At 58.5% G+C, this 56884-nt stretch carries 55 protein-coding genes and 5 tRNA genes (1 of these 60 cut by a window edge); 10 read left to right on the forward strand and 50 right to left on the reverse strand.

Annotation, left to right across the window (positions count from 1 at the left end; translation table 11 throughout):
- Positions 1–413: 413 nt before the first annotated feature.
- Positions 414–1592, reverse strand: coding sequence for an MFS transporter (locus F560_RS0107610; protein ID WP_019005129.1), 1179 nt, complete (start codon positions 1590–1592; stop codon positions 414–416).
- A 210-nt stretch (positions 1593–1802) separates the two neighbouring features.
- On the opposite strand from F560_RS0107610, the gene F560_RS0107615 reads away from it, so the two are divergent.
- Entirely contained in the window at positions 1803–3272 is a 1470-nt protein-coding gene (locus F560_RS0107615; RefSeq protein ID WP_019005130.1) for an aminotransferase class I/II-fold pyridoxal phosphate-dependent enzyme, read from the forward strand.
- A 156-nt stretch (positions 3273–3428) separates the two neighbouring features.
- Positions 3429–3848, forward strand: coding sequence for a DUF1885 family protein (locus F560_RS0107620; protein ID WP_019005131.1), 420 nt, complete (start codon positions 3429–3431; stop codon positions 3846–3848).
- 112 nt (positions 3849–3960) lie between these two features.
- On the opposite strand, the gene F560_RS0107625 is transcribed toward F560_RS0107620, so the two are convergent.
- From F560_RS0107625 to F560_RS0107635, 3 genes are all read right to left on the reverse strand, one after another.
- Positions 3961–4254, reverse strand: coding sequence for a DUF1292 domain-containing protein (locus F560_RS0107625; RefSeq protein WP_019005132.1), 294 nt, complete (start codon positions 4252–4254; stop codon positions 3961–3963).
- Positions 4255–4372: 118 nt separating this feature from the next.
- Positions 4373–4951, reverse strand: coding sequence for a stalk domain-containing protein (locus F560_RS0107630; RefSeq protein WP_019005133.1), 579 nt, complete (start codon positions 4949–4951; stop codon positions 4373–4375).
- A gap of 202 nt (positions 4952–5153) precedes the next feature.
- Entirely contained in the window at positions 5154–5369 is a 216-nt protein-coding gene (locus F560_RS0107635) for a hypothetical protein (protein ID WP_019005134.1), read from the reverse strand.
- A gap of 155 nt (positions 5370–5524) precedes the next feature.
- Here F560_RS0107635 and F560_RS0107640 point away from each other — a divergent pair, with 155 nt between their 5' ends.
- Complete coding sequence (locus tag F560_RS0107640) at positions 5525–6253, forward strand: MBL fold metallo-hydrolase (RefSeq protein ID WP_019005135.1); 729 nt, start codon at positions 5525–5527, stop codon at positions 6251–6253.
- 262 nt (positions 6254–6515) lie between these two features.
- Here the strand turns inward: F560_RS0107640 and F560_RS0107650 are convergent, their stop codons facing one another.
- Together F560_RS0107650 and F560_RS25525 are read right to left on the reverse strand one after the other, a co-directional pair.
- Positions 6516–6752: a hypothetical protein gene (locus tag F560_RS0107650; protein WP_019005137.1), complete on the reverse strand. Its 237-nt coding sequence runs from the start codon at positions 6750–6752 to the stop codon at positions 6516–6518.
- A gap of 70 nt (positions 6753–6822) precedes the next feature.
- Positions 6823–6993, reverse strand: coding sequence for a hypothetical protein (locus F560_RS25525; protein ID WP_156828923.1), 171 nt, complete (start codon positions 6991–6993; stop codon positions 6823–6825).
- A gap of 191 nt (positions 6994–7184) precedes the next feature.
- On the opposite strand from F560_RS25525, the gene F560_RS0107665 reads away from it, so the two are divergent.
- The 3 genes from F560_RS0107665 to F560_RS0107675 all read left to right on the forward strand — a co-directional run bounded on the left by F560_RS0107665 (position 7185) and on the right by F560_RS0107675 (position 8206).
- Positions 7185–7260, forward strand: a tRNA-Val gene (locus F560_RS0107665).
- Between the two features lie 115 nt (positions 7261–7375).
- The gene (locus F560_RS0107670; protein ID WP_019005139.1) at positions 7376–8047 is read left to right on the forward strand and encodes a hypothetical protein; all 672 of its coding nucleotides are present in this window, start codon (positions 7376–7378) and stop codon (positions 8045–8047) included.
- A gap of 83 nt (positions 8048–8130) precedes the next feature.
- Positions 8131–8206, forward strand: a tRNA-Val gene (locus F560_RS0107675).
- Between the two features lie 50 nt (positions 8207–8256).
- Here F560_RS0107675 and F560_RS0107680 read toward each other — a convergent pair.
- The 15 genes from F560_RS0107680 to F560_RS0107750 form a co-directional block, all read right to left on the reverse strand.
- A complete protein-coding gene (locus tag F560_RS0107680) occupies positions 8257–9096 on the reverse strand; it encodes an SPL family radical SAM protein (protein WP_019005140.1) in 840 nt (279 codons plus the stop codon).
- Entirely contained in the window at positions 9093–9812 is a 720-nt protein-coding gene (locus F560_RS0107685) for a uracil-DNA glycosylase (protein ID WP_026298149.1), read from the reverse strand. Before F560_RS0107685 ends, F560_RS0107680 begins: the two co-directional genes overlap by 4 nt.
- A 53-nt stretch (positions 9813–9865) precedes the next feature.
- Positions 9866–10420 (reverse strand): GNAT family N-acetyltransferase, encoded by a 555-nt coding sequence (locus F560_RS0107690; protein ID WP_019005142.1) that lies wholly within the window; start codon positions 10418–10420, stop codon positions 9866–9868.
- Positions 10421–10586: 166 nt separating this feature from the next.
- Complete coding sequence (locus tag F560_RS0107695; RefSeq protein WP_156828924.1) at positions 10587–10850, reverse strand: flagellin; 264 nt, start codon at positions 10848–10850, stop codon at positions 10587–10589.
- A 184-nt stretch (positions 10851–11034) separates the two neighbouring features.
- A tRNA-Leu gene (locus F560_RS0107700) sits at positions 11035–11123 on the reverse strand.
- Between the two features lie 219 nt (positions 11124–11342).
- Positions 11343–11419, reverse strand: a tRNA-Ile gene (locus F560_RS0107705).
- A gap of 26 nt (positions 11420–11445) precedes the next feature.
- Positions 11446–11522: transfer RNA gene (locus F560_RS0107710), tRNA-Met, on the reverse strand.
- An 89-nt stretch (positions 11523–11611) separates the two neighbouring features.
- A complete protein-coding gene (locus tag F560_RS0107715) occupies positions 11612–11794 on the reverse strand; it encodes a YycC family protein (RefSeq protein ID WP_019005144.1) in 183 nt (60 codons plus the stop codon).
- Positions 11795–11887: 93 nt separating this feature from the next.
- Positions 11888–12052, reverse strand: coding sequence for a hypothetical protein (locus F560_RS25905; RefSeq protein ID WP_019005145.1), 165 nt, complete (start codon positions 12050–12052; stop codon positions 11888–11890).
- 61 nt (positions 12053–12113) lie between these two features.
- On the reverse strand, positions 12114–13664 hold the full coding sequence (locus tag F560_RS22775; RefSeq protein ID WP_019005146.1) for an ABC transporter substrate-binding protein: 1551 nt from the start codon (positions 13662–13664) through the stop codon (positions 12114–12116).
- A gap of 99 nt (positions 13665–13763) precedes the next feature.
- Positions 13764–15314: an ABC transporter substrate-binding protein gene (locus F560_RS0107730; protein ID WP_019005147.1), complete on the reverse strand. Its 1551-nt coding sequence runs from the start codon at positions 15312–15314 to the stop codon at positions 13764–13766.
- Entirely contained in the window at positions 15311–16195 is an 885-nt protein-coding gene (locus tag F560_RS0107735; RefSeq protein WP_019005148.1) for an ABC transporter ATP-binding protein, read from the reverse strand. The genes F560_RS0107730 and F560_RS0107735 overlap by 4 nt, the downstream gene beginning before the upstream one ends.
- 4 nt (positions 16196–16199) lie before the next feature.
- Positions 16200–19085, reverse strand: coding sequence for an ABC transporter permease (locus tag F560_RS0107740; protein ID WP_019005149.1), 2886 nt, complete (start codon positions 19083–19085; stop codon positions 16200–16202).
- A gap of 3 nt (positions 19086–19088) precedes the next feature.
- Positions 19089–20225, reverse strand: coding sequence for an efflux RND transporter periplasmic adaptor subunit (locus F560_RS0107745; RefSeq protein ID WP_026298150.1), 1137 nt, complete (start codon positions 20223–20225; stop codon positions 19089–19091).
- On the reverse strand, positions 20185–20967 hold the full coding sequence (locus tag F560_RS0107750) for an ABC transporter ATP-binding protein (protein ID WP_019005151.1): 783 nt from the start codon (positions 20965–20967) through the stop codon (positions 20185–20187). The genes F560_RS0107745 and F560_RS0107750 overlap by 41 nt, the downstream gene beginning before the upstream one ends.
- A gap of 288 nt (positions 20968–21255) precedes the next feature.
- Here F560_RS0107750 and F560_RS0107755 point away from each other — a divergent pair, with 288 nt between their 5' ends.
- Entirely contained in the window at positions 21256–22905 is a 1650-nt protein-coding gene (locus tag F560_RS0107755; RefSeq protein WP_425393279.1) for a glutamine--tRNA ligase/YqeY domain fusion protein, read from the forward strand.
- Between the two features lie 70 nt (positions 22906–22975).
- Complete coding sequence (gene nagZ, locus F560_RS0107760) at positions 22976–24196, forward strand: beta-N-acetylhexosaminidase (protein WP_019005153.1); 1221 nt, start codon at positions 22976–22978, stop codon at positions 24194–24196.
- Positions 24197–24382: 186 nt separating this feature from the next.
- Here the strand turns inward: nagZ and pyrE are convergent, their stop codons facing one another.
- The 9 genes from pyrE to lspA form a co-directional block, all read right to left on the reverse strand.
- Positions 24383–25033, reverse strand: coding sequence for an orotate phosphoribosyltransferase (gene pyrE / locus F560_RS0107765; protein ID WP_019005154.1), 651 nt, complete (start codon positions 25031–25033; stop codon positions 24383–24385).
- On the reverse strand, positions 25030–25770 hold the full coding sequence (gene pyrF, locus F560_RS0107770; protein ID WP_019005155.1) for an orotidine-5'-phosphate decarboxylase: 741 nt from the start codon (positions 25768–25770) through the stop codon (positions 25030–25032). The genes pyrE and pyrF overlap by 4 nt, the downstream gene beginning before the upstream one ends.
- A gap of 94 nt (positions 25771–25864) precedes the next feature.
- The gene (gene carB / locus F560_RS0107775) at positions 25865–29086 is read right to left on the reverse strand and encodes a carbamoyl-phosphate synthase large subunit (RefSeq protein WP_019005156.1); all 3222 of its coding nucleotides are present in this window, start codon (positions 29084–29086) and stop codon (positions 25865–25867) included.
- Complete coding sequence (gene carA, locus F560_RS0107780) at positions 29073–30218, reverse strand: glutamine-hydrolyzing carbamoyl-phosphate synthase small subunit (RefSeq protein WP_019005157.1); 1146 nt, start codon at positions 30216–30218, stop codon at positions 29073–29075. Before carA ends, carB begins: the two co-directional genes overlap by 14 nt.
- A gap of 56 nt (positions 30219–30274) precedes the next feature.
- Positions 30275–31567: a dihydroorotase gene (locus tag F560_RS0107785; protein WP_019005158.1), complete on the reverse strand. Its 1293-nt coding sequence runs from the start codon at positions 31565–31567 to the stop codon at positions 30275–30277.
- A gap of 33 nt (positions 31568–31600) precedes the next feature.
- Positions 31601–32179, reverse strand: a complete 579-nt coding sequence (pyrR, locus tag F560_RS0107790) for a bifunctional pyr operon transcriptional regulator/uracil phosphoribosyltransferase PyrR (protein ID WP_019005159.1) — start codon at positions 32177–32179, stop codon at positions 31601–31603.
- A gap of 277 nt (positions 32180–32456) precedes the next feature.
- Entirely contained in the window at positions 32457–33710 is a 1254-nt protein-coding gene (locus F560_RS0107795; protein WP_019005160.1) for an LL-diaminopimelate aminotransferase, read from the reverse strand.
- Positions 33711–33856: 146 nt separating this feature from the next.
- Positions 33857–34843: an RluA family pseudouridine synthase gene (locus tag F560_RS0107800; RefSeq protein WP_019005161.1), complete on the reverse strand. Its 987-nt coding sequence runs from the start codon at positions 34841–34843 to the stop codon at positions 33857–33859.
- Entirely contained in the window at positions 34812–35342 is a 531-nt protein-coding gene (gene lspA / locus F560_RS0107805) for a signal peptidase II (protein WP_019005162.1), read from the reverse strand. Before lspA ends, F560_RS0107800 begins: the two co-directional genes overlap by 32 nt.
- A 211-nt stretch (positions 35343–35553) precedes the next feature.
- Between lspA and F560_RS0107810 the strand changes: the two genes are divergently transcribed.
- A complete protein-coding gene (locus tag F560_RS0107810; RefSeq protein ID WP_019005163.1) occupies positions 35554–36300 on the forward strand; it encodes a TraR/DksA C4-type zinc finger protein in 747 nt (248 codons plus the stop codon).
- Here the strand turns inward: F560_RS0107810 and F560_RS0107815 are convergent.
- The 9 genes from F560_RS0107815 to F560_RS0107855 all read right to left on the reverse strand — a co-directional run bounded on the left by F560_RS0107815 (position 36294) and on the right by F560_RS0107855 (position 44259).
- Positions 36294–36662 (reverse strand): DUF5665 domain-containing protein, encoded by a 369-nt coding sequence (locus F560_RS0107815; RefSeq protein WP_019005164.1) that lies wholly within the window; start codon positions 36660–36662, stop codon positions 36294–36296. The two genes, F560_RS0107810 and F560_RS0107815, sit on opposite strands and share 7 nt — an antisense overlap.
- Before the next feature lie 156 nt (positions 36663–36818).
- A complete protein-coding gene (gene ileS / locus F560_RS0107820) occupies positions 36819–39914 on the reverse strand; it encodes an isoleucine--tRNA ligase (RefSeq protein ID WP_019005165.1) in 3096 nt (1031 codons plus the stop codon).
- A 372-nt stretch (positions 39915–40286) separates the two neighbouring features.
- Positions 40287–40778, reverse strand: a complete 492-nt coding sequence (locus tag F560_RS0107825; protein ID WP_026298153.1) for a DivIVA domain-containing protein — start codon at positions 40776–40778, stop codon at positions 40287–40289.
- Between the two features lie 93 nt (positions 40779–40871).
- Entirely contained in the window at positions 40872–41657 is a 786-nt protein-coding gene (locus F560_RS0107830) for a YlmH family RNA-binding protein (RefSeq protein ID WP_019005167.1), read from the reverse strand.
- Between the two features lie 11 nt (positions 41658–41668).
- Entirely contained in the window at positions 41669–41938 is a 270-nt protein-coding gene (locus tag F560_RS0107835) for a YggT family protein (RefSeq protein ID WP_019005168.1), read from the reverse strand.
- Between the two features lie 7 nt (positions 41939–41945).
- Positions 41946–42395: a cell division protein SepF gene (locus F560_RS0107840; protein WP_019005169.1), complete on the reverse strand. Its 450-nt coding sequence runs from the start codon at positions 42393–42395 to the stop codon at positions 41946–41948.
- Positions 42396–42398: 3 nt separating this feature from the next.
- A complete protein-coding gene (locus tag F560_RS0107845) occupies positions 42399–43121 on the reverse strand; it encodes a YggS family pyridoxal phosphate-dependent enzyme (RefSeq protein ID WP_019005170.1) in 723 nt (240 codons plus the stop codon).
- Positions 43097–43924 carry a peptidoglycan editing factor PgeF gene (gene pgeF / locus F560_RS0107850; RefSeq protein WP_019005171.1) on the reverse strand — a complete coding sequence of 276 codons (828 nt, stop codon included), beginning with the start codon at positions 43922–43924 and terminating at the stop codon, positions 43097–43099. The genes F560_RS0107845 and pgeF overlap by 25 nt, the downstream gene beginning before the upstream one ends.
- A 59-nt stretch (positions 43925–43983) precedes the next feature.
- Positions 43984–44259 carry a YlmC/YmxH family sporulation protein gene (locus F560_RS0107855; RefSeq protein ID WP_019005172.1) on the reverse strand — a complete coding sequence of 92 codons (276 nt, stop codon included), beginning with the start codon at positions 44257–44259 and terminating at the stop codon, positions 43984–43986.
- Between the two features lie 269 nt (positions 44260–44528).
- Between F560_RS0107855 and F560_RS22780 the strand changes: the two genes are divergently transcribed.
- Positions 44529–45215 (forward strand): hypothetical protein, encoded by a 687-nt coding sequence (locus tag F560_RS22780; RefSeq protein WP_156828925.1) that lies wholly within the window; start codon positions 44529–44531, stop codon positions 45213–45215.
- Between the two features lie 199 nt (positions 45216–45414).
- On the opposite strand, the gene sigG is transcribed toward F560_RS22780, so the two are convergent.
- From sigG to murB, 11 genes are all read right to left on the reverse strand, one after another.
- Entirely contained in the window at positions 45415–46197 is a 783-nt protein-coding gene (gene sigG, locus F560_RS0107870; protein WP_026298155.1) for an RNA polymerase sporulation sigma factor SigG, read from the reverse strand.
- Positions 46198–46263: 66 nt separating this feature from the next.
- Positions 46264–46986 (reverse strand): RNA polymerase sporulation sigma factor SigE, encoded by a 723-nt coding sequence (gene sigE / locus F560_RS0107875; protein WP_019005176.1) that lies wholly within the window; start codon positions 46984–46986, stop codon positions 46264–46266.
- 15 nt (positions 46987–47001) lie between these two features.
- Complete coding sequence (locus F560_RS22785; protein WP_019005177.1) at positions 47002–47964, reverse strand: sigma-E processing peptidase SpoIIGA; 963 nt, start codon at positions 47962–47964, stop codon at positions 47002–47004.
- A 137-nt stretch (positions 47965–48101) separates the two neighbouring features.
- Positions 48102–49178, reverse strand: coding sequence for an efflux RND transporter periplasmic adaptor subunit (locus F560_RS0107885; RefSeq protein ID WP_019005178.1), 1077 nt, complete (start codon positions 49176–49178; stop codon positions 48102–48104).
- 77 nt (positions 49179–49255) lie between these two features.
- Complete coding sequence (locus F560_RS0107890; RefSeq protein ID WP_019005179.1) at positions 49256–50569, reverse strand: ABC transporter permease; 1314 nt, start codon at positions 50567–50569, stop codon at positions 49256–49258.
- Complete coding sequence (locus F560_RS0107895) at positions 50566–51258, reverse strand: ABC transporter ATP-binding protein (RefSeq protein ID WP_019005180.1); 693 nt, start codon at positions 51256–51258, stop codon at positions 50566–50568. The genes F560_RS0107890 and F560_RS0107895 overlap by 4 nt, the downstream gene beginning before the upstream one ends.
- 144 nt (positions 51259–51402) lie before the next feature.
- The gene (gene ftsZ, locus F560_RS0107900) at positions 51403–52536 is read right to left on the reverse strand and encodes a cell division protein FtsZ (RefSeq protein WP_019005181.1); all 1134 of its coding nucleotides are present in this window, start codon (positions 52534–52536) and stop codon (positions 51403–51405) included.
- Between the two features lie 51 nt (positions 52537–52587).
- Entirely contained in the window at positions 52588–53832 is a 1245-nt protein-coding gene (gene ftsA / locus F560_RS0107905) for a cell division protein FtsA (RefSeq protein WP_026298156.1), read from the reverse strand.
- Positions 53833–54051: 219 nt separating this feature from the next.
- Positions 54052–54813: a cell division protein FtsQ/DivIB gene (locus tag F560_RS0107910; RefSeq protein ID WP_019005183.1), complete on the reverse strand. Its 762-nt coding sequence runs from the start codon at positions 54811–54813 to the stop codon at positions 54052–54054.
- A 138-nt stretch (positions 54814–54951) separates the two neighbouring features.
- Positions 54952–56238: a UDP-N-acetylglucosamine 1-carboxyvinyltransferase gene (murA, locus tag F560_RS0107915; protein WP_019005184.1), complete on the reverse strand. Its 1287-nt coding sequence runs from the start codon at positions 56236–56238 to the stop codon at positions 54952–54954.
- Positions 56239–56254: 16 nt separating this feature from the next.
- Positions 56255–56884, reverse strand: the 3' portion of a protein-coding gene (gene murB / locus F560_RS0107920; RefSeq protein WP_019005185.1) for a UDP-N-acetylmuramate dehydrogenase. 276 nt of this gene lie beyond the right edge of the window; the window shows 630 of its 906 coding nt (coding positions 277–906); its start codon lies off the right edge, out of view — the gene reads right to left on this strand; the stop codon is at positions 56255–56257.

Raw genomic sequence — 56884 nt, forward strand, 5'->3', positions numbered from 1 at the left:
CTCCCCAGATAAGAACGTCATCTGTCTGCCCGCGACCACCCAAGTCTACAGGACTAGCCCTTGGCGGCTTTGGATTTCGTTGTGTTTTGGCAACTCATCCGACTAACCCTGCCTCCAATTGGGTTCGTGTACCTTGGCCCGTGCATTTGCCTCCGGCTTCCTTCAGATTCCGCCTCACGACGGACACCCTTGCCCTTGGCTACGGTAGGCGCTCGCCAGCCCCCGCTCGGGACTTTCACCCTAAAGATGACGTCCATGCTGGGCGTACAAACAAACCGGCAGCGGTGCCTTCATGGCGAACCGCTGCCGGTTTGTTTGCCGTCCGAACATATGGAACTGAAAAACGCAACGCGGAACTTGCCTTATGCCTTATCCGGCAAGGGGATTACAAGCGCGATCCGTGCGCCCGACCGTCAGCCGCGCGCCTGCGCCGCCGCGCGATCCGCCATGCGGAACCGGGCCAGAAGCCCCAGCGCGAGCAAGGACACGGCGCCGGACAGCGCATACGGCAGCCAATCGTAGATGCCGAGCAGCAGCGTGCCGAGCACGGGGCCGACGATCCGCCCGAGGCTGTCCATCGAGGAGCTGAGGCCGGAGGCCACCCCTTGCTCCACCGTCGTTTTCTGGGTAATCAGGGACGTTACGCAGGGGCGGGTAAGGGAGTTGCCGATGCCGAAGATGCACAGGTACACCGTGGCCGCAAACCAGTTGTGCGCGGTCAGCAGCAGGAAAAATCCGGCGGCCGAGATCACCAGCCCGATCGCGATAAACAAGCCTTCCCGCCCCTTCTTGACGAACCGGCGGACAACGCCGCCCTGCACAAGCGCCCCGACCAGCCCGCAGAAGAAAAACATGATGCCGACCTTGTAGGGCGTAACGTCGAAGCGCTTCATGCCGTAGAGCTGCATCGTCGCCTCCAGAATCGCCAGGGAAAACGTTACGAAAAACGCAAGGACATACAAGTTCTTGAGCGGTCCCTGAAAGGCCGTCCAGCGCGACGCCTTGGGCGCGGCGGCCGTCTTCGCGCGCTGCTCCGGCGTCAGCGATTCCGTCAGCTTCGCCCATGCGGCGGCAAGCGTCGCAAGCGACAGCCCCGCCGCCGCGAAGAACGGCGCGCTGAGCGAAATGTTGCTCAGCGCCCCTCCGACAAACGGGCCGAACGTAAAGCCGAGCCCGATGCTCATCCCGACGACCGCCATTCCTTTTGTCCGTTCCTCGTCGGTCGTAATGTCGGCCACGTAGGCGACGATGCACGCCGTAACCGCGCCGGAGAACAGCCCGCCGATCAGCCGCGACGCGTACATGAGCGCAAGATTGTCACCGGCAAACCCGAACAGCAAAAAGCTGATGCAGAAGCCCGTGATCCCGGTCATGATGACGGGTCTTCTGCCGATTCTGCCGGACAGCGCCCCCCACATCGGGGACACGACAAACGAAACGAGCGAATAGAGCGTCAGCATCAAGCCCGTGTGGACGTTGGCGGCGGCGGGATCGATGTCGGACACCGCCTGCGGCAGAACCGGAATAATGATGCCGAAGCCGATAAAAGTGGTGATCAGCATAAGCGATACGATGACAAGCTTGCTTCTCATGGATTCTTGTCTCTCCTCTGAAGCTCAAGATCAGATGTTCATGAAAGTATGGTAACATAGCGGGCGGCCGGTTCCAAATCCCGGAATTTGTCGGATGGATGACATTTCGGGCGCCGCATTTATTGCATTCCCCCTTATTTTTGCTATACTCAACCTAGTTTGAACGAATAGCTGAACTTATGCTAGGTATGGAAAGGCAGGCGCTACAAATTGGATCACTCCCGCACCCCCCTGTTCGACGCGCTGCGGCGGCATGCGGCAGCCGGACCGGTGCAGTTCCACATTCCCGGCCACAAGAAAGGCGCCGGCATGGACCCTGAATTTCGCAGGTATATCGGGCAAAACGTTCTCGATATCGACCTGATCAATATCGCCCCGCTGGACGATCTTCACCAGCCTGCCGGCGTCATCCTGGAAGCGCAAAAGCTTGCCGCCGACGCTTTCGGAGCGGACGCCAGCTTCTTTTCCGTGCAGGGGACAAGCAGCGCCATCATGGCGATGATCCTTTCCGTTTGCGGAAACGGGGACAAGATCATCGTACCCCGCAACGTCCACAAGTCGGTGCTTTCCGCCATCATCTTCGCGGGCGCGCGGCCGGTCTTCCTGTCGCCGGTGCGCGACCATCAGCTCGGCATCGATCACGGCGTCACGACCCGCGCGGTTCGGCGGGCGCTCGAACGGCACCCCGACGCGGCGGCGGTGCTGGTCATCAACCCGACGTATTTCGGCATCTGCGCCAATCTGAAGGAAATCGTCGATCTCGTCCATGAGTACGACATTCCGGTGCTGGTCGACGAGGCGCACGGCGCGCTGATCCATTTTTCCGACCGGCTGCCGATGTCCGCCATGCAGGCCGGCGCGGATATGGCCGCAACAAGCGTCCACAAGCTCGGCGGCTCGATGACCCAGAGCTCGATCCTGAATGTGCGGGCAGGGCTTGTCAACATCCAGCGCGTGCAGACGATTCTGAGCATGCTGACGACCACCTCCACCTCCTATCCGCTGCTGGCTTCGCTCGATACGGCGCGGCGGCAGCTGGCCCTGCACGGCAAGGAGCTGGCGGACAAGGCCGTGGATCTCGCCAACCGGACGCGGAAAGCGATCAACGAGATCGAGGGACTGTATGCCTTCGGGGAGGAAATTCTCGGCGACGAGGCGACGTACGACTACGATCCGACCAAGCTGACGATTCACGTGCGGCATCTTGGCATCACGGGCTATGAAGCGGAGAACTGGCTTCGCGACCATTACCGGATCGAAGTCGAACTGAGCGACATGTACAATATTCTGTGCCTGATCACGCCGGGCGACGACGAAGCGTCCGTCGGCCTTCTCGTGAAGGCGCTGCGCGAGATGTCGGAGCAATTCCTGAACACCCGCGAAGTTCCCGAAATCGTGGTCAAAATCCCCGAGATCCCCCATCTGTCGCTGACGCCGCGGGATGCGTTCTACGGAGAGACCGAGACGATCCCGCTGACCGCTTCGGCAGGCCGGATCATTGCGGAATTCATCTACGTCTATCCGCCGGGCATCCCGATTCTCCTGCCGGGGGAAGTCATCTCGCAGGAGAATATCGATTATATCGTGGAGCATCTGGAGGTCGGCCTGCCGGTCAAAGGTCCGGAAGACCGCACCGTCCGCCAAATCAAAGTCATCGTCGAAGAAACGGCCATCTCGTAACCGGCCGGAAAGCCCGTTGCGGCCGCATTTGCGGCAAAACCCTCGGACGGCGGATTCGATCCGCGCGCCGGGGGTTTTTCGTTTTTCGCCCAATGGCCAGGAATTCGTTGTGAAACGAACCTGATTTTGCTATTATGGGCTTGGAGGTGGCATTCGATGAGTCAGAGCGCTTACATATCGCTGGTTCAAGGATCCGCCGCAACGGACATTACGCTCGACGACGTGAAGGAGCATCTGCTGCGTTACCGCGCGCAAACCGCGCTGACCGGAAAGCAGCTCGGCTGGGACTACGCGAATGCGGCGTTCCCCTACACGATCGAGCACAAGCCGGGAGAAGACCGGCTCTGGTTTTATTTGAAAGGCTTGAAGCCGCAGTACCGCTTCATCTTGTTCGGCGTCGGCCGGAAACAGGAAGGCGACCGGTCCGTCCCGTACATTCAGGTCGTTCTCCCCGAAGGAGCCACGCACGGCGACAAGGCCAAAGCCAACGAATACTGCAAATGGCTCGGACGGCAATTGCTCGCGGAAGTGAAGCTGTTCAACGGCCGCATCATGCATTACAATCCCCGCAAATAAAACGCAAGGGCTGTCTGCTGAGCATCGCGCTCTCGCAGGCAGCCCTTATTCATCGTCAAATCCGGATGCGCTTCGCCGAAAGGTTCCGGAACCGTCTGCCGAATCCGGGGCTTCAGTCCGCTTCCCGGGCGGCGAGCTCTTCGTATACCTTCATAACCCGCTCCCATTCTTCGTCGTCTTCGATGTTGACGAGCACTTCGTCTTCCCCGTCTTCCTCAATTCGGAATATGACGCCGTCGTCTTCGGGATCGTTGCGGTCGAGCAAAACGGCATACGCATTGTCGCCGCTCTCAAACGTGTACACGAGCACCATCTCGTGTTCGTTGCCGTCCTCGTCGGTTACGACAAATACGGCCTCCTCGTCGTGGTCATGATTGCAATTTTCGTCATGAACATGATCGCTCATGTGGAACCTCCGTTCGATCGGTTGAATTTACCTACCCCCGTATCGTAACACTTCCCTACTCTCCGGTCAAACGAAGAACGCTCCGCCCGATCGAAAGGGGGAGCGCCTATCGCTTGTTTTACCTGGAAATAATCGTTTTCTCCGAGACCACCTGCATGGACGAACTTCCCGCGGGCTGCATCCAGAAACGAATCGTGTACTTGCCGCTCGACTTGAATTCGTAGCTGAAGCTGCTGCTCGTCGTAAACCAGAAATTGTCCTTGGTCGGAAAATCCTTGTCCTTGCTCGTGAGGCCGTCGATGTACGTTTCGGATCCGTAAGGGTCGGCAATCGTGACCTTGAACGCGGAAATGTCGGTCTGCAGATTGTCGATCTGGGCGAAGACGATGAAATTCACCTTCTGATCTTTCTGCACCGAGCCGAACGGCTTGCTGCCGGCCATCGTAAACATATGTACGTTAGGTTTGGCAATGACCACTTTCTTGTCGTTGTCGTCCCAGGAAACCAAGCCCTGTATGATATCGCCGACCGAGCGCACGCTGACGTAAGCTTTCCCGTCCACCATTATGCCGCTTTCATCGATCGTCTGCTTGTTGAAGATGATTCGAACCTTCTGCGAAACCGTGTCCGCGAAGATAACCGTGCTGCTGGCAATCATGAGCGCCACGGTTAAGGGCAGCAGCTTGCGGATGTTCATTCTGCACAACCTCCGTCATCACACTCTCGCATTCCTGTATACGTTATACCAATTGACAGGAAAAAAGTTGCGGAAGACGAAGAAAAATTCAGAACGGACATCCGCCGCTTCGCCGCCCGGGCGCTGGCACAGAATGTCGAATTCGCTCCGTTTGTGCGCTCGCCCGGGAAATACCCTCGCGGCCAGCCGGTTATTTCCCGGTTCAGTTCGCCTTGGGCAGCGTGAGCACGCACGGTACGCCCCGGCCTACGGCCCCCGGCTCGGACATTTTGGCCAGGTAGGCCAATCCCCTCGCGCACGGGGTTTTGCATACCGCGCATACATCCGAAGTGACGATTTTCATCTGCGGCCGGTGAATGACGGAGGAAAGTTCTTTTTTCTTGGATGCCCTCGATCCTTTGCTGCTCGGCTTGCTCATGGGACTCCCCCCTTCCGGGCATAAATGCCGCCACGATAACGTATGCGAAGGAGAGACGCCTTGCTTCGGCCGCCGATCGGATTTTTGGCGAACGCTTTTGCCGCAGTCCAAATCATGGTATATTCATGTCAAACGCATCTAAAGGGGAGCTTGGAATGGACATTCTCATGCTTGGAACGGGAAGCGCATTCGCCAAAACCTTTTACAACAATAACGCATTGGTCTATTCCGAAGGCCGCACCCTTCTGATCGATTGCGGCCACACGGCGCCAAGAGCGCTTCACCGCCTCGGCATTCCGCTTGCCGACATCGACGCCATTCTCGTTACCCATATTCATGCCGACCATGTCGGCGGACTGGAAGAGTTGGCGTTCCAATACTCCCTTATTTATAAAACCCGGAAACCGCTGTACGTGGCCGATACGCTTGTGTCTCCCCTGTGGGAGCATACGCTGCGGGGCGGGCTGCAGCAGGAGGATAACCACTCGCTGGAGGATTATTTCGACGTGCGCCCGCTCCGCGAAGGAGAGGCGGCCGAGCTGCTGCCCGGCCTTACGGCGGAGCTGCTGCGGACGGAGCATATTCCCGGCAAAAAAAGCTACTCCGTTCTGCTGAACGGCACGTTCTTTTATACGGCCGATATGAAATTCGACCCCGACCTGCTCCGCCGCCTCGTTTACGAGCGGGGAGTGAAGACGATTTTCCACGATTGCCAGCTTCATGCGCCCGGAACCGTTCACGCCTGCCTTCCGGAGCTGCTGACGCTTCCGGAAGACCTGCAGGAGCGGATTCGGCTAATGCATTACGGCGACGATCAGCCGAATTTCATCGGCCGCTCCGGGAAGATGACGTTTGTCGAGCAGCACAAACGGTACACGATCTGACCCCGGGATGACAATCGGCGGCGGGTTAAGGTATGATGGGGGAAGGAATCAAGACACGAAAGGAAGTTTGCCCGTTTGGTTACCGCCTACGTTGTATCCGGCATTCTGCTTGTCCTGATGATTTGGCTGCTGCTCTGGGTCACGAAGAAAGCTTACTCCCGCAAGTGGGAGGAATAACGGGAAAAAGCTCCGCCTGCCCTTAAGGGGAAGCGGAGCTTTTTTCGTCCTGGCGGCGGGCATGGTCCGGACAGGAATGAGGGCGCTACCATCCGACCCCCCATTCCATTCCCGGCGTCACATTCCGCGATTGATAAACGTCTTTCGATACTTCGCTTTCGTAGACGTCGGCGATCACGTTCGTCCCGTTCGTCCCGCTGTTGGCGTTTGCGGGAACGGCCGGCTTCGAGCCGCAGGCGGCGAGGACAAGCGATACGGCGAGAAGCGGCGCAACGGCTGCGATCCGTCCGAACCCGATGCGTCGATGGCTGCAGGCCGGCATGGGAAGCGCTCCTTCCTTTCATTCGGAACATGCGTTCCGTTTTACTCAGAATGCCCGCTTCGCCCGAACCTTAATCGCCGCTGCCGTTTTTTCGGTTCGGGTACCCCTTTATTTTCCACACGATACGCCGGTCGTACTCCGCCGAATCCTTGCTGACCATATGGGCCACAGCCGCCATTACCGCGCCGATCAATCCAAACAGGCCGATCAAAGCCAGCAGCAACATCGCACCCTCATCCATGCGTCGCGTTTCGCTCCTCCCCGCGTTCATGCCGATTTAGTTCATACTTACGTCAAAAGGCCGGCTTTCATCACCGCCATCCGGGCGACGGGAAAAACATTTTGGCGTCGATTGTGCAAAAACAAACCGGCTCCAACCGGTTGACATCGGACAAGGATCTTGGTAATATACAAAATGTCTTCGCGAGACGTGATCTGATAGCTCAGTTGGGAGAGCACCATCTTGACAGGGTGGGGGTCACAGGTTCGAACCCTGTTCAGATCACCATAATCAAACAATGAGCCTTCTTGCGTAACGCAAGAAGGTTTTGTTTTTTTGCAGCGTGACGGTTTAGAGACTGCTCCCGCTACCTACAATAGGTAACGAAGGAGTGAAGACAACTATGCTGAACAAAAACACGATCATGGCGAAAAGCCTGCTTCTGACGCTCGTTCTTGCCCTTGCCCTCCCCGCCGCCGCCGGCGCGGCCGCTTACGCGGCGGACGATTCCGCACCGGGACTTTCCCCTTCCCCGCAGACGCTTAACCGTTCCATCTCGGCAGAACCGGCGTCCCGCGGCCCGAACGCGGCGCTGCTCGATTTGCTGAAAACCGATGAAGCCACGCTCCGAAGCGAGCTTGCGGCGGGCAAATCGCTTGCGGATATCGCCGAGAAAAACGGCGTGTCCAAAGAAAAAGTGATCGACCTGCTCGTCAGCCAGCATATCGCAAGACTCAACGAGGCGGTCAAGGCGGGACAATTGACGGAAGCCGAGGCCGGACAGTGGAAAGCGAACATGGAGGAGCGCGTGCGCCAGCTCGTCGACCGGAAAGGCGGCCCGCATCGCCATCACCGGGGAGCCAAACGGTTAAACGACATCGCGCAGGTGCTCGGCATGAATCCGAAAGAGCTGATCGAAGAGCTGAAAAAAGGCAAATCGATCGTGCAAATCGGCAAGGAAAAAGGCATAAGCGAGTCGGCGATCGAAAGCAAGCTGCTGGAGAAGGAAAAGGCGAGAATACATGAGCTGATTAACCGCGTCTGGGGCAAAGGACGCCAGGTTGACCACAGCTGACCGTTAACGCGATAAAATATTTTATCCCCCCCTTTACAACCCTGCTGCGACCCGCTATAATAGATCAAGCCGAAACACTTCTTGATCTGATAGCTCAGCTGGGAGAGCACCATCTTGACAGGGTGGGGGTCACAGGTTCGAATCCTGTTCAGATCACCATATAACGTAAATGAAGAGCCACGCCGGGCGGCGTGGCTTTTTGGTTTTTATCAGGTTTGCCCCGCTTCGTCCCGCCTTCTTGCGGCCGGAGCGGGCGGCGCAAAGCCGTCGGCGCTGAACGCCACGCCGCCCGGCGGCATGAGGCCGGACAGCTCGCCAACGAGCGCCTCCGCGGCTTCCGGGCGGTACCATTCGCTCCAGCCGAGCTGCGCGAATGTCTCCCGCATCCCGAGCCGTTCGCTGCGCCTGCCGCCGCTGCCGTCTCCCCGGAAGAAGTCGTCGACGACCACTCTCGGCGCCGCCTCGGCCAACCGCCGGGCGAAACCGGGCGTATGCGGCAGAACCGGAGATACGGCCGCCTGCACGTCCACGCCGGCTTCGCGCAGCTTGCGCAGCGCCGCAAAGCGGGCTGCGATCGGCGGCGCATACGGCGTCAGCGCCCGCCGAACGTCGTCGCGGTCGCTTTCGATCGTCATGCTTACCCGCAGGCGGCCTTTAAGCCGAAGCAGCAGGTCCGCGTCCCGGACGACGAGCGGAGAACGCGTCTGCACCAGCACAAAGTCCGGCGGCTCGGCCGCCATCGCCTCCAGCAGCCGGCGGCTGACGAAGGCGGATGCCTCCAGCGGCTGATACGGGTCCGTAGCCGACGAGAAAAAGACGGTCACGGGCCCGTTCGCTTTGGCGCGCCGGAGCTCGCGCTCGAATCCCGAGGCATCCGCCTGCTTCCGCTCCACCCACTCTCCCCAAGGCTCGGACCGAAACAGCGCGACCGGAAGCCGGCGCACGTAGCAATACGAACAGCCATACGCGCAGCCGACGTACGGATTTAACGTATGCGTATAGCCCTGCAAGTAGCCCGACGCCGGCGTCAGCAGGCGGCGCGAGCTCATCGCCGGCTTGCTCCCGATACCAGGCGCTCCGTCTCCGCATCCAGCTCCGGTATTTGCCAGTCGATCTCGGTCTCTCCGATTGAACGCAAGAAGGCGTTCGTCCGCGAAAACGGACGGCTGCCGAAAAAGCCGTTATGCGCCGAGAACGGACTCGGATGCGGCGAAGCGATCACGTAGTGGCGCGAGCGGTCGATAAACGAAGCCTTCTCCTGCGCATGCCGCCCCCATAAAATAAACACGACCGGCCGCTCCCGCTCGTTCAGCGCCGCGATGACCGCATCCGTAAACCGCTCCCAGCCGAGTCCCTTGTGCGAGTTCGGCTGCCCTTCCCGCACCGTCAGAACGGCATTGAGCAGCAGCACGCCCTGCTTCGCCCAATGCTCCAAAAAGCCGTGGCTCGGGATCGTACAGCCCAGGTCGTCCCGCAATTCCTTGTAAATGTTTTGCAGGGACGGCGGCGTCTTCACTCCCGGCAGCACCGAGAAGCTCAACCCGTGAGCTTGCCCGTAGCCGTGGTACGGGTCCTGTCCGAGGATGACCACTTTTACCGCCTCGTACGAAGTCAAATGCAGCGCCTGGAAAATATGGTACATATCCGGATAAACCCTGTGCTGGCGATACTCCGCCGCAAGCTTTTTCCTCAATTCCCGGTAGTACGGCTTTTCCATTTCCGGCTGCAGCAGCGGGCCCCAATCGTTTTGGAATATGGCCGCCATATCGCAATCCCCCATTTTCATCGTCGCGTGATTCGCCATAAGACTCGAATTTATTATAGCAATCTCGCTTCCGCAGTTGAATCTTCTTCGTATTCGTCCTCCAGAATGGAATATTGGAAGGAGTCGTGCCATTGCCCTTTGTGCCGCATATGCCCGCGCAGATGTCCCTCATACTTCATGCCGATCTTCTGCATGACTTTGGCGGACCCGATATTCTCCGGACGGCACGTGGCGTAAATGCGGTGCAGGCCGAGTCGCCGGAATCCGAACCAAAGCATCGCCTTCGCCGCTTCCGACGCGTACCCTTGCCGCCAGTAGTCCGGATGGAAGCAATAGCCGATCTCTCCCTGCGACGGTTCGGAAACATGAATGCCGCAGCCTCCGATCAGCGATCCGTTTGATTTGAGCACGGCCGCGAATTCGTAAACCCGCCTGGGCTCCTGCTTCCGCATTTCAAGGGCGAGCCGGATGAACGCCTTCGTATCCGCTTCCGTATTCGGCCCCCATATCATGTACTTCGCTACTTCGGGATTTGAAGCGTAAACATGAACGTCTTCGGCATCTTCAAGGGAAAACTCTCGGATCAACAGGCGTTTCGTTTCCAGCATCCGGGCGATCTCCTTTCGTCAGGGGGATTCCTTCGCGCGACCTCTTTCGCTGCCTTGCCGCATTTCGCCATAGCGGGATTTGGGGGTATGAGGGTAAAACCGCGTGGCGCAGGGGATGGGAAACGGATAGGATTTTAAGTCCTGTGCGTCTTTAGCGAGTCTAATCTTACTCCAACAGCTTCAAAACAAATCTCGGTAACGCATTGGCTTGTGCCAGCATCACCTTTCCCGCTTCCGCTAATATTTGACTCCTCGTCAGTTCCGTCATTTCTTTTGCCATATCCGCATCCCGAATTCTGGATTCGGAGGCGGATAAATTTTCCGCATAGTGTTGCACGTTATTTAAAGTATGCTCAAGACGATTTTGATAAGCACCCAACCTAGCGCGTTCAGCAGAGACTATGTTTATAGCATTCCGGATTTTAGCCATTGAAGATTGTGCATTTTGCAGGGTGTCTATGGATACTTCAAAAGGTTGCAGTATAGTCGCAGTCCCATTGTTAACCCGAACAACGACTTGCAAAAAATCACAATCGATAAAAAGAACCCCTTTTTCCGACTTGAGATTGACAGGCCGAAAAAGGGGATTTATTAATCATAAGTGTGGGTGCTACTGGTGCCGAGGACGGGAATCGAACCCGTACGGTGGTTACCCACCCCAGGATTTTAAGTCCTGTGCGTCTGCCAGTTCCGCCACCCCGGCACGAAAATCTCGGGTTTCCAAGAATTGTCGTGCGACAACAAGGTATATCATATCACGTATCGTAAACGCATGCAATATCATCATTAAATGTATGGATAACGAGGCGCCCATTAGCAAATCCGTTAGCAATTCATCGGACACCGAAATTTCGCCGATACTAAACTAATGAAAAGGGGCCCACAAAATCAAAAAAACCTTGATTGATCAAGGCTTTTTGGCTGGTGGGCCCTGAGGGACTCGAACCCCCGACCAATCGGTTATGAGCCGACCGCTCTAACCAACTGAGCTAAGGGCCCTCGTACTGGTCCATTCAAGGTATGATTGGTTGCGGGGGCAGGATTTGAACCTGCGGCCTTCGGGTTATGAGCCCGACGAGCTACCGGACTGCTCCACCCCGCGCCAGTGGTTAAAGGTGCTGTCGACAGCGACAAGAACTAATATACAGCAGGGGGATTTATGAGTCAAGAAAAAAATAGCATTTTGCAGAATTATTTTTCGTTCGGCTGCTCTTTTGCTGCTTCTGCGCCGTTCGCCGCCGCTTCCGCCTTGGCCATATCGGCGAGCTTCTGCAGCAAAATATGCTGCGGCATATGCATCAGATGCTCCAGCGGCACCTTCAGATGCTGCGCCAGCTTCTGCGCCGTTTCCGCCGACAGAGGCATTCTCCGCATGCTGTGCACGCTCCTTTCCCTTCCTAGACGATACCACAACGAGCGGGCAATGCCAAGGCCGGCTTCGCGAACGGAAGCCGGCCCCGAGAACCGCTACGGCACAAACCGCACTCCGTATTTCCCTTTGCGGGAGCGGTACACTTCGATCTCGCGGGGCATGTCGACCCCGAACAGCCACCCGTCAACCTCCATGCGGCGAACGAGACAGCCCGCCTGAAATTTGCTGTCGTACAGTCTCGCCCAGTACACCCAATTCATCGCCTGCGATCCCTCCGATATATGGGCTGCTGGTCCTTAGGATGCTCGTTCGCGCCCAAGCTTAACCGCCCGCCGCTCTGGGGACCATTTCTTTTTGCCTCGACATCTCGTCGCTCATGTAGGGCGTAAGGTCCAGCTCGCCTGTCGGGTTCGTCTTGATTTCCTGCAGCAGCTTGTTGCCGTTCGCTTGCCACTCCTGCAGCGCTTCCTTGACCGTCAGGTCGCCTCTCAGCGCTTTTTGGAACAATTGGTCCCCGATCGTGGAAATATACATCAGGTTCGGCCGCTCGCGGTTAAGCTTATCTTCGGCCTCGTTGTATTCGAATTTGTTCGGTTTGAGCTTATAAAACGCTTCGATGTTGTAGCTCAGGCCGTCAATCGGCTTGATGAACTCGGTAAGGGAGCTCATTTCATAGGTGCTGCGCGCTTTGAACTTGGCCGTCTCCTTGCTCGTGCTAAACTTGATGAATTCCCACGCGTCGTCCGGATTTTGCGCCTTGCTGTTGACGACCATGATCGAGCCCAAATACATGCTTCCTCCGACATCCGGCATTTCCGGAAGCGTCGGATAGGTGACGATATCCCAATCGATGAGCTGGTATTTTTTCAGTTTGTCGACGTTTTCGTTAAACGTCTTTAACTCGTTGATCATATAGGCGCCGCCGATCGTCATCGCAACCCGGTTGGTGAAGAACGGGCGGTTAGAGTACGGGTCGTACCTGACGCCTTCGTTCGTCTCCTGCGGGTCGGGCATCAGATCCTCCTGATTCGGAATGACTTTTTGCCGGTACAACTCGACCGGCCGCTTCCACGCCCGCTCCCATTGCGGCGTATCGACGCTCATCGTCTCGCCCTTGTCGTCGTACATGCGCAGCTTGAGCGGAGCGACGATATTGTTGACGGAATAAAAATTGAGATCGCCGCCCCAATCGCTCAGCGACAACCCGAATACTCTGTCTTTGCCCGTCCCCTTGCTCATCTGAACCGCCAGGTCGAAGATTTGGTCCCACGTCATGCCGTCGGTGGGAGGATTTACGCCCGCTTCGGAGAACAGCTTCTTGTTATAGAACAGCACGCTCGAGCTGAACGTCGGCGTCAGCCCGTAAATTTGATTGTTCCCGATTTCCCGCAACGTGTCCATCACCGCAGGCACAAACGCCTCCAGATCGATTTTGTCCTTTTTGATATAGGAATCGAGCGGCACGAGCAGATTATCCTGAATAAGCCGGGCCACCGTACCTTGGTCCAGGATCAGCACATCGACCGGATTCGCGCCGGTCATCATCTCTTTCAACTTCTCGTAATTGTCCACCCGCTGCTGCTCTTTCATTTCCTCTTCGGAAGCGAACCGCATCGAGGACCAATCGGAAGCGTATTGAAACTCGATGTCGATGTTCTTCTTCGCCAGCTCGAACATATCCGAATACTGCTGGCGCAAGTAGGATTCGTCTTCCTTGCTGCCGGACATTAGCCCGATGCGAAGCGTTCTCCGGTTGTTCGGGTCGTCGGAATCGTCTCCGGCGCTGCAGGCCGCGGCAAGCGCGGCGAAAACGGCAAAAACGAGCATTACGGATATCGATTTCAATAAACGCAAACGGCGAATCGACTGCACAGCATTTCCCCCTTATCAAAGTAAAAGCACCGCGCAAATCCGTATCCTCCCGATGACTGCGCGGTGCTGCCCAGGATCAAATCCGGATTCCGTTATCCGTTAATCAAGGATGGCCATCCCGGAAGCCGAATGGGTCAATTCCTTGGCGCCGTAGACCCCGTCGTTTACCCCTTCGATGGGACCGTTCGGATTGAGCTTGATTTTTTGCAGCAGGTCGTTGCCCTTCGTCTCGAATTCGGCCAGCGCTTCCTTGACCGACATTTCGCCGTTGATCACCTTGTTGAACTCGGTTGCGGCCAACTGATCGATCAGGCTCAAATTCGGGCGCTCCTGGTACAGCTTCGACCAGGTTGCGTTGTTGCGCTGCGGTACGGGCCTTACGCTCGTGAAGGCCTCCATGTTGTAGCTCATGCCTTCCTTCGGCTTGGCGAATTCGATCAGCGACGGCAGCTCGTAGCTGCTCCGCGCCCGCAGCTTGCCCCACTCCTTGCCGTTCATGAACTTGACGAACTCCCACGCGTCGTCCGGGTTCTGAGCCTGGGCGTTGATGCCGGCCAGCGTGCTGATGTAGATGTAGTTGCTCACGCCCGGATTTTCCGCGAAGGTCGGCACGGAAACGACATCCCAGTCAAGCGCCTCCATGCCTTCGAATTTGTCGACGTTTTTGTTGAACAGTTCGATATCGTTGATCATGCTGTACGAACCGATGACCATCGCGACTTTGCCCTTGAAGAAAGCCTGTTCTTGGTACGGATTATAGCGGTACTTGCCGTCGTCGGGCTGCGGGTCGGGCTGGAGATCTTCCCGGGTCGGAAGCACTTTGTCTTTGTACAGGTTCGCAAACGTCGTCCAGACGGCCTCCCATTGCGGCGTGTTGACCGTCATCGTCTCCGCCTTGTCGTCGAACATCCGAAGCTGCAGCGGAGCCGCGTAATTGACCATATCGTAATAGCCGTCGCTGTAGCCCCATTGGTTAAACGTAAAGCCGAACGTCGCGTCTTTGCCCGATCCGGTCTTCAGGCGGCGCGCCAGATTAAACAAGTCGTCCCAGGTCATGCCGTTGGTCGGAACTTCGACGCCCAATTTCGAGAACAGTTTCTTATTATAAAAAAGCGCGGAAGGCGAGTAGGTCGGCGCCAGGGCGTAAAGGTTCTGGCCGTCGCCCATCTCCTTGATCCCTTCGATCACGGCGGGCACGTATTCGTTCAAATCGATCTTGTCTTCCTTAACAAGCGGATCGAGCGGCTTGAGCAAGTTTTCCTGCACCATGCTGCCCAGCATGCTGGAATCGTTCAGGATCATGACGTCCACGGGATTGGGGCCCGTCATGATTTCCTTGACCTTTTCAAGGGGATCGGGCTGCTTTTGGTCCGGGGTTTGCTCCTCGAACTGCGTCTCGCTCCAGTCGATCGCCGGAACGATCTCGATGTCGATGTTGCCGTGCGTAAATTCGAACAGGTCGGTATATTGCTGGCGGAAATATTGCTCTTCCTGGCTGCTTCCGTACATCGTGCCGATGCGCAGCGTGCGCCGGTTGTTCGGATCGTCGGAGTTGCCTCCGCCGTTGCAGGCGGCAAGCAGGGAGCCGGCCAGCGTCAGGCTCAAGCCGGTCAACGCCAGCTTGCGAAAGCGGTTCGGGATAGTTTTCATGCAGGTTCCTCCTCAATCGGTTTCGGTGCTTTGATGACGATTTGTTCTCCGTCGAACTCCATGCTTGCCTTGTCGCCGATCGAGAGAGCCTGCAAATATTCCTTGGGAATTTGCAGCCTTCCTACCCGGTCGACCACAACGAAAGCTTCATGCGCCTCGTTCAACCCTCCGCCGTGAAGCGGAGAAGCGCCGTCCAGATTCGGATTGCGCTTGATAAACTCGGTGCTCGTGAGCCCGTCGCGGATGGCGACGACGCGGTCGACTTTGCTGGCCAGCGACAAATCGTGGGTCACGATGACGATCGTCACCCCAAGCTCACGGTTGAAACGGCGGAATATATCCATGATCAAATCCGACGTTCGGGTGTCGACCGAGCCGGTGGGCTCGTCGGCCAGCAACAGCTGGGGCTTGTTGGCCAGCGCGATCGCGATGGCGACGCGCTGCTGCTCCCCGCCGGACAACTGCGTGAGCTTGTTGTGCATGCGGTCCTTCAGGCCGACCCATTCCAGCAGCTGCTTGGCATAGGCCCGGTCCAGCTTGCCGGAAAACATCATCGGCATCTCGACATTTTCCAGCGCGGTCAGAAACGGCAGCAGGTTGCGGGCATTGTTCTGCCAAATAAATCCGACGGTATCGCGCTTATACTTGACAAGATCGTCGTCGCTCGCTTTCAGCAGGTTCCACGGGCCGACGGTCACTTGGCCGGCGGAGGGCCGGTCGAGTCCGCCCAGAATATTGAGCAGCGTCGATTTGCCGCTGCCGCTGTTGCCGATGATGGCCATCATCTCGCCTGCGCTGACCGACAGATTCAATCCTTGGAGCGCGACAACCTCGAGATCGTCGGTTTTGTAAATTTTCACCAATCCTTCGCAGTTAATCATCGCGCTAACGCTCCTCTCCAAGCTTGACGGCCTGATGCACCCGCAACCGGCGAATGTGCGTCACGAGCATCACTATACCGATGAAGATCATGACGCCGACGACGGCGTAAAGCCGGATATCGTCCGCACTGTCGAACACGACCCGGAACGGCGGCACCTGGTTCGCCGCATTGTCGGTCGTTTGCAGAAACGGCAGGAACAGCAGGCTCGTCAGCTTGCCGATGCCGATGCCAAGTCCGATGGACAGCCCGGCCGTGAATATCTGCTCGAGCAGCAGCATGCCGGTCAGCTGCCTTCGCGACAGCCCCATCGCCCGCAAAATCCCGATCTGCACGATCCGCCCGGACAGATTGAAGAACCAGAACAGAACGTATCCGGACAGCGACACGATCACCGTCACCAGGAAGCCGAGGCTCAGAATGCCGAACACGCCGCCGCGGGCGGGATGTTTGGCTTGGGCGATCAGCTCGCTGCGAACGTCGTCGATCGAGGCGATCTGTATGCCCTTTTCCTGCAGCACCGGGATGATCGGGGCCGTCTTGGCGTCCGGCTGCATTTTCAGCCACACCTCGTAGGGCATAAGCGGCGCTTGGTCGTAGATATAGTCCAGGTTGGCGACGATGAACGGCGATTGATCCGGATATTGGCCCGGCCAATACGGAATGATCGCCGCGACCACGAATTCGACCGGCTGGTCCTGCAGCACGACCCTGACCGAATCGCCTGTCTTCAAGTTGTACTTCTTCGCCAGGTTCGAGCTGACCAGCGCGAATTCCGGCGCTTTGCCCATGACGGCGAGATACTTGAACGGATGCGCGGGATACAGGTCGTCGCGGAACCAGGCGACCCGGGCAAAATCGACGTTGTCGATGCCGACGACCGTTCCCTGCCCCGCCGACCGCCCCGAAATCGTAATATTGGCTTTCGTCTGCAGCACTCTGGCGGCGTGCTCGACGCCCGGCAGCGTGCGGAACACTTCGAACGGCGGCTCGTTGTAATTGATCCGGGTAACCGTCGGCGTCTGTCCGCCTCCGCCCGCACCGGGACCGCCGCCTTGTCCCTGGCCTCCTCCTTGCCCTTGCCCGCCGCCCTGGCCCGAGCCTCCGCCCGACGACGGGGGCGCGAATTCGGCATTCGCTTCCCAGCTCGTCTTGACAATGACGTCCGTCCCGTATTTGTACAAAATCCGCTCCTCCGAATTCAGGCCGATCGTACGGGCCGCAGAGGCGTTGTACACGCCGAGCCCGAGCGTCAAAATCAGCAGAATCATCAGCGGGTAATACGATTTGGATGAGCGGGACAACTGCGTGAGCGTCAAGTACAGCGGAACCGGAAGGAATTTTTTCCAAAGCCAGTTAAACAGCTTGAGCAGCAGCGGGAACAGCCTCAAAAAGACGAGCGCCGCCGAGAAGATCGCGATCGCCGGCACGAAGAACAGGAACGGCTGCACGTTAAGCTGGTCCGTCGTCACGCCGGTTTTGAACGAAACCATCTGCCGCTCGTTAAACAGATACCAGCCGTAGGCGGCGACGGCGAGCAGCGCGACGTCGAGGAACCAGCGCTGCCATGCCGGCGGCCGGTCCGTCCGCGCCATCATCCGCTTGTAATCGACGATCGAGGTCCGCGTGAACACGATAGCCGGGATCACAGCCGCGCCGATCGCCACGAGAACGGCCGCAAGTCCCGCCAGAATCCCGTCCGTGCCGAAGCCGACCGGGATCGCCTTGCGGTTGACAAACTCGAGAAAACCGCTGGCCGAACCGATGCTCTTGGCCATGAACCATCCGATCATCGGCCCCAGGATCAGCGACAGGGCGCCGAGCAGAACCCCTTCGAGCAGAAACAGCATGAAGATCTGCCTCGTTGCGGCGCCCCGGCTCCGCATCACCGCGATGTCGGACCGCTGCTTCTCCAGCGATTGGCGGGCGTTCATCGCAATGAAATAGAACACCATCGCAATCATCGGCGCCGCCAGCATAAACAGCATCGTTTGCATCTGCAGGCTGTCGCGGCGGAATTCCCCGAGCATGTCGGCGAAGGAAAGGTCGACCCGCGTATCCTTCAGCTTCTGGTACACCTCGATATCGATCCGGCTCAGCGTGCTGCTGAGCGGCGCCAGCTGGCTCGTCTGGATGTCGCGCAAATCGTACACGGTGTACCAGTTCGCCGTTTGAAGCGGTATCTTCTGCTTGCGGACCAGATCCTCAAGCATCGCCTCGTCGGAGATGAACAGCGTGTTCATCAGGCTGTCGAGGCCCTGATACCAGTACGCGCCGGTTTCGTCCTTCGGCTTGTAGGCGCCGACGATTTCCACCCGCAGCGTAAGGTTCAGGCCGCCGTAAATCGGATACAGCAACACGTCTCCGACATGAAGGTCGTTGCGGAACATCGCTTCTTCCATCATGACCGCCTGCAGCGTGCCGTCGGCGCCCGCCCGGTCGGCGAACCAGCGTCCGGACGCGAGCTCCGTCTGATCCTTCAGGCCGCTGAAGGAAGCGATGGTCATCGTGCGGGTCCGGCTGGCGTCGACCTTGGTCGGGTCCTCCGGCGTCACCTGCGTGTTGCGCAGCGTCAGGCTCCGCTGGGACACTTCGACCGGAAAGCCGATGGCGGCGGGCACCTCTTCGTTAATGTACTTGTCGACATTGCCGAAGCCTTCAAGGTCCGTCTTCCCGTCGGTCGACTGGTAACGGATCAGCAGCGACCCGGCCGGAAGTCCTTGGCTGTTGTCCTGGAGCGATTGGGCAACGACCCGCTTGAGCGCTCCGTCGGCATACATCGGAATGCTGGTCGTAAACGCGACGGCCACCAGCAAACCGGCCAACGTGCTGAGCGTAAGCCAGCGGGTGTTCCACATTTTACGGAATAAAAAACGGATCAGCGCGCTCATGCCTTACCGCCCCACGACTTTCTGCCCCGGCTTCAAGCCCTGCAGCACTTCCACGTCCGTCGCCGTCTGCTGGCCGACCTCGATGTCGACCTCGCGTTTGCTGCCGTCCGGTTCCACGACCTGCACATACGTCCTGGCTCCGATCGTGCGAAGCGCGGAGGTCGGAATGACGACGGCGTTCTCCTTCCGGTTGACGACGACCGACACCGTAAGCGGCGTTCCCCTCGTCGCCTTGGCCGGCAGATTGGGAACGTCGACGAGCAGGTAGTTGCTCGGCTTGTCGGTTTTCGCCCCGCCGGAGCCCCCGTTTCCGGGTAGTCCGTTTCCGCTGCCGTTGCCGCTGCCTGCGGACGGCTCCGGAAGCGCCTTGACCTTGCCTTTCAGCTCGCCGACATTGTTAATGGATACGTTCGCCTCCATCCCGACGGCGATCTTCTCCAGGTTGTCCTTGCTGAAGTCGGCGGCCACCACAAGGCGGCTCGTATCGGCCACGACCGCGATCGGATCGTAGGCTTTGATGGCGGCGCCTTCCTCGACGCTGACCGACACGACCGTCCCTGCGAACGGGGCGGTCAGCGTGGCGGCCGCGATGTCTTGCTGCAGATCCGCCAGCGCTTGGCGCGCTTCCTCGAAGTCGATCTGTTTCTGTTCGAATTCGAGCGGATCCATCTCGTCCTTTTGCCGCAGCGTGTTTTTCATGTCAAGCTCCAGCTTCCGGAATTGCAGCTGCTGCGTGCGCAGCGATTTTTTCAAGTCCTCCACGTCCAGTTCCGCGACGACTTGCCCCGCCTTGACGACGTCGCCGGTTTGTATGTACAGCTTTTTGATTCGTTTGCCTTCCAATGCAGATGAAGTATAATAGAGCGTCTTCTCTTGCTGGGACATGATTTTGCCCGAAGCTTGAACCTTCGTTTCCAGCGTTTTGGTCGTCACTTCATACTCCGGCTTCTTCGAGATCTGCGGCAGTTGAATCGCCGACAAATCCTCCTCCTCCGGCTCGTCGGGCAGCAGCGAGCAGCCGGCGAGAACCGCGGACAGGGATATAACGGCCAAGGCCGAAGCCGTTCTGCGGCGTTTGCGGCGCCACGGCTCCTTCAACTCACTTCGATACGAATACGCCGTCCACCATTTCATAGACATGATCCGCTACCTCCAATATGGTTAAATCGTGTGTCGTCATGCAAATCGTGACGTTTTCCGTCTCGACGATGTGCCGAAACACCGTGATGATATGCGCGGCCATCTGCGAGTCCAGCTCGGCCGTCGGCTCGTCCGCGAGCAGCAGGCTCGGCTTGTGCGAAATCGCCTTGGCGATGGCGACCCGCTGCTGCTCCCCCCCGGACAGCTCGGAAGGCCGATGGTGCATCCGCTTCGACAGGCCGACCATATCCAGGCATTCGGTGATCCGTTTTTTCCATTGGGATCTCGGGACCCCTGCCATCCGCAGCGTCAGCTCGACGTTTTCATAGGCGGAAAGCAGCGGCAGCAGCGCGTAGGCCTGAAAGATGAACCCGATGTCCCGGCGCCGAATCTCGGTCCGCTTGTTGTCGTCCAGCTTGTGAAGCGGTCTTCCCTGAAAAAAAATTTCGCCGGCCGTCGGCGTATCCAATCCGCCCATCAAGTTCATGAGCGTCGTTTTGCCGGAGCCCGATCTTCCTTTTAACATGACAAGCTGCTTAGGGTACAGCTTGAGATCGATTCCTTTCAGCACGCGCAGCTTCTGGCCGCCGACATCGAACGAGCGCTCCACCCCGCGCACCGTCAGCAGCGGCTCCGAAGGCGTGTCCCGCTCCCCGGAAGCGGCGGCGGCATGCCGATCTTCGGCGTTATCTATCGAAGCCGGAGATTCCGGGCTTTTTTTGCGCGGCAACCATGACAGCATGTTCTTGTTCCCCCCTGTTTTTCCATAGCAAAACTTGACGGCAGATGCAGATCTTTCCCAAAATCTCTCATCCAATATAACGATTAAAACACAAGAAAAGTTACCGTCTTTAACAATTTTTTATGAGAAATATGAGAGATCGCCGGAACGGTTTGGAAGACACGAGTCGACACCGCGGCCGGAGCCGGTTAATTTTTTGCTTTCCTCTTTATAAGAAGGGCTTATTTTGTGTATGATGAAGGAATAACAAGAGTTTTCAAGGGAAGGTTGGTCGGATTGGACAGCAAAATGTCGTCATCGAACTTCATCAAAAACATCGTCATCGAAGATCTTGCCGCCGGTCGCGTGAAGGAAGTCGTCACCCGGTTTCCGCCCGAACCGAACGGTTATCTGCATATCGGCCACGCCAAGTCGATCTGCCTCAATTTCGAGCTTGCCGACGAGTTCAAGGGACGGACCCATCTGCGATTCGACGATACGAATCCGGTCAAGGAAGACGCCGAATACGTCGAAGCGATCAAGCGGGACGTCCAGTGGCTCGGTTTCGATTGGGACGGATTGTTTTTCGCCTCCGACTATTTCAAGGAGATGTATGAACGCGCCAAACTCCTCATTCGCAAGGGGCTGGCCTACGTCGACGACCAGAGCGCGGATCAAATCCGCGAGACGAGGGGCACGCTGACGCAGCCCGGGATCGAGAGCCCTTACCGCAACCGTTCCGTGGAAGAAAATCTCGACCTGTTCGAGCGGATGAAAAATGGCGAGTTTCCCGACGGGGCCAAGGTGCTGCGCGCCAAAATCGACATGGCGTCTCCGAACATCAACATGCGGGACCCGGTCATTTACCGAATCGTTCATGCGACGCACCACAACACGGGGGACAAATGGTGCATCTACCCGATGTATGCGTTCGCCCACCCGCTGGAGGATGCCATCGAAGGGGTGACGCACTCGATCTGCACGCTAGAGTTCGAGGATCAGCGGCCTTTCTACGATTGGGTCATCCGGGAAACCGAAATGCCGCACGTTCCCCGTCAGTACGAGTTCGCGCGGCTGAATTTGACGAACACGGTCATGAGCAAACGGAAGCTGAAAATGCTCGTGGACGAAAAAGCGGTGGACGGCTGGGACGATCCGCGCATGCCGACCATCTCCGGTCTTCGCCGCAAAGGCTACACGCCCGAAGCGATCCGCGCCTTCTGCCGCGAAATCGGCGTCGCCCGCAGCAACAGCGTCGTGGACGAGCAAATGCTGGAGCATTTCATCCGGGAAGACCTGAAGCTGAAGTGCCTGCGCACGATGGCCGTTCTTCGCCCGCTCAAAGTGGTCATCACCAACTATCCCGAAGGCCAAACGGAATGGCTCGAAGCGGAGAACAACACGGAGAATCCGGAAATGGGCAGCCGCCGGATTCCGTTTTCCCGCGAGATTTACATCGAACAGGACGACTTCATGGAAAATCCGCCGAGCAAATATTTCCGCCTGTTCCCGGGCAACGAAGTGCGCCTGAAGCACGCCTACTTCATCAAATGCGAAGAAGTGGTCAAAAACGAAGCCGGAGAAGTCGTGGAGCTTCGCTGCACGTACGATCCCGAAACAAAGAGCGGCTCGGGCTTTACCGGACGCAAGGTGAAGGGCACGATCCATTGGGTCGATGCGGCCCACGCGGTGCCGGCGGAATTCCGTCTGTACGAGCCGCTGATCACCGACGGCGAAGAGGGCGACGACCGTTCGTTCCTCGAGCGCCTCAATCCGAACTCGCTGACGAAGCTGCAGGGCTTTGTCGAGCCGGGGCTGAAGGATGCCGTCCCCCACGACAAATTCCAGTTTTTCCGCCACGGCTACTTCAACGTCGACCCGAAGGACACCAAGCCGGGGCAGCTTGTCTTCAACCGGATCGTCTCGCTCAAAAGCTCGTTCCAGCTCCCGAATAAATAAGAATAGAAGCCGTCGCCTACCGACGGCTTCTTCGTTTTCATTTCCGCCAAAACAAAAGGAGGTCGCCGACATGAAACAAAATTGCCGGATCTGGACAGGCGCGCTGGTTGCCTTCCTGCTCCTTGCCGGATGCGCGCGGGGAACGGCTCCCGCCTCACCGGAGCCATCTCCCTCGGAAAGCCCCGGCGCCGCCCGCATCGCAGGCATGTCCCTGGATCAAAAAATCGGGCAACTGATTATAGCGGGTTTCGAAGGCAAGAAGCTGGACGATGAGACCAAGCGGATGATCAGGGAGGATCGGATCGGCGGCGTGATTCTGTACGCCGACAATGTGAGCGGCGTCCACGGCACCGTACGCCTGGTCAATCAACTAAAAGCCGCCAACGCCGGCAATCCCGTTCCGCTCTTCATCAGCACAGACCAGGAAGGCGGACGGGTCAGCCGGCTTCCCGACGCGTTTGCCGCCATGCCTTCAAGCCGCGCCGTCGGCCGCAAAGGCGATCCCAAGCTCGCCCGGCAAATGGGCTCCCTGCTGGCGCGGGAGCTGCGGGCAACGGGCTTCAACATGAACTTTGCCCCTGTGCTGGATATCGACAGCAATCCGGACAACCCCGTCATCGGCGACCGCTCGTTCGGCCGGAGCGCCAAAATCGTCGCCGAACTCGGTCTGGCCGAAATGGACGGGATTTCGAAAGGCGGCGTCATATCCGTCGTCAAGCATTTTCCCGGCCATGGCGATACGTCCGTCGACTCCCATCTCGATCTGCCCGTGCTGCGGAAGTCGTCCGAGCAGCTTGCCGCGCTCGAATGGATCCCGTTTCAGGCTGCGGTCAAAGCCGGCGCGGATGCCGTCATGGTCGCGCACATTCTGTTTCCGCGCATCGATCCGAACGCGCCCGCTTCCCTGTCCGACATCATCGTCGGCAAGCAGCTCCGCGGGAAGATGAACTACGATGGCGTGGTCATGACCGACGATTTGACGATGGGCGCCATTACGAAACAATACGGCCTGGCCGAAGCGGCCGTCGCGGCCATCGATGCGGGAAGCGACATCGTGCTGGTCGCGCACGGCTACGACAACGAGCGGCAGGTATTCGAAGCGCTGCGCAGCGCCGTCCGGAACGGCAGGCTGACCGAAGCCCGCATTGACGAAAGCGTGCGGCGAATCTTGACCCTGAAAAACAAGTACCGGCTCACCGATGCCGAAATTCCCCTCCCGAATGCCGCCGAAATCGCCGCCATCAACAAAAGCATCGAAAAATGGCTTTCCGCCCTGGATGCCAAAGCCTAACCGCGAGTCCGGCCGATTGACCGGACCTTTTCTTTTTCCGGCGGCACGTTTCGCATTGTTCCTCTGAATATCGCGTCATCCGGAACACCGCATTGTCGCCTGTGCCGATCGTCGCCAAAACGATCCGAAAAAACGGCTCCAGCCGGAAAACAAGCCGCGTTCGGCGGAGAACCGGACGATGCTGCGTTACGAAACGCCGTAGCCTTCCGGATTTTCGCGCCAGGACTTCAGGAGCTCGACGTCCTTCTCTTGGATCGTGCCGTTTTCAAGGGCGGCTGCGATCAGCGCAGTGTAGTTCGACAGCGTGTCGAGCGGAATGTTTTCCGCGGCGAACGCGTCGGCCGCCTTCTGGAATTGGTACGTAAAAATGGCGACAACGCCGAGGACGGTGCAGCCGGCTTCCCGCACGGCTACGGCCGCTTTGAGCGAGCTGCCTCCGGTGGAAATCAGGTCTTCGATCAGCACGACCTTTTGCCCCGGCGTAAAATGGCCTTCGATCTGGTTGGTCTTGCCGTGGCCCTTGGCTTTGTCCCGCACGTACAGCATGGGCAGGTTCAGCTTCTGGGCGACCCAGGCGGCATGCGGAATGCCGCCGGTTGCGATCCCGGCTACGGCTTCGCAATCCGGGTAGCGCTCGCGGATGATCGCGGCGAACCCTTCGGCGATCCGCTCGCGAATTTCGGGATACGACATCGTCAGCCGGTTGTCGCAGTAAATCGGGGATTTGAGCCCGGACGTCCACGTGAACGGTTCGTGCGGACGAAGCGATACGGCCTGAATGCTCAGCAGGGCCTTGGCGATTTCGTTCGGCAATCGGTCGATAGATACAGCTGTCATTCGCTCATCTCCTCCAGTATCGATTCAAACGCGGCGACCGGGTCCGGAGCGCCGGTGATCGGCCGTCCGATGACGAGATAATCGGTTCCGACCCGGACGGCATCTTTCGGCGTGGTGATGCGGGATTGATCGCCTGCATCCGCGCCGCGCGGCCGTATGCCGGGGGTCACCGTTACAAAATCCGCACCGCAGGCGGTTTTGATCGCCTGAACTTCAAGCGGCGAAGCGACGACGCCGTGAAGTCCGGCCCGTTTGGCCAGCCGCGCGTAGTTGACGACCGCGTTTTCGATCGTGCCGGCAATGCCGATCTCCTCGTTCAGCATAGCCTGGCTCGTGCTCGTCAGCTGCGTGACGGCAATGACGATCGGCTCGGAAGCCGCGTCGCCCGCCTCCAACGCGTCCTTCACTCCCTGCAGGGCAGCGCTCATCATGGCGATGCCTCCCGCCGCATGCACGTTGAACATGTCCACGCCCAAACGCGTTATGCTTCTTGCCCCTCCGCGCACCGTATTCGGAATGTCGTGCATTTTCAGGTCAAGAAACACGTTGAAGCCGCGGCTCTTCAATCCCTGTACGACAGGGATGCCCGCCGCATAAAACAGTTCCATCCCGACTTTCATCCAGCAGCCCGTTCCTTGCAATGCGTCTGCGAGGCGCAAAGCCGATTCGGCATCCGGCTTGTCCAGCGCCACCATCACCTTGGCGGCCGCCTGTTCTCGGGTCAGGCCCGTCGTCAACCCATTCAGCCCCTTTCGTCCGCGTTGAAAAAATGTCCATACAGAAGCCCGATCTCCGCCTCCATCGGCGGAAAGACCGGGCATAAGCTCGTTTCTAAGGTTGCAGGACCGGCATCGGCTCGCTGGAGAAGCGCAGCGACTCCAGCATCGTCAGCAGCGCCCGCACCGTATCCAGCGACGTGAGACAAACGACGCCGTTTTCCACCGCTTCGCGGCGGATGCGGAATCCGTCGCGTTCCGGCGTTTTGCCTTTCGTCAGCGTGTTGACGACGAATTGAGCCTGTCCGGAGCGGATCAGGTCCACGATATTCGGCGAAGCTTCGCTCAGCTTGTTGACCCGCGTCACGCGCATGCCGGCTTTCTCCAGCGCTTCGGCGGTGCCGCCGGTCGCCAGCAGCTTGTAGCCGAGGTTGTAGAAGCCGCGCAAAATCTCGACCGCTTCCGCTTTGTCCTTGTCGGCTACCGTCGCGATGATCGACCCGGAGGACGGGATTTTCATGTTGGCGCCGAGCAAGCCTTTATACAGCGCTTTGGCAAACTGGCGATCGCGGCCCATCACTTCGCCGGTCGATTTCATTTCCGGCGTCAGCGTCGGGTCGACCCGGCGCAGCTTGGCAAACGAGAAGACCGGCACTTTGACCGATACATGCTCGTCTTCCGGCCACAGCCCTTCCCGGTAACCGAGATCGGCCAGCTTCTCGCCCAGGATCGCCCGCGTCGCCAGGTTCGCCATCGGCACGTTCGTCACTTTGGAGAGGAACGGCACCGTCCGCGACGAGCGGGGGTTGACCTCGATCACATAAACCTTGTCGTTCCAGACGACGAATTGGATATTGACGAGACCGACCGTTTTCAGTTCCTTGGCGATGCGGATCGTAATATCGACGGCCTGCTTCTTAATGTCCTCGGACAGCGACTGCGGCGGATACACCGCGATCGAGTCCCCGGAGTGGACGCCCGCGCGCTCGATATGCTCCATGATGCCCGGAATCAGCACCGTTTCCCCGTCGCAGATAGCGTCGATTTCGATCTCTTTGCCGAGCATGTAGCGGTCGATCAGGACGGGATGCTCCGGATTGATTTTCACCGCTTCTTTCATGTAAGCGAGCAGTTCTTCGTCGGAGTAGACGATCTCCATCGCGCGCCCGCCAAGCACGTAGGACGGACGAACGAGCACGGGATAGCCGAGTTCACGGGCCGCGCCTACCGCCTCGTCGACCGAAGTGACGGTCGTGCCTTTCGGCTGGGCGATGTTCAGGCGGCGAAGCAGCGCCTCGAACCGCTTGCGGTCCTCCGCCTCGTCGATGCTGTCAAGCGAGGTGCCGAGGATGCGCACGCCGGCGCGGGCGAGCGGGCCCGCCAGATTGATCGCCGTCTGGCCGCCGAACTGGACGATGACGCCGATCGGCTTTTCCTGCTCGATGACGTTCATGACGTCTTCGAAGAACAGCGGTTCGAAGTACAGCCGATCCGACGTATTGAAGTCGGTGGAAACCGTCTCCGGGTTGTTGTTGATGATGACGGCTTCGTATCCGGCGTTGCGGATCGCCCATACGGCGTGGACCGTCGAATAGTCGAATTCGATGCCTTGCCCGATCCGGATCGGGCCGGAACCGAGCACGACGATTTTTTCCTTGTCGCTCGGAAGCACTTCGTTCTCCGTTTCGTACGTGGAATAGTAGTACGGAGTCGAAGCTTCGAATTCCGCGGCGCAGGTGTCGACCATTTTATAGACCGGCTTAAGCCCTTGCTGCAGGCGGTACTCGCGCACATCCGCTTCGGTCGTATGCGCGGCGCCGGCTCCCTGGCCTTCGCGGCGCAGCTCGGCGATCGCGCGGTCGGTAAACCCGAGGCGCTTCGCTTGGCGGAGCGTCTCGAACGTCAGTCCCGGCTCGCGGCGGATGACATCCTCGAACTTGACGATCCGTTCGATTTTGTCCAGGAACCACCAGTCGATGCGCGTCAGGTCTTGAATTTCCTGAAGCGGCCAGCCGCGGCGGAACGCTTCGGCGACCAGGAACAGCCGCTCGTCGTCCGGCTTGCTGAGCCGCGTGCGCAGCGTCTGGTCCTCGATCTCGTCCGCGCCTTTGAGCAGCAGGCGGTGCGTGCCGATTTCCAGCGAGCGGACCGCCTTGTGGATCGACTCTTCGAACGTGCGGCCGATCGCCATCACTTCGCCGGTCGCCTTCATCTGGGTGCCGAGCTTGCGGTTGGCCGAGACGAATTTATCGAACGGCCAGCGCGGGATTTTGCTGACGATATAGTCCAGCGTCGGCTCGAAGCAGGCGTACGTCTGTCCCGTAACCGGATTGACGATTTCGTCGAGCGTGTAGCCGATGGCGATTTTCGCCGCCATTTTGGCGATCGGGTAGCCGGTCGCCTTGGAGGCGAGCGCCGAGGAGCGGCTGACGCGCGGGTTGACTTCAATGACGTAGTATTGATAGCTATGGGGATCGAGCGCAAACTGCACGTTGCAGCCGCCTTCGATGTTCAGCGCGCGAATGATCTTCAGCGACGCGGAGCGGAGCATTTGATACTCGCGGTCCGAGAGCGTCTGGCTCGGCGCGACGACGATGCTGTCGCCGGTATGGACGCCGACGGGGTCGAAGTTCTCCATGTTGCAGACGACGATGCAGTTGTCGTTCGCGTCGCGCATCACTTCGTATTCGATTTCCTTCATGCCGGCGATCGATTTCTCGATCAGGCATTGGCCGATCGGACTGTAGCGAATGCCGCTTTCGACCGTCTCGCGGAGCTCTTCTTCGGTCTGGGCGATGCCGCCGCCCGTGCCGCCAAGCGTGTAGGCCGGGCGGACGATAACCGGATAGCCGATCTCATTGGCGAAATCCACCGCTTCCTGCACGCTCGTGACGATGGCGCTTTCCGGCACCGGCTGCCCCAACTCGCGCATCAGCTCGCGGAACTGGTCGCGGTCCTCCGCGCGTTCGATCGCCGACAGCTGCGTGCCGAGCAGCTTGACGCCCTCCTGCTCCAGAATGCCGGCGCGGGCCAGCTCGACCGCCATGTTCAGGCCGGTCTGCCCTCCCAGCGTCGGAAGCAGGCCGTCCGGACGCTCCTGACGGATGATCTGGGATACGAATTCCAGATTGATCGGCTCGATATAGACTTTGTCGGCCATGTTCGTATCGGTCATGATCGTGGCCGGATTGCTGTTGATCAGAACGACTTCAAGTCCCTCTTCCTTCAGGGCTTGGCAAGCTTGCGTGCCGGCGTAGTCGAATTCCGCCGCTTGTCCGATCACGATCGGACCGGAGCCGATGACGAGAATTTTTTTGAGATCTTTATTTTTGGGCATATTGCAGCTCTCCTCTCAGCGTCTCCGCCAGCTGCGCCTGACGCGGACGTTCGGGGTTGTTGCGCTTGTGGTCGCGGATCATCTCCAGGAACTGGTCGAACAGATAGCTGCTGTCGAACGGTCCGGGAGCCGCTTCCGGATGGTACTGCACCGAAAAGGCCGGGTAGCGGTTATGCTTCAAGCCTTCGATCGTTTTGTCGTTGTTGTTGATGTGCGTGACGGTCAGCTCCGTGCCTTGGATCGAATCTTCCTTGACCGTGTAGCCGTGGTTTTGCGACGTGATGTAGCAGCGTCCGGTTGCGAGTTCCTTGACCGGATGGTTGCCGCCGCGGTGGCCGAATTTCAGCTTCTCGGTGTCCGCGCCGCAGGCAAGGGCGAAAATTTGATGGCCGAGGCAAATGCCGAAAATCGGATATTCGCCGAGGAGCTGGCGGACCGTTTCCACGGCATGCGGCACGTCCTTCGGATCTCCGGGGCCGTTCGAGAGCTGGATGCCGTCGGGATGCAGCCGGCGGATTTCGTCGGCGGTGACATTGTGCGGAACGACGACGACGTCGCAGCCGCGCTGCGTCAATTCGCGCAGGATGCCGCTTTTGGCCCCGTAGTCGATCAGCACGATCCGCTCGCCGCGGCCCGGGCTGGAAAAGACCTGCTTGGTCGACGTGCGGGCCACCTGATCGCGCAGCAGCGGGGAAGCGTCAAGGCGTTCCCGAAGCTCCTCCACACGCTCGCTCCCGGTCGTGAGAATGCCCTTCATCGTGCCGTGGCGGCGCAAAATGCGGGTCAGCATGCGCGTGTCGATGTCGCTGATGCCGATGATGCCGTATTCCTTAAGCAGCCGGTCGAGCGTATATTGCGCCCGCCAGTTGCTGGGCACCGGCTCGTGGCGGCGCACGACGAACCCGTGAATGTACGGGCGAATCGATTCGAAGTCGTCGCGGTTGATGCCGTAGTTGCCGATCAGCGGGAACGTCATCGTGACGATTTGCCCGCAATACGAAGGATCGGACAGGACTTCCTGGTATCCGGTAATGCCTGTATTGAACACCACTTCACCGGTGGAAACGCCCTCGGCGCCGAATCCGAGACCGGTGAACAGCGTGCCGTCTTCCAGTAACAATCTCGCTTGCATCCCTTTTCCTCCTCAAGTCTTCTCCGCTTCTTGTCGCCGGATTCCTTGCCGGTTTCCTATGCGCGTTCGCTCCAGACGACCTTGCCGTCCACCATCGTCAGCACCGGCCATCCGTACAGTTTCCACCCGGCAAACGGCGTGTTGCGTCCTTTCGAAACGAACGTGTCGGGATCGACCTCCCGCTCCCGCTCCAGATCGATCAGCGTAATGTCCGCCGGCGCTCCCGGCGCGAGCGTTCCCGCCTCGAGGCCGAACACGCGGGCCGGATCGCGGGTCATGCGGCTGAGCAGGAACGAAAGCGTCCATCTGCCGGTTTTGACGAATTTCGTATAGAGCAGCGGAAACGCGGTTTCGAACCCGACGATGCCGAACGGCGCTCGCTCGAGCCCTTTCGCCTTCTCCTCGGCGCTGTGCGGGGCGTGGTCGGTGACGATGATGTCGATCGTGCCGTCTTCGAGCGCCTCGATGCAGGCCTCGACGTCCCGCGGCGTCCGCAGCGGCGGGTTCATCTTCCAGTTCGCGTCCATCGTATCGGGAATGTCTTCGTCGGAGAGCACCAGGTGGTGCGGGCACACTTCCGCCGTCACCCGGACGCCGACGGACTTGCCGAGACGGATCAGCCGCACCGACTGCTCCGTGCTGACGTGGCATACGTGATAATGCACGCCGGTCGCTTCCGCGAGCAAAATATCCCGCCCGACGTGAATCGCTTCGGATTCGTTCGGGATGCCTTTCAGGCCGTGCTTGCGGGAAAAGGCGCCTTCGGTGACGGCCGCGCCTTCGACAAGCGAATCGTCCTCGCAGTGGGCGATGATCGGCAGGCCGAGCGATTTGGCCAGCGCCATCGCATTTTTCATCATTTGGGCGTTCTGTACGCCGACCCCGTCGTCGGTGAATCCGATCGCGCCCGCTTCCTTAAGCGCGGCAAAATCGGTCAGCTCACGGCCGAGCTCGTTTTTCGTGATCGCGGCGTAAGGCAGCACCTTGACGGCGCCTTCGCTTGCCGCTTTCTCCAGCACCAGCCGCACCGTCTCCGGAGAATCCGTTACCGGGCGCGTGTTGGGCATGCAGGCGATCGTCGTAAAGCCGCCCTTAGCTGCGGAAAGCGTGCCGGTTGCGATCGTCTCCTTATATTCGAATCCGGGCTCCCGCAGATGCGCGTGCATATCGATGAAGCCGGGCGAAATCAGCTTGCCTTCGGCGTCGATGACTTCCGCTCCCTCCGTATCGGGGCTGTCCGCGCCGTCCGCCCATGCCGCCACTTTGCCGTTTTCCACTTTCAAATGCTTTTTTTCAAGCGCCCCCGTTTCGGGGTTTACCGCCAAACCGTTTAAGATCCAGGTTGTCATACGCGTAACGGTCCTCCTCGAATCGACGTTCGTCTACACTTCCAGTTCCGCCTCGCGCGGGTGCAGGATCGTGACGCAATCGGCCCCGTCCACTTCCTTGAGCGATACTTCGATTTTCTCCTGTCTGGAGGTCGGAACGTTTTTGCCGACGTAATCCGGCCGAATCGGCAGCTCCCGGTGCCCCCGGTCGACCAGAACGGCAAGTTGAATCGCCTTCGGCCTGCCGCAATCCATAAGCGCGTCCATCGCCGCCCGGATCGTACGGCCCGTATAAAGCACGTCGTCGAACAAAATGATCCGCTTGTCCCGGATGTCCAGCGCCGTCTTCCCGTCTTCGCTTACGATGCCGGACGCTCCCGCGGCCGATTCGGGATCGTAAGGCCGATCGTCCCGGTACCGCGTGATGTCCAGCTCGCCGACGTCGATCGGTTGTCCCTCGATCTCCCGGATCCGCTCGGCCATCCTCCGGGCCAGAAATACGCCGCGCGTCCGAATGCCGACCAGCGCGCAGCCTTCGATTCCTTTGTTCTTCTCCACAATTTCGTGGGCGATTCGGGTGAGCGCTCGCCGGATTGCGGATTCATCCATGATCACGTTTTGGAACTCTTGCATAACGAACCCTCCCGCTGGCGATGAAGGCATAAAAAAACCTCCTTGCGACCGACGCAAGGAGGTGCATGTCGACAGGTTCAGCCAGAGCCTGAACTCGCAAAAGGGACAAGCGTCCCGTTCGCCAGGTCCAAGCTATTGCCAAATCGGATCGTGCTCTACGCCACCTTGCCAGCCTCTCTGGACTGATTTAAAGGCAACCATTCATTTACATGGAATTATCGCACGTTCGACAACCGATGTCAACAGGATTTATTAAATTTTTATGCACAAAAATGAATTAAAATTCAAATTCCACATCCGTCAGGCGGCGCTTGATTTCGTTGATGACGCGGCGCTCCTCTTCTTCGCCCTTGGCGATGAACGTCACGGAGAAGCGGATGAAGCGTCCGGCGTCGTCCCACGGAACGGTGGAGATGAGCTTTTCGCGGATCAAATATTGCGAGAAGTCTTCGGCCGTTTCAAAGCGCTGCCCGCCCTTGATGCCTTTCGGCGCTTCGACGTACAGGAAGAACGAACCTTTCGGCTTCTCGGCTTTGAAGCCGATTTCGTTCAGCGCGGCCACGAGCAGGTCGTGGCGGCGGGAATATTTGGCCGCGATCGCTTCGGTAATTTGCGGGTTCGCAAGCCCGTAAGCGGCCGCTTTCTGAATCGCGATGAACTGGCCGGAATCGTTGTTGTCCTTGACGTCGCTGAACGCTTTGACGATCAGCGGGTTGCCCGCGACAAAGCCGATCCGCCAGCCGGTCATGTTGTACGACTTGGACAAGGAATGCAGCTCCACGCCTACGTCTTTGGCGCCCGGTACGGAGAGGAAGCTGAGCGGCTTCACGCCGTCGTAGGTCAGCGCGGCATACGGCGCGTCATGCACGACTACGACGCTGTGCTTTTTCGCCCATTCGACGACTTTCGCGAAGAATTCGGGCGTCGCGGCTGCGCCCGTCGGGTTGTTCGGATAGTTCAGATACAGCAGCTTGGCGCGGCGGGCGATTTCCTCCGGAATGGAATCCAGATCCGGCAGGAAGTTGTTCTCTTTCGTCAATTTAACGTTGTACACTTCGCCGCCGAGGTATTTCGTGTGCGTGCCCATGATCGGATAACCCGGCACGGTCATGATCGTAATGTCGCCCGGGTTGATGAACACGGACGGCAGCATGGCCAAAGCGGGCTTGGAGCCGATCGAGTGCACGACCTCGGTCTCCGGATCGATGCCGTCTACGCCGAACACGTCTTTCAAATATTTGGCCGCCGCCACCTTGAACTCGGCGATGCCGTTGTCCGCGTAGCCGCGGTTTTCGGGCTTGGCCGCTTCTTCAGCAAGCTTCGCCACGATGCCGGCGTCCGCCATTTCATCCGGCTCGCCCACGCCCATGTCGATCAGTTCGACGTCGGGAAACGCCTTTTTGGCGGCCGCTTTGGCGCGCTTGATTTTTTCGAACTTGTAAATGTTCGTGTCTTTCCCGTAATTGGCCCCGCCGATCCGGTCGGCAAATTGCTTCTGAATGTAAGTCGATTGATAATATTCCACGCTCACGTTGCAACACTCCTCGCCTGCAAATAGTCTCGAACACAATCCTGGCCGCTTCCTGGACACAGGGGTACGTATTCTAATATGACGCAATCGGGCTAAGCGCTCCATGGATTATTCCGCAGAACTTTTGCAGGATTTGCAAGCCTTGTTTATCTTGTCCTGAGCATGCGAAGGACATGCTCCATGTCGGCCGGCAGCGGCGCGCTGAACTCCATCGTTTCGCCCGTCCGGGGATGCACGAAGCCGAGCACGCCCGCATGCAGCGCTTGTCCGTCGAGACCGAGGTTTTTCCCCCCGCGTCCGCCGTAAACCGGGTCGCCCACGAGCGGATGCCCGATATATTTCATATGCACCCTGATCTGGTGAGTCCGTCCCGTCTCCAGCCGCAGCTCGACAAGCGTATAATCGGGGAAGCGCTCCACCACCGAAAAATGCGTGACCGCAGGTTTGGCCCCCCGATCCGTGACCGTGAACATTTTCCGGTCGTGCTTGTCCCGCCCGATCGGCGCGTCGATCGTTCCCCGGTCGTGCGGAAGCACACCCCGAACGAGGGCGGTGTAGCGGCGGATCACCGAATGCGCTTTGAGCTGCGCGGCGAGCGAAGCATGGGCCGCATCGTTTTTGGCGGCCATCAGCAGGCCGGTCGTATCCTTGTCGATCCGGTGGACGATGCCCGGCCGGACGGCGCCGTTAATGCCGGACAAGTCCCGGCAATGATAAAGCAGCGCGTTGACGACCGTGCCGGACGAATGCCCCGGCGCCGGATGCACGACCATGCCCCGCGGCTTGTTGATGACGATGACGTCTTCGTCCTCGTAAACGACGTCGAGCGGAATCGGTTCCGGAGCGGCCTCGATCGGTTCGGGCTCGGGAATCGTCACCGCGATCACGTCGCCCGCCGCCGTCTTGGCATTCGGCTTGCTTGCCTTGCCGTTCACCAGCACAAGTCCGCTCCGTATCCAATCCTGCACTTGGGAACGCGAAACGGACGGATCGGCGAACCGGTCCGTCACATGCTTGTCCAGCCTCTCGCCGGCGTGATCCTCCGTCACGGCCCAGGACAATTCCCGCTCCGCGCCTTCCTCTTCGTCCGAATCGTACAGTTCAAACAAGTTGCTGTTCATCTCCGTTGCCATCGGTTTCGTTCTCCTTGTCTTTCTCCCGTTTTGCCGTCAGAAGCGAGTCCAGTATAATCAGCGCCACCCCGCAGACGATGGCGGTATCGGCTAGATTGAAGATCGGAAACGTCCAACTGCCGAAATTGAATTGCAAAAAGTCGACGACTTCGCCGTAAAGCGCGCGGTCCAGAAAATTGCCGACGGCTCCCCCCAGAACGAGAGCCAGACCCGTCAGCAACAGCGGATGCCCTAAGCGATAAGAACGGTGAAGGTACCAGACGATCCCCGTCGCCACGATAATCGTAATCGCGATAAAAAAGATCCGCTGCTCCTGCAAAATGCCGAATGCCGCGCCGCGGTTGCGAATCGACGTAATCAGGAAAAAGTTCCCGATCACCTTGATCTGTTCGTACAGTTCCAGGTTGCGCTCAATGATTTTTTTGGTTATGTAGTCAATGGCAAAAGTCAACAAAGCAATCGCGTAATACAGCCAAATTCCAGGTCGACTCCGTTGCATTCGTAACGATCCGCCTCTCCGAGCATATTCCTGATGATTTTATCATATTCGCAAGCCTAGCGTCCATGTAAGAGGATGCAAATAACGACAGCGCGTCCAAAACATGCCCTGCTTCCGCATGACGTAAAAGCGGCGGCCTTGGAGAAACTATGCAGCAGTCGCCGCGGCATCATGCTTTTATTAAGTAATGCAAAGGAAGGGGACAAACGTCATGGCCAAACAGCTCACGGAGGAAATGCTGCACTCGTTAAGGCGCAGGCTTCTGGACGAGAAAGCCGAGTTGGAACGGCGCGTGCGGCAAAACGGCCATTTCGGCCTGGCGAACGCCTACCGGGATTCGACGGGCGAGTTGTCGGGAATCGACAATCACCCTGCGGATGCGGGAACGGAAACGTTCGAGCGAGCCAAGGACGTCGCGCTGCTGGAGCGGGAAGCGCTGAAGCTGGAACGGATCGAAGCCGCGCTGGGGCGCATGGATACAGGTGAATACGGCCGCTGCGCCGAATGCGGCCGGTTTATTTCCGCCGAGCGGCTTGAAGCGATGCCGACCGCCATTTACTGTACCGAGCATGAGCCCAGGCAGCGCGAATCCCTGAAGCGTCCCGTGGAGGAGCAGTTTTTGCATCCGCCGTTCGGCAGAACTTCGCTTGACGACCGGCCGACCCAAAACGGCTTCGACGGCGAGGACGCCTGGCAAATCGTCGAATCGTGGGGCAATTCGAACACTCCCGCCATGGCGGAGCAGAACGACATCGCCGACTACGACTCCGTTTACATCGAAGCCGATGAAAACGAGGGATTCGTGGAGCCGCTCGAAAGCTTCCTCGCCACCGACATTACGGGACGCGACGTCAGCGTCGTCCGCAACCGGGCGTATCGGCGCTATCTGGCGGATCAGGAAGGAGAACCGCTGCTTGAGCCCGACCGGTCGGCGGCGGAATGGGACGAGGGTCAATAGGGATTGATCTCCAGCTGTCGCTGGACGATCCGGACGATGTCCGCGATGTAGTCTCCGACGACCGGCAAATTCAAGGCGCCGAGAAGCTGGAGCAGCCATACGATCGTCGCCGCAAAAAACGTGAATCCGAGCGCGATGCCGATTCCCCGGGACAGGCCGGAGACGAAGTTGCGCCAGATCAGCTGCCACGGGCGGTGCATGAGGTTAACGTACTCCCTAAGCTCCGCCTTTTCCATATCCGACGCCAGCTTGTCGATCCGCACGGACAGCGTATCCAGCGTCCGCCTGAACAGCGCGGCCTCCTCCTTCAAGCTGCCTTCGGAGGCTTCGGGACCCGCCGGCTTCCGGTTTTTGTTCGCCATTCCCAAGTCCTCCCTCTCATCGGTTGATCGCTTTTGCTTCTTTAGTTTTGCCACAACGGCTCCGACTCCACTCCTAAACGAACGCCAAAAAGCGGCCTGCCCGACCCTATCGGCCGGGCGGCCGCCTTTTGCCGGCATTGCCGCGTATTCCGTCTATTACGCCGTCACAATCTTAATCCCGATCGTCTTGTCTCCCGCCTGCACCTTCTCCATGCCTTCCTCGCGGGCGAAGACGACGTCGCGGACCAGGACGTTTTCCCGCAGGACGCTGTCGAAGGCGCGCAGCGCCGCTTCCGTCTCGGCATCGACGTCGAGCACGAGGCCGACGCGCAGCTCGATCGGCAAATCGAGCTTTTTGCGCGTATCCTGAACGGCGCGAATCACTTCGCGGACAAGACCTTCCTGCTCAAGCTCCGGGGTGATGTCGGTATTGAGGGCAACCGTCAGGCCGCCATCGGATGCGGACGCAAAGCCGGGCTTCGCCTGCTTTTCGACAAGGAGCTCGTCGAGGGTAATTTCAAGCGTCTCGCCCTCCGGCGCCGCAAAGGCGATTTTGCCGGACTGCACCGCCTGACGCGCCTGTTCCGCGTCCAGCCCTTTCAGCATGTTTTGGATCGGCCCGACGTATTTGCCGTATTTTTTGCCCGCAAGCTTCAGGTTCAGCTTCAGGCTGAAATCGACAAACCCGCTGTCGTCGGTCACGAGCGTAATGCGCTTGACGTTGATTTCGTCCTTGATGATGTCCTCGTAGCCGGCGACATCGAAATCGCCGCTGAGCGAGACGAGCAGCTCCGACAACGGTTGGCGCGTCTTGATGCCGGACTCGTTGCGCACGTTGCGGGCCAGTTCGACGATGCTGCGCGCCGTCTCCATCTCCCGCTCCAGCCGCTCGTCGATTTTCGACGCGTCCGCGACCGGGTAATCGGCCAGATGCACGCTGTCGCCGCCGCCGAGGTTGCGGTAGATTTCCTCCGATACGAACGGCAAATAAGGAGCGACGAGGCGGGACAGCGTGAGCAGCGCTTCGCGCAGCGTATGGTAGGCGGCCACTTTGTCTTCGCCGAGCCCGCTGCCCCAGAAACGGTCGCGGGACCGGCGGACATACCAGTTCGACAGCTCGTCGATAAAAGTTTCGATCGCCCGCGCCGGGTTGAGGAAGTCGTTTGCTTCCAGCCCCTTGGTCACGTCCGCGATCAGGCTGTTCAGGCGGGACAGAATCCAGCGGTCCAGCTTGTTGCGGGACGGCACGGCCGGATGATTCGCCGGGTCGAAGCCGTCGATGGATGCGTACAGCGCATAGAACGCGTGCGTGTTGACGAGCGTATCGACGACTTTGGATTTCGCTTCGGCCACGATGCCTTTCGAGAAGCGTTTGCTGTTCCACGGCGCGCTGTCCGCAAGCAGCGCCCACCGGAACGCATCGGTGCCGTACTCCTCGATGATGTCCCACGGGTCGATGACGTTGCCTTTCGATTTGCTCATCTTTTGCCCGTTTTCGTCCAGCACGTGTCCGGTCGAGATGACCGATTTGTACGGCGCCTGGCCGTTGTAAAGCGTCGATACCGCAAGCAGGCTGTAAAACCAGCCGCGCGTCTGGTCGATGCCTTCGCAGATGAAATCCGCCGGATACTGCTCGCGGAACTTCTCTTCGTCCCCGTTCGGATGGAAATACTGCGCGAACGGCATCGAGCCGCTGTCGAACCACACGTCGATCACTTCCGGCGTCCGCACCATCTCCCCGCCGCAGGTGCAGCGCAGCTTCACCCCGTCGACGTATGGCTTGTGCAGCTCCAGATCGTCCGGCACCGGCTCAAGCGCAAGCTCCTGCAATTCCTTGCGGCTATGCGCCGCCTTCTCCTTGCCGCACGATTCGCACACCCACACGTTGAGCGGCGTTCCCCAATACCGGTTGCGGCTGATGTTCCAGTCGACCATATCTTCGAGGAACTTGCCGAAGCGGCCGTCCCGCAGATGCTCCGGATACCATTTGATCTTCTGATTGTTGGCGATCATCTGATCCTTGACCGCCGTCGTGCGGATGAACCAGCTTTCCGTCGCGTAATAGATGAGCGGCGTTTTGCAGCGCCAGCAGAACGGATAGCTGTGCTCGTATTTTTCCTTGTGGTAAAGGAGCCCCCGTTCGGACAGCGTTTTGACGATGTCGATGTCAAGCTCGGGGTCCTTGACGAAGCGTCCGGCGAAATCCGTCACCTCGTCGATATAACGTCCGGCGTTGTTCACGACCATAAGCATCGGAACGTTGTGCTGGCGGGCTACCCGGTAGTCCTCTTCGCCGTGAGCCGGAGCGATATGAACGATGCCCGTACCGCTCGAATCGCTGACATAGTCGGCGTCGATGACGCGGTACGCATTCTCCACCGGAACATAGGTGAACAGCGGCTCGTATTCGAGTCCGACAAGCTCCCGTCCTTTCACGGTGCCGATGATCTCGAATTCGCCTTTCAGCACCTTTTCCGCGAGGGTTCCGGCCACGATATAAACGCCGTCCTGCTGCTTGGCGCGGACGTATTCGATGTCCGGATGAACGGCAAGCGCCACGTTCGCCGGCAGCGTCCAGGGCGTCGTCGTCCAGGCGAGCATGTACTCGCCGCTGGTCTTCAGCTTGAATTTGGCCGTCGCCGTCAAATCCTTGACGTCTTCGTAGCCCTGCGCCACTTCGTGCGAGCTGAGCGTCGTCTGGCAATCCGGACAGTAGGGGCTGACGCGGTGGCCGCGGTACAGCAATCCCTTCTCGTGGATCGTCGCCAGAATATGCCAAACGCTTTCGATGTAGCGGTTGTCGAGCGTAATGTACGGATCGTCGAGATCGGTCCAATACGCGATCGCTTCCGTCAGTTCCCGCCACTGGCGTTCATACTCGAATACGCTCTCCCGGCATTTGCGGACGAACGGCTCCACGCCGTAATTTTCGATCTCCTGCTTGCCGGAAATGCCGAGCTGCTTCTCCACGCCGAGCTCAACCGGCAGGCCGTGCGTATCCCAGCCCGCCTTCCGGATGACCCGGTAGCCGGCCATCGTCTTGTACCGGCTGACGAAGTCCTTGATCACCCGCCCCAGCACGTGGCCGATATGCGGCTTGCCGTTTGCGGTCGGCGGACCTTCGTAAAAGACGAAGTTCGGCCGTCCGGCCCGATTGTCGATTGAGCGCCGGAACGTATTGTCCTTCCGCCAATACTCCAGCACGCGCAATTCGCGGTTGCGCGCCTTTTCCTTCACATCCACGCGATTCATCGCTTGCTTCCACCTTTCCGTGTGTAAAAACAAAAAACCTCGTCCCGGTAAGGGACGAGGATCGCTCGCGGTACCACCCTTGTTCCGTTCGGCTTCCGCCAGCCGAAACGGCACTTGACTTCTGGCAGCCTGTGTGCAAGCTGCCGGCCCGGATAACGGAGGGCGCCCGTTCGAGCCTACTGATGCCGCGGCATGGACGGCCATGTTCGGCTCGGCCTCTCGGGGAGGATATGCTTCCTTGGCTTCACGCTGGCTCGCACCGGCCGCCAGCTCTCTGCGCATCCGCGCAAGGCGCACGTGTTCCCGTCAACGATTTTTCGACTTTCGCTTTTTCATTCTTTATACCGGGAAATTCGGCGTTTGTCAATCGGCTCAAACTTCGAGTTCCTGAATCCGCGTTTCCTGGGTGTCGAGCGAGTCCCAGGTATCCTTGTTGAGCAGTTCCAATTGGGTTTCCACAAGCGCGCGGAAGCGGGCGCGGTAAATCGAAGCCTGCTTCTTCAGCTCCTCAACCTCCATCGCGATCTTCCGGGACTTCGCGAGGGATTCGTTGATGATGCGGTCGGCGTTTTTCTCCGCTTCCTTGATGATCAATTGCGCTTCCTTCTTCGAGTTGTTTTTCAACTCGTCCGCCGCTTCCTGGGCGACAATGATCGTTTTGCTGAGCGTTTCCTCAATGTTGGCAAAATGGCTCAGCTTCTCCTGCAGCGCGGCCACCTGGTTCTGCAGTTCCTTGTTCTCACGGATCAGCGCCTCGTAATCCTTGATGATCTGATCCAGGAATTCGTTGACCTCATCTTCATCGTAACCGCGCAACCGACGTCCGAATTCCTTGTTATGGATGTCCAATGGCGTAAGTGGCATTGGCTAACCTCCTGTGAGAAAAAATGCGGAATTTTCATAGGGTACACTGTGAATTCGACATCCCCGGCGGAATTCCTTCTGATTATCGCATAATCACACAAATTTGCCGATGCGGACCCGGATTCTCCCGCTTTTCGACACGCCGTCGACGGCGAGCACCTTGAAACGGCCCATGCCCTGAACGGAAACGATGTCGCCTTCGCGCACGACGGCCGAAGGGTCTTCTTCCGTTTTCCAATTCACGCGGCAGCGGCCCGCACGGATCGGCGCCACGATCTTGGCGCGGCTCAGGCGAAAAGCGTCGCTTGCAACGCCGTCGAGCCGCATTGAGGCAACGGAAATCACCGTTTCCTCCAGAACGGGCCGCACGACCTTCAGCTCGGACAAAGGCGCGATGTCGGCCGACACCTCGACCCGGTGAGCCTGCTTCAGATGGATGCGCAAAAAGTCCGCAATCTCTTCGGCGACCAGCGCCTGGCATCCGTCTTCGCTCACGTGGAGGTCCCCGATTTTGTCGCGCTTTACCCCAAGACCCAGGATGGCGCCGAGATAATCGCCGTGGTCCAATTCCCCGATTTTGCGGTCGGCCGACGAAATCGTCAAGACGACGATGCCCGCATCCTCATGCTCGATCGGACGGTAGTCCGGCGCCAGGATCGCCCGTTTGCGCTCCGCTTCCGGATACCCGCCGTCAAAGCGGACGGCGACGTCCCGGTTCCGGCCGGCCAGCGCAGACAAAATATGCGCCTGACGAGGATCGAGAAAATCCGTTCGCCGAACCTCGTGAAGCTCGGCGGCCCGCTCGACCCACTCCCAGGCGCGATCCACAAACCCTTTCTCGTCAGGGCGGAAATGCTCGTATACTTCCGAATTCGGCATCGTGTGAACTCCTAGCGAATAAAAAGACTTAGCACCGCGATGAGCCCTTTGGCGATAAACTGCAACGCGAACAACGCCACGATCGGCGATACGTCGATGACGCCCCCGATCGCCGGTATCAGACGGCGAAACGGCTGCAAATAAGGCTCAACCAGCTTGCCGAGCAATTCGCCGACAAAGCTTTCGCGCACCGTCGGGACCCAGGACATCAGCACGTAAATCAAAATCATGTAAAAATAGATATCGCGCAACAGCAAAATATAGCTTTCAATAGCCTGCAACCTGAGGTCACCTCATTTTGGAATAGTCGGCTTCCTCCGCATATAGGTCCGAAATCGTACCCGAAATTTCTACCGAGTCCGGGGTGCAGAGAAAAATATTCGGGCCAAGTTTCGAGATATGTCCGCCCAACGCGTAAACCGTACCGCTCAGAAAATCGACGATGCGCACCGCGTGATCGCGCCTGACGCGCTGCAGGTTGATCACGACGGAGCGGCGCGACTTGAGGTGGTCGGCGATTTCCTGCGCCTCGTCGTACGTGCGCGGCTCCGTCAAGATCACGCGGACGTTCTTCTGCGAGTGAATGCTGACCACATTATGCTTACCTATTTGTTTACGCTGTTCAAAGGCGGGGGTTTCAATTTCCTGTTCCTCTTCCGCATCGAACGCTTCCTTGCCGGTGTCCGGCGTCTCCTCCTGCAATCCGAAATAGTTCAAGAACTTGTTCATGACGCTCATTCGTTATCCCTCCTCTTTACCTACAAGAACGCTTCCCAAACGTACCCATGTAGCTCCTTCTTCGATCGCCACTTCAAAATCGTTTGACATTCCCATAGACAATTCCGTCAAGGGTTCACGCAAAAGCGCCCGTTCATTCAATTCGTCCCGCAGAAGGCGCAGCCGGCGAAAAACCGGCCTTGTCTCTTCGGCTTCGCGTTCAAACGGAGCCATCGTCATCAACCCGATCGGCCGCACGCGGTCGAGCTTCGCCACGCCGCCGGCCAGTGCGGCCAGCTCGTCCGGAGCGACGCCGTGCTTGGAAGGCTCTCCCGAAACGTTGACCTGCAAAAAACAAGGAACCGTAATGTCCAGCGCCTCCGCGCGCTTTTGGATTTCCTCCGCAAGCGACAGCCGATCGACGGAATGAATGTAGTCGAACCGGCCGACGACATCCTTGACCTTCCGTGATTGCAGCGTGCCGATAAAATGAAAAACAGCTTGTCCCTTAAGCAACTGCCACTTTTCTTCCGCGTCCGGCCAGCGGTTCTCGCCGATATGGCCGATTCCCCGCGCCACGACATTCGCAGCGGCAGCTGCGGATACATACTTGGTTACCGCGACAACGTTGACGTCTTCCCGCCGCCTGCCGCTTCTCAGGCAAGCTTCCCGGATCCGTCTCTCCACGTCCCGCAGCCGATCCTCTAATGGCACGGAACCGTTCACCCCGATTTCCTGCCGAGCCAACTCATCATTCTTCCCGTCGAACCGTTCTCCGCCCGGTGGGAGAAAAACAGATCGGTTCGACAAGACGTGCACCATGAAGACATTTCGATGCGGCTCGCCAAAATTCCTGCTTTTATCATAAGGTGTCGGTTCAATTGTTTCAAGTTCAGCTTTGCCCGGCCGTCCGCGGTCGGGTTCGCGAACCTCTCGCCGTCTTCAAGCGGCCGGACATGGCGAAGCACCGCATCGTCGACCTCGTAGCAGCACGCTCCGATCGACGGGCCGATCGCCGCAAGCAGCCGATGCGGCCGGGTTCCGTAAGTTTCGGCCATCGCCCGGACCGTCGCGCCGGCCACGTCCGTAACCGTTCCTTTCCAGCCGGCATGGGCAAGTCCCAACGCGTTCGTATCCGGATCATAAAAATAAAGCGGCACGCAGTCCGCAAAAAACATCGTAAGCAACACGTCCGGCTCGTCCGTTATGAGCGCGTCCGCACCCGGGATCGCCGTTTCGCGGCTTTCCCGGCCTTTGCCCCGGTCCATGCGCGTAACGACGTGCACCCTGTTGCCGTGCACCTGCTCCGCGCATGTCCACGCTTCGAAGTCCCAACCCAATGCATCCGCTACCTTTCTGCGGTTGCGGATCACATGTTCGGGATCGTCCCCGACATGAAGAGCGGTATTCAGCGACCGCCAAGGCGCCTCGCTGACCCCGCCGCCGCGCAGCGTGAATCCCGCCGTCAAGCCTCCGCGCTTTGACCAGCTCGCGAGCGAAAGCAGCGCGGCATCCTGCGCGCGGTCCGCCGCCAATGCAAAAGGCTCCATCCGTGCCACCTCCGTCCTAAGTGTAACACAGCGGAATTCGGCGCGGAAAGGAGCCCCGTCTATTTGGCGCTCCCCTCCACCTCTTCCGCCCGATAGGCTTTGGCGTCATCCAGCCGCACCAGCACGACGTCGGCGCCGATTTTGACGATATTTCTCCAGGGAATCACCACGTCGCTGCCGCTGCCGAACATGCCGAAAAACCGGCTGCCCGTCGGCACGACGATCGAATCGATTCTCCCCTGCCGCAGATCCAGTTCGAGATCGCTGATCTGGCCTAGCTTTTTCCCGTCCACAATATTAATGACGTCCTTGGTCTGGAAATCGGAAATTTTCATCATACGCCCTCCCGCCTTCCCGCAGTCGGCGTCGGTAATGGGCTACCGGACCGTTTATCTTAAATATATGTGCCAACCGGTCAAAAGTTTCATTCCGGCGTCCCCCTCACCCCCCAACATGATCCTCCTCCTCTTCGCTAGCGTCACTCTCCCATCGGCTCAGCTTTCCTGCGAAGCCAACTTTAAATTCCTTTACGAGAACCCTCCCTGAAAACCTTCCCCGAGAATCCTCCCCGAGCCGGCAGACCTCTCTAATCTCGGACACCGTCATGCACGGAAGCAGTACGCCTCTCGTCAAATGGATGACCGCCTTCCGTCTCGTTTCGAACACCGCCAAAGGCATCAACGCCGTTCGACTGCAGGCGGCGATCGGCGTCACCTACAAAACCGCGTTCGCGATGCTTCGGAAAATTCGCCGCGTCCTCGTCCAGTCGAACGAACGGGAACCGTTGACCGGCCATGTCAAGGGCGGACTGCGTTATTACGGCCGTTATTTGAACATATCTCCGGAGGCAAACGGGAAGCTTCAGCCGATTGTTGTCGCCGCTTCTTTTTCGTCCGGTTGGAACTGGCGGCCTGCTCAAATCAAAATGAATCATATATCCAAAGCCTACTTGCCGAACGGCTATCTCCTCAAAATCGGAATTCAGGATTACGCCGAGCGGTACGTTCATCCGGATGCAAAAAGCGTTTTTGTGGGACGCGGCCGCATGCTGCTCAATCGTATTCGTCCGCTGCCCGAATTGTTTGCCGACGCCAAGCGATGGATCAACCGCACATTCCGGGGCCTCGGACCCCGGTACCTGCAAACGTACCTGGACGAATACTGCTTTCGGCTCCATCTGGTTTTACGCAAAGAGCCCATCTTCATGAGGCTTGTTGCGGTCTGCATGCGCACCTGTTGCCCGTCAGCCTTTGCGCAACCGGTCGCTCCCTTTTACAAGCTAGGATGCTGAATTCCCGCACAGGAATTGGATGACCCGCCTTCTGAGCGAAGGGGAGAGTGTCGCTAAGGAAGGAAAAGGCTATATGGACAGGAGGAGTGGAGAAGGGGGAAGAGGGAAGAGGGAGACAAGAGCGAGACAACAGGGAAAAAAGCGGACGAACGAAGAAAGGACCGGAGACAATTCTCCGGTCCGGCGAGCGCTGCGATAGTTACGTTTTGACGTGCTTTTGCATTTGCTGAATGGCCGACTTTTCAAGACGGGATACCTGCGCCTGGGAAATGCCGATCTCGTCGGCCACCTCCATTTGGGTTTTCCCCTCGAAAAAGCGCATGGACAAAATCATTTTTTCGCGGTCGTTTAGCTTGCGCATCGCTTCGCGCAGGGCAATTTCCTCGATCCATTGGATGTCCTTGTTCCGTTCGTCGCTGATTTGATCCATCACGTAAATCGGATCGCCGCCGTCGTGGTAAATCGGTTCGAACAGCGAAACCGGGTCCTGGATGGCGTCGAGAGCGAAGACGATGTCCTCCTTGGGCACATTCAGCGCTTCGGAAATTTCCATAATCGTCGGTTCGCGCGAATGCTGGTTCGTCAGCTGGTCGCGAACCTGAAGCGCCTTATAGGCGATGTCTCTCAGGCTGCGGGATACCCGAATCGGGTTGTTGTCCCGCAGATAGCGGCGAATCTCGCCGATAATCATGGGCACCGCATACGTGGAAAACCGCACGTTCTGGCTGAGATCGAAATTGTCGATGGCTTTCATAAGACCTATGCAACCGACTTGAAACAGATCGTCTACAAACTCGCCCCGATTGTTGAAACGTTGGATAACGCTTAGCACGAGACGCAAATTGCCGTTGACCAATTTTTCCCGGGCGCTAAGTTCGCCGCGGCTTTGCAGAGCAACAAACAACTCCCTCATTTCGGCATTGGTGAGGACAGGCAACTTTGAGGTGTCCACTCCACAGATCTCCACTTTGTTGCGGGTCAAGACGATTCCTCCCGGGAGCAGCGTTAATGGTAAGTGTCTCCGGGGGGAAGGTTTTTTATTACACCGTTACACCATCTTGTTGAATTCCTTCCTGAGCCGCTTGATGATCCGTTTCTCCAGCCTGGAGATGTAGGACTGGGAGATGCCGAGCAGATCGGCCACATCCTTCTGGGTTTTCTCCTCGCCGTCCGTCAGGCCGAAGCGTAGCTCCATGATCGTCCGCTCCCGCTCCGACAGCTTATCCAAAGCTTTATGCAGCAGCTTGCGGTCGACTTGTTCTTCGATGTTGCGGTAGATCGTGTCGTTTTCCGTTCCGAGCACATCGGACAGCAGCAGTTCGTTTCCGTCCCAATCGATGTTAAGGGGCTCGTCAAACGAAACCTCGGTTCTCGTCTTGCTGTTGCGGCGCAGGTACATGAGAATTTCGTTTTCGATGCAGCGGGATGCGTACGTCGCAAGCTTGATCTTTTTTTCCGGATCGAACGTGTTGACCGCTTTGATCAGGCCGATTGCGCCGATGGACACGAGGTCCTCGATGTGAATGCCGGTATTTTCGAATTTCCGCGCAATGTACACGACCAGCCGAAGATTCCGTTCGATGAGCATCGCCCGGATGGCGGCGTCCCCGGATGACAGCCGGCCCAGCAGGTACTCCTCTTCCTCGCGGGTAAGCGGCGGAGGCAGAGCTTCGCTGCCGCCGATGTAGTACACTTCTTCGCTCTTCCATCCGAGCCGAAACAACAGGCGATACAGCGTCAATTGGGAGATGAGCTTCAACTTTACGAACAACTCGACAACCTCCTGTCATGCAGGCTGGGATGGAGCGGGCGCCGAACCTTGAGCCGGTACCAGATCGGGATGGACGATGGCGCGATAGGTTTGATCGGAAGACAGCGCGCCGCCATCCAGGCCGACAAGAACGCGCCGGTTCGAATGCGGCGCGCAATCGGGCAGCGCAATCGAGACCGCGTCGGGCCTGACCGCCAGCATCAACCGGGTATTCCCGTTTACTCCCCGATACGGAACGAGGCGCAGCCGGTCTTGCAAGACAAAGCCGTCCGGGAAAGCTTCGCCCATTTCCGCAACCAGTTGATCGGCCGGTTCGGTCTGCAGCCGGGCAGCCCAGCCTTCAGGCAGCCATTCGCGCCACAAGGACGCCTCCATGACCATGACGGGCGCCCGGGACAACGGGTCGTACAAGCGATTGCCCGTATCCACCAGTCCGCGGCACTGGATGCTCTCCCCGTTCACGGTTACGGTCACGTCCGCGATCAGCGTCTCCAAGCGTTCCCGGCTTTGGGCGCTGAAAGACGCGCTGCGAAACAGCCACGCGGACAGGGCGAACGCCGCCGCGAACAATCCCAGCTGCATTTGCCAATTCAGCAGCAATCCGCCCTGCTGCGTAAACGACATGGCGGCCCAAGGGGAACCGGCTTGTTTAAGCAAAAAAGAGAGCCCGATGACGCCGCCCAAGGTCGCAAAGTTGACCAAATAGAAAGCGCCGAATATCCGGATAAACCGAAGCGGCCCTCCATATCCGAATGCGGTGAGCACCATGGCGGCGGACACCAGCACTTTCGCTCCGAACGTGTAAAAGTAAGGGATGTCCGCAAGAAACATAGCGGCGGCATAGGCGGCACCCAAGGCGGCAGACAGGGCGATCCGGGTCCGTCCGGGACGCAGCTTGCGAACTTTCGCGGTCGTAAGCAGCACCGTTCCATCCACAGCCAGATTGGTGAGAAATACAAGATCCACGTATACGGTCAATAGAGATCGCCACCCTTGAACGCACCCCCGGTATGGATGAACCCAGTATAATCCGTTTCCCGTTTCGGTGTCTGTCTAAATTTGCCGCCCCTTCCCCTGTTTTTTTGTCGAGCTGCCGATTGTCGATCTGCCGATCGTTATTGAAGCACGACGGTATCCCCTTCGCGGACGCCTTCGACGATCTCCGTTTTGTCCGGCGTTTCCAACCCGATCTTCACCGGCTGCTTGACAATCGCTCCGTTGCGTTCGAGATAAACGAAATAGCCGCTGTCCTCGTGCATGACCGCGAGAGTGGGCACAACGACGACGCCGGATTTTTTGTCCGTCTGAATGGTGCCGACCAGACTCAGGCCGGCGATCAGATCGGGACTGGCTTCAAGAGAAATTACAACCTCAAACTGTGCCGGATCCGTGCCCGCCTTGGCGAATTTGGAGACGCTGTCGACAACGCCTTTTAATTTCTTTTGCTTCAGCGCCTCGACTTTGATGTCGACTTCCATCCCCGGCTTGATCCGGAACACCTCGTATTCGCTGACGGTACTGATCAGCCGAAGCTTCGACGTATTGACGATTTTGCCCAGCGGAGCGCCGGTATCGACCATCTTCGGCTCTTTGGTTTCGGCAAACAAAAAAATGCCGTCCGCAGGGGCTTTGTACTGTGCCTTGGCCAGCTTGTCCATGTTCGCCTTCAGCTCCTTACGGGCAATGTCCAGCTGCGCTTCGGCCAGCTCGGCTTCCGCCGTCTCCCGCTCCGAGTTGGCGTACTGTTCCAAAGCGGCGCTCCGGTCGCCCCATTCCGCCGTCTCCACCTCCTCTTCCTTGACCTGCTTCTGCATTTGGCTCAGTTTAAGGTCGAGCTCCTGCTTGCGCAAATTCGCCTTCGCCAGTTCGATGCTGTCGCGAAGGGCCGAGTCCTCCAGTTGGAACAGCACCTGGCCTTTGGCCACCTGGCTGCCGTCCCGCACCTTCCATGCTTTCACTTCGGAAGCAAACGGCGCGTACACCCAGGTTTCTTCCGCGTAAGTGGATTTGCCTTTCACTTCGATCGTATTGACAATGTCCTCTTTCGTCGCCTGTAGCCGAATAACGTTGGCGATTGCGGCTTCCGGCGGGGCGGATTGGCCTGCCGACCGGTTCAGGGAAAACAGCAAATACGTAACAAGCGCAATCAAGACCACCAACAAAATCAAAATCCAAGTCGACTTTTTTTTCATTCCGTCGTTCTCCTCATCCGGTTTCTTTCGATCCTCTAATCTCTTTTCGCTAATCTCTTTTCACTAATCTCTTTTCTCTACTCTCTTTTGATGGCGGTCAGGGCATCCGTTCGGGACGCTTTGATCGCCGGATAGATCCCGGACAATACGCCGGTCAACAGCGCAAAAAACAGCCCGAGGGCCAGGATCCACGGCTCGATGAACAGAATTTCCTCGCTGTCGGCGAACCGTTGCAACACGATATTGATCGACCAGATGACCCAATACGAAAACAAAATGCCGAAACACCCGCCGATAAATCCCAGCAAAGCGGATTCAACGACAAACATGTTGCGGATTTGCGCCAAATTCGCGCCGAGCACCTTCATGATGCCGATCTGTCTTCTCCGTTGGTAGGTCGACATCGTCATCGCCACGATGATGGAAATCGAAGCCACAAACAGAATAAAAAGTCCCGCTCCGCCGAAGATGAAACGAATGATTTTGAACTGCGCGTTCGTTTCTTCCTGATACCGGATATTCGACTGGGTCCTAAGACCCAGCTTTTGAATCCATTTTTCAACCTGGGCCACGTTCGACGGGTCGTCCACCTTGATGACGAGCTGGGTGTCCGAATTCCCCGCCGCGGCGCCGCTGCCGGACCGTTTCGCCTGTTCGATCCGCTCCGCCAGCCCCAGCGATATATAGCCGATTTTCTGGCCTTCGTAACCTGCGGCGCCGTCAGGCTTCTTCAATACGCCGACGACGCGGACCGGAAACGCCTCAAAGCGCGCCGCGCCATTGCTCTCTCCCGTATAAACGCTAAGCGTCAGTTGCTTTTGGTAGAGCGGATAAGCGATTCTTTGCCGTTTTTCGCCGCCGCCGGGATTTGCGCCTTCCTGTCCCGACTTGAGCTGGTCAAGGCGAGTGTCGTACAGATCGTACATCGCGGAGTAGGTCACGACGATCGCGTTGTCCTGATCGGAGAACGATCCCTGCCCCAGCTCATAGCCGAATTCCTCCAGTTTGCCGAGCTCCGCCCCGGTAAGCTGCAGACTTCCGCGCTTCGTTCCGTCCACGATGAAGGAAGCGTAATCCACCGGCTGAAAGACGGCTGCGCTGCGAACATGCGGAAGCTGCCGAATCACATCGATCTTCTGCTCGGTCATGCCGCCGGCGTCGGCTCCGCTGCCTCCCGGGGAAGCGGAGCCATCCCCGTAGACCGTAATTTCGTCCATTTTGAGAAACGAGTTCATCTGCACTCTGGCATAATGCGCGATCGACTCGCCGAATGCCAAAGCGACGATAATCGCCGCCGAACCGATGGCGATCCCCATCGTGCACAGCAGCGTCACGACCATTCTCCTCCGCAGTTGGTCCCATCCGAGCGCAATATAATCCCTGAGCCTCATCCGGCTTCACCTCTTGATTCCTCGGGGGAAGCCAGCCTTCCGTCGCGCAAATAAACGATCCGCTGCGCCCTTTGCGCCACTTCGTGCTCGTGCGTCACGATGATAAACGTCATCCCGAGGCGCGAATTCAAATCGAGCAGCAGATCGATAATTTCTTTCTCCGTCTTCGTATCCAGATTCCCGGTAGGCTCATCGGCGAACACGATCGTCGGAGAGGTGACCAGCGACCGGGCGATGCTGACCCGCTGCTGCTGCCCTCCGGACAATTGGGACGGGTAGAGGGAAATTTTATCCCCCAATCCGACCTGCGTCAGCATTTCCGCCGCCCGCGCCCTTCGCTCCCTGGGCTTTACCCCTTGGAAGATGAGCGGCAGCTCCACATTTTCGAGCACCGAAAAATGAGGAATCAGTTCATAGGATTGAAAAATAAACCCGATATGTTTCCGGCGAAATTCGGAGAGCTCGTTCTCGTTCATCTTTTCGATCGCCTGACCGGCGATCTTGATCGTTCCCTTTGTCGGCTTCATCAACCCCGCCATCAAGTTCAACAGTGTCGATTTGCCTGAGCCCGAACTGCCAAGCAGCGCTACGACTTCTTTCTTATGTACGACCAGATCGATTCCGTCCAGAACCGTCGTCTCTTCCGTCCCGTTGCGAAAACAATGGGACAAGCCTTGAATCTCTAGCATATCTCTCCTCCTTTTCCACTCTATTCTACCTGAACCGCCGCCGCCGCTGCCATACTTTGTCCAGTCCGGAACTCCGGACAACAAAAAAAAACCCCTCGCCGAATAGTCGGTAAGGAGTTCTTCGTTTGGCCGTATGTTATGGTTTTACCGGTCGCCGCGCGGACGGTTCCGCAAAAAGGCCGGGATATCAAGATGATCGCTGGAGGGGCCGTGGCTGCCGAACGGACGCAGATTGCCGGAACTCGAACGCGTGTCGCTCGGTTCCGCATGTTGCTGCGGCTGCGGCGCGGCCGCCGGAGCGGACGGACGCCGGGACGCGGGAGCCTTGTGCTCAAACCCTGTCGCGATAACCGTAACCTTGATTTCGTCCTTCATGCTGTCGTCGATGCTGGCGCCAAAGATCATATTGACTTCCGGGTCGGAAGCGGCGATGACGATTTCCGCAGCTTCGTTGACCTCAAACAGCGACAGGTTGGACCCGCCGGTAATGTTCATGATAATACCGCGCGCGCCTTCGATCGACGTTTCCAGAAGCGGGCTCATGATGGCCTTGCGGGCGGCTTCCATCGCGCGATTCTCGCCGGAAGCGACGCCGATGCCCATAAGCGCGGAGCCGCGTTCGGTCATAATGGTCTTGACGTCGGCGAAGTCGAGGTTGATCAGGCCCGGCACCGCGATCAGGTCGGAAATGCCCTGCACGGCTTGCTTCAGGACATTGTCCGCTTCGCGGAACGCCTCCATCATCGGCGTCTTCTTGTCGACGATTTCCAGCAGGCGATCGTTCGGAATGACGATCAGCGTATCGACCTTGTCTTTCAGCGCCTCGATGCCTTGCTCGGCCTGGGTCGACCGCTTCCGTCCCTCGAACGTGAACGGACGCGTCACGACGCCGACGGTAAGGGCGCCGCATTCTTTAGCCAGCTCGGCAATGACCGGCGCGGCTCCGGTTCCGGTGCCGCCTCCCATGCCCGCCGTGACGAACACCATATCCGAACCCCGCAGGGAGTTCATAATCAGTTCCTTGGACTCTTCCGCCGCTTTTTTGCCGACTTCCGGATTGGCCCCGGCACCAAGGCCGCGGGTCAATTTGTCGCCGATTTGCAGCTTTTGTTCGGACTTGGTCAGTTGCAACGCTTGGGCATCGGTGTTCACGGTGATGAACTCGACGCCTTTCACCCCGTTCTCGATCATACGGTTAACCGCGTTGCTACCGCCGCCCCCGACTCCAATCACTTTGATTTTAGCGAGCGGTTCCATTTCAAAATCAAACTCCAACATAATTCCATTTTCCTCCTCGCATCGCTTGGTTGGCCAGTCCTAAACGGCGGTTCAAATAAATTCCTTGAATATGTTTTTGAACCATTCCCTGATGCCGGGTTTGGATGACGTAGTCCCTCCTGCCGCCTTGCTCTTGGCCGGGCGTTTAGCGGCTGACGCGCCATGCGTGCGGACATACTTCGTAACATATTGAATCATGCCGACCCCGCTGCTAAACGACGGATCGCGCACGCCGATGAAATCGGGCACCGCAATCCGGACATTGGACTCCAGTTCGCTTTGGGCGAGCGTTAGCACTCCCGGCATGGACACCGAGCCGCCCGTCAACACGTATCCGTTGATCTTGTCCAAATAACCAAGCCGCTTCACTTCCTGCCTGATCATATGGAAGATTTCCTGCATGCGCGGTTCGATGATGATGGCCAGATCGTATTGGGAAAATTCCTTCTCCACGTTGCTCCCGACCCGCATCACTTTGAATTTCTGGTCCTCCGCGGCATCCTCCGTGCGGGCGCATCCGAATTTGAGCTTGATCTTCTCGGCATGCTCCGTCTGCGTCTTGAGCCCGTAGCAAATATCGCTCGTGACGTAATCCCCGCCGATCGGCAGCGTGGATACGGCCGCAAGGCTTCCGCCTTCGAAAATCGCGATGGTCGTCGCGCCGGCGCCGATATCGGCCAGAACCGTTCCCATCTGCTTCTCGTCCTTGGTCAGCGCCATCATGCCCGACGCCAACGACATCAGCACGATGCCGGAAATTTTAAGGCCTGCCTTCTCCACGCAGCGCATCAGGTTATGTACGGCAGCCTTCGTGCCCGTAATGATGGTGCATTCGACTTCCAGACGAACGCCGATCATGCCTCGCGGATCCTGAATCCCCGGCAACCCGTCTACCAGAAACTGCTTCGGCAAAAGGCCGATAATTTCCCGCTCGGGCGGCAAAGCCACGACCCTGGCCGCCTGCAACACGCGCTCGATGTCCTCCTCGCCGATCTCCCGGTCTTCGTTCGATACGGCGACGACGCCGTGATTGCTCTGCAGCGAGATATGATTGCCGGCAATCCCGACGTATACTTCGCTAATCGTAATGCCGACCATGCGCTCGGCATGATCGACCGCGTTGCGGATCGATTGAACGGTCTGATCAATATCGACAATGGCGCCTTTACGGATGCCTTCGGAATCCGCAGAGCCGACGCCAATGATGTTAATGGACCCGTTGCTGATTTCCCCTATAATCACCCGGACTTTAGATGTGCCTATGTCCAAACTGACAATGAGGTCATTACTGCTCAACCGGTGGCACCTCCCGTTGGTCGATGAAAATGCTATGATATGGGACGCTTCCTCTACATATTCAACGTCTGCGAGGTTTTCCCTCTTTTTTCAACAAAATTTTTCCCGCTTTCAGCATAAGCAATTTATTCCTATCAGACTATCGATTCCCGGAGTCCATAAAAGAAATTCTAGCACTCTTTGCCTCGGTTGAGTAGAGACCTTTTCCTTATGTTTTCCTCATGAATCGCCTTGAGACGGGGCGTTTTGTGCCGAAAACGGCTGATACGTATCCGCCTCCAGCAAAACGACCCTGCCCGGCTCCCGGTTCTCTACGATTTCGGAAAGGAGCGCCGCCTTCTCCGGCAATCGTTCAACCGTCGTCACCACTTCGAAACGCGACCGCGTATAAATCCGGATCCGGTCCGGATAGGCGGTGGAAGGGTCCGGAGCGATCTGGGACAAGTCCCTGAGCAGCGATTCCGGCAGCCCTTCCAGCGCCCGGCACAGCGCGTTGCGCCGCTCGTCGCCCTCCTTCCAGCCGGTCAGGATCGGCTTGTCCGGCAAGGCGCCGGACGCCGGCACCGACAGCCCGTTGGAAAGGACGATGCGCGTCTTGCCGGAAGCGTCCAGCTCGACCGCGACTTCGCCATATTCCTTGACGGCGACCTCGACTTTGCCCGGAAACCGCTTGTCCACTTTGACCGATTGGACCGCCTTCAGCGTTTCGATGCGCCGCTCAAGCTCCTTGGCGCTCGGAAAGAAAAACGACTCTCCTTCCCGGACTCCGGCAGCCTTCAACACTTCGTCCGCCGGAAGATGAACCGTTCCCGTTACTTGAATGGACGATATCCGGGACAAAGAGGAACGAAAGAACAGGACGATCATGGCGATCGCAAACAGCACGAATACGATCCACAGCAGCTTGCCGCCTCTGCGCCGCGGAGATGTTCCTTCTTCCGCGTCCGTTTTTTTCAAAGCGGGTATCCGTTCCGCCACCATGCTCCTCTCCCCTCGCTCCCGTTCGGTCTCCGTAACTTGTTCACGTTTGGCTTCTCCCGTCTTGCCGGCGGCTTGTCCCGCGGCGCGGACAAAAATCCCCCGCCAAAGAAAGGGGATGACGCTTCAGCGGGGAACCCTTCAGCGAAGGGCCGCGATATTCGCCTTGTCGGTTTCCTGATGCCTGGCGATGCGGCCTCCCAATCGGCTAAACATATCTTCAATCCGGTCGTATCCTCTATCGATATGATGCACTTGCTCGATCACCGTTCGCCCCTCGGCCGCCAGACCCGCAATCACCAGCGCGGCGCCGGCGCGAAGATCCGTCGCCTCCACCGTCGTTCCGTACAGCCGGGGCACGCCGCGAATAAAGGCGGTGTTCAAATCGAGGCGGATATCGGCGCCCATTCGGCACAATTCCTCCGCATGCTTGAACCGTCCCTCGAAAATCGTCTCTTTGATCACGCTGACGCCGTCGGCAAGCGCAAGCAAAATCATCATCTGCGCCTGCAAATCGGTCGGAAAAGCCGGATAAGGCGAGGTGACGACCCGAGGAACGGCGCGTGGGCGGTCAGTCGCGCGGACTTTCATTATATCATTCTCGACTTGAATTTGAACACCGGCGCGGCGCAGAACATGAATCAAGGAGGTCAGATGGCCCGGCTGCGCGCCGGTCAGCGTCACTTCGCCTTTCGTCGCGGCGGCCGCCACCATGACCGTTCCGGTCACGATGCGGTCCGGTATAACTTCAAAATCGCAGCCGGACAGTGAGGACACGCCCTCGATGACGATCGTATCCGTACCCGCCCCCCGGACGATGGCTCCCATCTCGTTCAAAAATCGCTGCAGGTCCTGAATTTCCGGCTCGCGGGCGGCGCCGACGATGGTCGTCCTGCCTTCGGCAAGAACGGCCGCCATCATAATATTTTCCGTCGCCCCGACGCTCGGAAAATCGAGAATAATCTCCGCTCCGCGCAGCCGCCCCGACCGGCAAACGATGCGGTTGCCCGTCGCCTCGATGTTCGCGCCGAGCGCTTCCAGGCCGCGCAAATGCAGGTCGATTTTACGCTCTCCGATCGCGCAGCCGCCAGGCTGATACACCTGCACTTCCCCAAAGCGGGCAAGCAGCGGCCCCATCAGAAAAACCGAAGAGCGCATCCGGCGCATCAGGCTTTCCGGAACGTGCGACGACGATGCGCCGGAACCGTCGACCGTAACCGTCCCGCCGCGGAACGCCGTCCGGCAGCCCAGATCCTGCAGAATGTCAAGCATGACTTGAATGTCGAGCAGTCGGGGGACATTGCGAATGGTTACCGCTCCGTCCGCCAGTATGCTGGCGGCAAGTATCGGCAGAGCGGCGTTTTTGGCTCCGTGGATGCGTATGGTGCCCGAAAGCGGCACGCCGCCTTCAATCACCAATTTGTCCAAGGGATTCACCTCCGGATTACCGTTCACCCATCAACAGAACCTCCGGCACCAGTCGAATTCCGAAACGTTCTTCCACGGTGCTTTGTATCCGATGCATGAGGGTGAGGACGTCCTCGGCCGTAGCCCCGCCAAGATTGACGATAAAGTTGGCGTGCAGAAGGGAAACCTCGGCCCCGCCTACGCGGGCGCCCTTCAATCCAGCGGCCTCGATGAGCCGCGCGGAATAATCGTTCGGCGGATTGCGGAACACGCTGCCGGCGCTAGCCTCTTGCAGAGGCTGGGTGCGCAGCCGCCGTTCCTTGAACGTCGCCATCACGGCGGCGATCTCCTTGCGGTCGCCGTGTTCGAGGACAAACGTCGCTCCCGTTACGATGCCCCGGCGCTCGTGCAGGATCGAGTGGCGGTAGCCGAATTTCATATCTTCCTTTCCGTACGTCCCGCTGCTACCGTCTTCCCAGACGATATCGGCCGACTTGAAAATGCGTGACACGTCGGAACCGTTCGCTCCGGCATTCATGTAAACCGCGCCCCCTACCGAACCCGGAATTCCTCCCGCGAATTCCAGTCCGGTAAGGCCTTGCTTGCCGGCCATGACCGACAGCTTGATGAAGGAATAGGCGGCGCCTGCGCAGACGGTATTGTTGTC

This window comes from Cohnella laeviribosi DSM 21336, from assembly GCF_000378425.1.
Taxonomy (GTDB): domain Bacteria; phylum Bacillota; class Bacilli; order Paenibacillales; family Paenibacillaceae; genus Cohnella; species Cohnella laeviribosi.

Coding starts and splice junctions, on each gene's coding strand:
- F560_RS0107610 (WP_019005129.1), bottom strand. CDS start 1,592: ATGAGAAGCAAGCTTGTCATCGTATCGCTTATGCTGATCACCACTTTT.
- F560_RS0107620 (WP_019005131.1), top strand. CDS start 3,429: ATGAGTCAGAGCGCTTACATATCGCTGGTTCAAGGATCCGCCGCAACG.
- F560_RS0107625 (WP_019005132.1), bottom strand. CDS start 4,254: ATGAGCGATCATGTTCATGACGAAAATTGCAATCATGACCACGACGAG.
- F560_RS0107630 (WP_019005133.1), bottom strand. CDS start 4,951: ATGAACATCCGCAAGCTGCTGCCCTTAACCGTGGCGCTCATGATTGCC.
- F560_RS0107635 (WP_019005134.1), bottom strand. CDS start 5,369: ATGAGCAAGCCGAGCAGCAAAGGATCGAGGGCATCCAAGAAAAAAGAA.
- F560_RS0107640 (WP_019005135.1), top strand. CDS start 5,525: ATGGACATTCTCATGCTTGGAACGGGAAGCGCATTCGCCAAAACCTTT.
- F560_RS0107650 (WP_019005137.1), bottom strand. CDS start 6,752: ATGCCGGCCTGCAGCCATCGACGCATCGGGTTCGGACGGATCGCAGCC.
- F560_RS25525 (WP_156828923.1), bottom strand. CDS start 6,993: ATGGATGAGGGTGCGATGTTGCTGCTGGCTTTGATCGGCCTGTTTGGA.
- F560_RS0107670 (WP_019005139.1), top strand. CDS start 7,376: ATGCTGAACAAAAACACGATCATGGCGAAAAGCCTGCTTCTGACGCTC.
- F560_RS0107680 (WP_019005140.1), bottom strand. CDS start 9,096: ATGAGCTCGCGCCGCCTGCTGACGCCGGCGTCGGGCTACTTGCAGGGC.
- F560_RS0107685 (WP_026298149.1), bottom strand. CDS start 9,812: ATGGCGGCCATATTCCAAAACGATTGGGGCCCGCTGCTGCAGCCGGAA.
- F560_RS0107690 (WP_019005142.1), bottom strand. CDS start 10,420: ATGCTGGAAACGAAACGCCTGTTGATCCGAGAGTTTTCCCTTGAAGAT.
- F560_RS0107695 (WP_156828924.1), bottom strand. CDS start 10,850: ATGGCTAAAATCCGGAATGCTATAAACATAGTCTCTGCTGAACGCGCT.
- F560_RS0107715 (WP_019005144.1), bottom strand. CDS start 11,794: ATGCGGAGAATGCCTCTGTCGGCGGAAACGGCGCAGAAGCTGGCGCAG.
- F560_RS25905 (WP_019005145.1), bottom strand. CDS start 12,052: ATGAATTGGGTGTACTGGGCGAGACTGTACGACAGCAAATTTCAGGCG.
- F560_RS0107730 (WP_019005147.1), bottom strand. CDS start 15,314: ATGAAAACTATCCCGAACCGCTTTCGCAAGCTGGCGTTGACCGGCTTG.
- F560_RS0107735 (WP_019005148.1), bottom strand. CDS start 16,195: ATGATTAACTGCGAAGGATTGGTGAAAATTTACAAAACCGACGATCTC.
- F560_RS0107740 (WP_019005149.1), bottom strand. CDS start 19,085: ATGAGCGCGCTGATCCGTTTTTTATTCCGTAAAATGTGGAACACCCGC.
- F560_RS0107745 (WP_026298150.1), bottom strand. CDS start 20,225: ATGTCTATGAAATGGTGGACGGCGTATTCGTATCGAAGTGAGTTGAAG.
- F560_RS0107750 (WP_019005151.1), bottom strand. CDS start 20,967: ATGCTGTCATGGTTGCCGCGCAAAAAAAGCCCGGAATCTCCGGCTTCG.
- F560_RS0107755 (WP_425393279.1), top strand. CDS start 21,256: ATGTCGTCATCGAACTTCATCAAAAACATCGTCATCGAAGATCTTGCC.
- nagZ (WP_019005153.1), top strand. CDS start 22,976: ATGAAACAAAATTGCCGGATCTGGACAGGCGCGCTGGTTGCCTTCCTG.
- pyrE (WP_019005154.1), bottom strand. CDS start 25,033: ATGACAGCTGTATCTATCGACCGATTGCCGAACGAAATCGCCAAGGCC.
- carB (WP_019005156.1), bottom strand. CDS start 29,086: ATGCCCAAAAATAAAGATCTCAAAAAAATTCTCGTCATCGGCTCCGGT.
- carA (WP_019005157.1), bottom strand. CDS start 30,218: ATGCAAGCGAGATTGTTACTGGAAGACGGCACGCTGTTCACCGGTCTC.
- F560_RS0107785 (WP_019005158.1), bottom strand. CDS start 31,567: ATGACAACCTGGATCTTAAACGGTTTGGCGGTAAACCCCGAAACGGGG.
- pyrR (WP_019005159.1), bottom strand. CDS start 32,179: ATGCAAGAGTTCCAAAACGTGATCATGGATGAATCCGCAATCCGGCGA.
- F560_RS0107800 (WP_019005161.1), bottom strand. CDS start 34,843: ATGGCAACGGAGATGAACAGCAACTTGTTTGAACTGTACGATTCGGAC.
- lspA (WP_019005162.1), bottom strand. CDS start 35,342: ATGCAACGGAGTCGACCTGGAATTTGGCTGTATTACGCGATTGCTTTG.
- F560_RS0107810 (WP_019005163.1), top strand. CDS start 35,554: ATGGCCAAACAGCTCACGGAGGAAATGCTGCACTCGTTAAGGCGCAGG.
- F560_RS0107815 (WP_019005164.1), bottom strand. CDS start 36,662: ATGGCGAACAAAAACCGGAAGCCGGCGGGTCCCGAAGCCTCCGAAGGC.
- ileS (WP_019005165.1), bottom strand. CDS start 39,914: ATGAATCGCGTGGATGTGAAGGAAAAGGCGCGCAACCGCGAATTGCGC.
- F560_RS0107825 (WP_026298153.1), bottom strand. CDS start 40,778: ATGCCACTTACGCCATTGGACATCCATAACAAGGAATTCGGACGTCGG.
- F560_RS0107830 (WP_019005167.1), bottom strand. CDS start 41,657: ATGCCGAATTCGGAAGTATACGAGCATTTCCGCCCTGACGAGAAAGGG.
- F560_RS0107840 (WP_019005169.1), bottom strand. CDS start 42,395: ATGAGCGTCATGAACAAGTTCTTGAACTATTTCGGATTGCAGGAGGAG.
- pgeF (WP_019005171.1), bottom strand. CDS start 43,924: ATGGAGCCTTTTGCATTGGCGGCGGACCGCGCGCAGGATGCCGCGCTG.
- F560_RS0107855 (WP_019005172.1), bottom strand. CDS start 44,259: ATGAAAATTTCCGATTTCCAGACCAAGGACGTCATTAATATTGTGGAC.
- F560_RS22780 (WP_156828925.1), top strand. CDS start 44,529: ATGCACGGAAGCAGTACGCCTCTCGTCAAATGGATGACCGCCTTCCGT.
- F560_RS0107885 (WP_019005178.1), bottom strand. CDS start 49,178: ATGAAAAAAAAGTCGACTTGGATTTTGATTTTGTTGGTGGTCTTGATT.
- F560_RS0107890 (WP_019005179.1), bottom strand. CDS start 50,569: ATGAGGCTCAGGGATTATATTGCGCTCGGATGGGACCAACTGCGGAGG.
- F560_RS0107895 (WP_019005180.1), bottom strand. CDS start 51,258: ATGCTAGAGATTCAAGGCTTGTCCCATTGTTTTCGCAACGGGACGGAA.
- ftsZ (WP_019005181.1), bottom strand. CDS start 52,536: ATGTTGGAGTTTGATTTTGAAATGGAACCGCTCGCTAAAATCAAAGTG.
- F560_RS0107910 (WP_019005183.1), bottom strand. CDS start 54,813: ATGGTGGCGGAACGGATACCCGCTTTGAAAAAAACGGACGCGGAAGAA.